Here is a 57,671-nt window from a genome sequence, read left to right on the forward strand (position 1 = left end):
CTCCACAATAGAAACGCAATCATTTCTCAATTTCCAACTCTCAACTTTTAACTCTCCACTCTCCACATTCAAAACGCAATCAATTTTCAATTCTCAATTCTCAATTCTCAATTCTCAATTCTCAATTCTCAATTGATCAAGAACGTCGGTCTTGCTTTTTCTGGTGGTGGTTTTCGGGCGGCATCCTTTGCTTTGGGAACCCTGAGCTATTTGCAGCATGTGCAGCTTGAAGGCAAGCCAATGTTGCAACGTGCGAGTTTTGTGTCGAGTACTTCGGGCGGATCGATTACGAATGCTTTTTATGCCCTGCGGCTGTACCAAGGCCATCAACCGGAGGCGATTTTCAAGGAATTGTATGCCCATCTTTCCGGGGATGAAATCCTGGAAAAGGCCATGGCGACCTTGACCAATTCGAAGATTTGGGCTGCATATCCGCATAAAACACGCAATTTGATCAATGCCTTTGCGATCACTTACGATCAGGTTTTATTCGGCGGAAAAACGATGGAAGTGTTTTGGAACAAGGCGCATCAACCGCATGTCGACGAGGTTTGTTTCAATTCGACGGAGCTCAACAATGGCATTTCGTTTCGTTTTCGCACGAATGGCACCGATGCCGACATCATTTCCTTTGGCAACTTCTATTTGGGCTTCAAAAAGGAATCCGTCGAAGCCCTGAAATCCTTGCGCATTGCCGACATGGTGGCCGCAAGTTCCTGTTTCCCCGTCGGATTTGAGCCGATCGTCTTTCCCAATGACTTTGCTGCGGGGGAAGAGACGCCAAAAAGTTTGTTGGATGCCTTCGAATTTGACCATAATAATTCCGTCCACAAAGATGCCGTGCAGGCCGTTTCCTTTGGCTTGATTGACGGTGGCGTAGTTGACAATCAAGGCCTGTACAGCTTGGGCCTTGAAGACAGCTTGCGTCCGCCCAAAGCGAGCGCGACCTCCGAACCGAGTCCGAATGGCAAGCCGGAGCCACGACCGTTTGATTTGCTGATTGCTTGCGATGTAGCGAGTTATTTTCTCGATCCCTACGAAGTTCCCTCCGAACCGACAAAATGGTATCTGAAGATTCCGTTGAAGTGGATCGTGGTAGCCTTGGCCTTGATTGTGCCCTTGACGGGCGTGACGGTGGGCATTTTTGCAGCGAATCGGGAGCCTTGGTATTATTTCCTGCTGCTGTTGCCGGCGTATTTGTCTTCGGGATTGATCGGATTTGGATTCTGGAAAGCTGCGAAGGCCTTGCAAAAGGAAAAGAAGCAAGTGCATGGCAAGGTCCTCGGCGGTACCTTGGTAAGCTCCTCAATATGCGGCTTTCCAAAGTTGTCGAACTCGTGCAAGCACGCGGGCAATCGTTTGCGCAACTCGCCTTGGAAGTTTATTTGAAGCAGATTCGGCGATTGCACCTGGACAAAACCTACCGCAATCCCAAAGCTTCCTTGCGTTTGATTTCCAATTTCATCTACGAATTGGGCGCGGTGCACCGTGACCGCCGTGTCTTGGAAAACAAAAAGCCCGAAAACGCCTGGTGGCCGCAATATGCCGCGCAATTGCAACCGAGCCCGCAAATTGAAAAAGCAGCGGATGCGGCCCGCGAAGTTTCGACCACACTCTGGTTCGATCCCAACAACAAAGCCGACCTCGACGCCGTGGCCGCAACCGGTCAATTCACCACTTGCTACAACCTGATTCGTTACCTCAACCGTTTGGAATTGGCAGAAAAGGGACTTTCTCCAGAATTGAGCGCCTTGCGGGAGGAGTTGCTCATGGATTGGGCAAAGTTTCAGGCGAATCCGATGTGGATGCTTGCGGTTTTGCGCTGAAGAAATGACGTGGCGTTGACATCGAATCAATTTGCCTGAAAGGCGGATTGCCAATTTTGTCATCCAGCTGTAATTTGCTTCGAATGCGAATCCAGTTGATGCACAAAATGATGCTGATGCTCCTGCTGATGGCAGCGGGACAGCGTTCATTTTGCCAATTGGCCGAAGATACCGACAGCATCAAAACCCGATGGGTTCTCGGTGGCCGGGCCCATTATGGCTTTGTGCTGATTCATTCGTATGCGCTTGATCCTGTGCGGCATTCCTTTCCTTGGGGTGCCGAAATGGACATTGGCAAACAATTCATCGGGAAACGCGCTTGGGATTTTTGCAATTGTTATCCGCGGGCGGGCGCCTCGCTCACTTTTTGGGACTACGGCAGCGAAATCCTCGGATATGGCGCCACAGCGATGTGGTATGTGGAACCGGTCTTTCTCACGAAACATCGCCTCAATTTCAGCATGCGGCTGAGCAGCGGATTGTCCTATCAAACCAATCCCTACGATTCGGTCACCAATCCCAACAACCTCGCTTACTCCTTGCGGGTGAATGTACCTGCTGCGGTCGGTGCCGCCCTGCATTTCCGACTGAATCCGCATTGGAATTTGCGACTCGGTGCCAATTTCAACCACGTGAGCAACGGCGGACTTGCCCTGCCCAACAAGGGCATCAATTACCCGACGATGAGCCTGGGAGCCGACTATGCGCCGCAAGGCATCGACTTCAAGGAACGGGCCAAAAACATGGACAAAAGTCCGCCAAAGCCTCGGCTGCGCCTGTACGCGGGCGTGACGGGCACGCTCAAACGCGCAAGCGGCGCCGATACGCGTCAGGAACCTGTTTGGGGCGTATGGACGCAGGGAGTTTATTACGTTGGAAGATGGAGCGGCCTCAATCTCGGCATCGAATGGATCAACGACGGTGCCCGCAAACTCAAGATGCAACGCGAAAACATCCCCGGCCGACACGAACGCGGGGGCATTCTCCTGGGTCATCAATTCCTGCTCGGTCGCGTGGTCTTTTCCCAACAATTGGGAATCTACTTCTTCGACCAATTTAAACTCAACGACCCTGTTTACCAACGCTTTGGCCTCGGCTTGCATGTGACCAAACGCCTCTTCGCCGGATTCAACCTCAAAACCCATCGCCATGTCGCCGAATTGCTGGAATTGCGGCTTGCCTGGGGATTTGGTGAGCAAGATTGCTTGAATTTTGCCGAATTGGAGGATGATGTAGAGGAATCACCCATGCGATCCCTAAGCTCATTACGTTTTGGTAATTTGAAAGCGGATTCGCAACGGAGATTGATTTTGAATAAAGGCTGCAAATGATTTGATTTGTGAACACAAGAAATTTGCACAATCATGGCAATCAGAAAGTTGGTGATTAAATCTTGGGTTTACGCGCTCTTGTTGATCGTGATGTCTGCTTGCGGTTCAAAGACAGACAATTCAAACAGTTATGAATCGACTACCACGGAATCAGGAACACCGACGGAATTCAAGGTACCGAACGTGAATTGCGAATCGGCTGTGAATGATCCGCTCACCGAGGTAACGGATTTCAAGGACGTCCATCAAGGTCCCCATTTCCATCAATGCGTACATATTCGGAACACCGTGTACTATCCCGGCTCCTACGAGAATGGCCGCACGAGGATTTCGATCGGGAATGGTGAAATCGGCGGGGTCACCGCCTATTTTGACGAACGGATACACTTTTTTAAAGGAGATTCTATCGAGATCGTGGGGTACGTCGATCAGTCTTCGCCAAACGTATTTTCGGATGCCATCCATCACTGTAAGCTCATCAAGAAATAGGGTTGGATGTCCCCGAACGCCTCTTCGCAGGATTCAACCTCAAGACCTATAGCCTCTTCGCTGATTTGACGATGCAGTGACGCAAGTGACGGATTTGGTATAGCAGGTTGCTCGCTTTTTTGCGTACTTCGAAGGCATGGATGCAGAATTCCACCAATCCGTCAAGGTCAGCAAGGTTGTCTTGCAGGAGCTTGGCAAGCGGCAAAATGGCGCAGCTTGGGCGCGGTTTTTGGTGCATTATTCGCTGTTTCTTGCAACCGGGACCTGCCTTGTGCTGAGTTTCGGACATGCTTGGTGGATGATCTTGTTGGCGATGGTAACCTTCGGTGCGACCACAACGACACTGTTTGCCATGTTGCATGAAACCGGCCACAATACGGCATTCGCCTCCCGTCAGCTCAACCGAATGGTCGCCACGATTGCGGCCTATTCCAATTTTTACATTCCCACAGGCTTCCGCGAATTTCATTTTCAGCATCACCGGCATACGCACGATCCGCATTTGGATCCCGAAATCTCTGTCGGCGGCAAGCCTGCCACTGCCTTGACCTCCAAGCTGATTCCTTACTTGGCCTACCTCACCGGCCTGCCCCTGTTGATGGGCAAAATCGGAATGGCTGTGACGCCTGCATTCGGCATCTTCAGTTTGTTTTATCCCTACGTTGCAAAATCCAAACACAGGCGGCTGATGGTCGAATCCTGGATTTTCCTGCTGTTGCATGGCACGCTCAATGCCTTGGCATTCTGGATATTGCCCGGTTTGTGGTTGCTCTATCCCGGTTATGCGGTGGGTATGATGCTTTTGTCCAGCTACCTTCCAGCCGAGCACGGCGGATTGCCCCACGAAGGTTCGATTTTGCAACGCACCCGCCATATCCGCACGCCGGCTTTGGTTCGCTACATGCTCTGGAACATGCCCTATCACGCTGAGCACCATGCCTATCCGGCGATTCCATTTTACAATCTACCCGCACTCTCTGCGGCAATCGCCGATGATTTGGTGGAAAAGGACAAAAACATTCCCCGCTTTCAATCGTGGACTTTCCGGCGGTTTTTGAAGGGGAAATGAGGGTGCTTTGAAACCAAAATATGCCTACCGGGACCTCTACCAGTGAATCTTTTTTTTTGAGAAAAATCAAGGAGTCACCTCTATAAGCTGTTCGAGGTACCAAGCCCGAAGGGCTTGATCTGTGGATAGCCCCCAGTGAAACTGGGGGTAGCAGGCATCCCCCAAAGTTTCAACCCCGAAGGGGTTGACTATTAGACATATTAGATAGAAATGTGCTCATTATTCAATCGTGTGAAGACTGAATGGGTGACATTTTGGATTGTCCATCGTAACCATTTCTTAAAAAATTGATTTTTTTCACGAAGGAATTTGCATTTGCGCCATCCATTCGAGACATTTGCTAAATAAACAGGTAATTACTCGCTTGATAGGTCTTAATTACTACAAATAAACGCATTTAATAATGACGCGTCGAGTTTGGCGCTTAAGAATTGTAAGCAAGATTATGAGGAGGTTGAAATGAGTTATAGACAGATTTATTATCAAATCGTTTTCAGCACATATCAGCGCAAGCCAACAATTGCGGAGGCGCATTGCGAGGAATTGTACCGTGATGTTTGGAAAATTGTGAAGGATCATAATTGCAAGCTCCATCGCGTCAACGGCACAGAAGACCATATCCACATTTTTTGCGATTTGCATCCGAGCATCGCCTTGGCAGATTTTGTCAAGGATCTCAAAGTCAAAAGCAGCCTTTGGATGAAACGTTGTGGAAAATTTCCATTCTTCAACGGATGGCAAGAAGGTTATGGTGGATTTACATATAATTTCCGTGACCGTGATATGATCATCGAGTATGTGAAAAACCAGAAGGAACACCATAAGAAGGAGAGTTCTTACGACGAATTCAAACGGTTGTTGAGTGAAAATGGGATTGCGTTTGATGAGAAGTATTTGTTGTGAAGATGAAGGGTATAAATCTATTTTGTTAATTGTCAACCCCTTCGGGGTTGAAATCTAGGAGGATCGCCTACCCCGGGCTTTGCCCGGGGCTATCCACAGGTCAAGCCCTTCGGGCTTGGAAGGTAGAATCCTGCACCATTCTGGTTTTACTGGCAAAGTTGCCGATAAGCATTAACCAAAACCTGAAGGCTGCCTCACTCCCGCTGAAACCGCGGATCATTCACAAAATGCGTATCGGTCAGCGCATTCAAAAAAGCAACAAGATCCTGTTTTTCCCGTTCCGTGAGTTGCAAGGGGCGAATCAACGGGCTTTTGCTCGGATGATCGGCGCCGCCGCTGTTGTAATGTTCGATGACCGCAGCGAGCGTGGGCACGCTGCCATCGTGCATATAAGGCGCGGTCAGGCCCGCGTTGCGCAGGCTCGGGACCTTGAATTTGGCCAAATCCGTGGAGTCATGCGTGAACCGCATGCGGCCGATGTCGGCATACTCCGTGTAGAGGCCATTGTTTTCAAAGGCATATTCGGTGAAGTTGAAGCCGCCGTGGCAGCGGAAACAATTGGTCTTCTCACTGAAAAACAGCTCCATTCCGCGCATTTCAGCATACGAAAGCGCCTCCCTGCAACCTTGGTTTGCATATTGGTCATAAGGGCTGTTGCCGCTCAGCATGGTGCGTTCGAAGGTGCTGATGGCGCTCGTGATCACAAAGGGATCGGGAATTCGCCCATACGCCGCGCGGCTCATCTGCACATAAACGCAATCCGTCTGCAGTTGATAGCTGATGTCCACGATGTTGTGGTTGAATTCATTCACCTCCTGAATCGGCACCAAAACCTGCATTTCCAGAGTCGGGACACTGCCCTCGCGAATCAAATAAGGATGGTAGGCGACATTGGCCAATGACGGTGCATTGCGCGTCCCGGGACGGTCGAATACCCCTGGCGTGGTCGGCAAATTGTCGGCGAGGGCAAATTCGGTTTTGTGGCAACTTCCGCAGCTATGCGTCCCGGTGACCGACAATACCGGATCGTAAAAGAGCTTCTTCCCGAGTCGCCAACGTGCTTCGGTCAAGCCATTGTTGCTTGGAAATTCGACGGCGGGAAATCCTGCAGGAACTTGCAGCAACTCGTCGGAATAGACAGGCACGGGACAAGGCGGATCGATTTCCCGGCAGGCAACAGCAAAGCACCCGAGAAGGATCAGCAGGAGAAAATGCCGGGGTTTCATTGTGTGAAACGGCATTCGGTGTCGGATTCCAAGCTTATTGTGCAATCACGAGGCGTTGCGTAGCGACCGTTTGGCCATCCTGCTGCAAAGCAACGAGGTAACAGCCAGAAACGGCGATGTTCAGATCGGCGATGCCTGCGGTCGGGACAATGGTTTTGATGATTCTCCCGGTGTAATCATAAACCACGAAGCTGCTTTCTGTAGCGGTGGAAGCTGCGACTTGCAGGCGTGTGGTACCGGACGCAGGATTCGGGAAGATGCTGAAGCTGGGTGCGTTGGCAACTTCGACTCCTGTAATGACGGCCGGGGAAAACACATGGTCGCGGAAATTCTGGAGAATCGTGCGCGCGATGCCGGTGCCGCCATGGTTGATCGGTCCAGTGGAAACGTCGATGTTGCGGAGTGCCAATTCGTAGTCGGCATCCAGGTCAATGATAAGGTCTTGACCGCTTACCGTGCCGGAGGTGGTAATCGTCTGCGAATAGTAATTGGCGTCTTCCAAGCCGTGGATTTCCCAGGATTGCACAAAATTATTTCCGCTGTTGCCGTTCATAGCGACGAACAAATAGCCCGAAGACCAGCCCCAGTGCATGGAAGGCGACTGCAGCGCCAACGGATGCGGGGCGGTGTAGCCGGTGGGATTGAGGTGGTTGTAGGCATTTTGAACGCCGATGTAGAAGCGCACGCCTTCCAAGGAAGTCACGTTAAAACTTCCCAACGCCTGAAGCGTGGGTTGGTCGGCATGTACAAGCATCCATGTGGTGTCGACGGATGTTTGCATTCCCCCGTCATGGATCAGGGTAATCTGGGAAATGTAGTAATCGAGCCGCGAAGCCGTAAACTCAACGCCATTGTTGTTGGCGGCTGTTGCACCGAATTGAAAGGGATTCGCCCCCAGTTTGTGGTTGATCCGGAGAGAGACATTCTGCTGGGCGAAGGAGAAACTCGCAGCAGAGAGGACAAGGAGAAAAATGTACAGTCGCTTCATCGAATTGTGTTTTACTGTTTCCAAAATTCCGGAAAGAATGTGTAAGATAAGGCATTATTCGATGGAAATGCCGTCTCAGCACGACAGAACAGCGTTTTTTTTGACACCAAGACACCAAGGCATCAAGTTGGCGCGCCGTCCTTGGAGTCTTGGTGCCTTGATGGCCGAATTTCAGCCTCAAAACGTTGATTTTTAACAGCTATTCTTGAACTGATCTCGGCATTGCCTATTTTTAGGATGAAAATCAGCACAGCGTTATGAAAAATACATTTACCCAGATCGTTTTTGCCATCACATTGCTCTTCGCACCGTTTTTCGGAAAATCCCAAACGACGGCGATGGATTTCAACCGCTTGGACTGCAATGGCAATATGCAGCACCTGTTTGCTGACCTTGACGCTGGAAATGCGGTGATTTTGGAGTTTTTCATGCAAAACTGCAATCCCTGCATTGTCGCCGCAGGCAAGCTCGAAGCGATGAAAGCCGACTTGCTGGCTGAATTTCCCGGCAAAATCAAGGGCTACGCCATCGGATTCAACAATTCGTATTCCTGCGCGAGCAACATCAACTGGGTGACCACCAACAACGTGACCTCCATCCCGATGGACAGCGGCGCTACCCAAGTGGCCTACTACGGCGGCATGGGCATGCCTACGATTGTCATTCTCGGTGGCGGCACCAACCATTCGGTCCTCGGAAGTCCCTACGTCGGATTTGCCACGAGCGACACAATCACGATGGCTGCCGACATCCGCAACTTCCTGAATACGACCACCGGCATCACCGCAAGCGCATTGACCGCCAATACATTCGACGTTTATCCCAATCCCGCAAATGGCTTGCTCAATTTCCGCTGCAACCTCTCCGCCCACGCCGACCTGTCGCTCCAAATCATGGATTTGACAGGCAAAACCTTGATGACGGTGAACGAGAAAAATGTCGCTGCAGGCGAATTCACACTTCCGCTGAACACTGCCGAATTGACTGCAGGCACCTATTTGATCAAGGCGACCGCCAACGATGCTGTCTTGACCAAGCGATTCACTGTAACCCATTGAGTATGTCTTCGAATTGGTTTTTGCGTGTCGTCACGGCTGCATTGTGCTGCGTGGCGACCCTTCCGGCGAATGCCCAAAATCCCCTGTTGATTCCGGATACCCTTGTAGGACCCAACATTCAGTTGAATGTCGCTGCGGGAACCATGAACTATTTCCCGGGATTGACGACCCCGACGTTGGGTTACAACGGCAATATCTTGGGTCCGACGCTCTTGCTGAATACCGGCGACAGCGTCACCTTCCACGTCACCAATCAGCTCAACACCGCCACCACGGTGCATTGGCATGGCTTTCACGTCGCGCCCGAGCACGACGGCGGACCGCATCAACTCATCGCTCCCAATTCGACTTGGAGTCCGGGGTTCAAGATTCGCAACCGCGCCTCCACGCTGTGGTACCACCCGCATGGCGAGGGCAAAACCGAACTCCAAGTCACCCGTGGTTTGGCAGGCTTTGCGATCGTGCGCGATGCGCAGGAAGCTGCCTTTTGCGCTGCCACGCAAGTATGGCGTCGATGATTTTCCGATTGTACTGCAATCCAAGGCCGTCGATGTCTTGGGGCAGTTTGCCATCGCGACGCACGAAGATTCGATCATGCTCGTCAACGGGATCTTGAATCCCTATTTGAACGTGCCGCAGCAAGTGGTGCGCTTTCGGTTGCTGAATGGCAGCGCCGACCGCACGTATTGGCTGGGCTTGAGCGACAATGCGGACTTTTCATTGATCGCTTCCGACGGCGGATTGTTGTCGGCGCCGCTCGTGACCAACCGTGTGCGCCTGTCTCCGGGCGAACGCGCCGAAATTCTTGTGTCCTTTGCGAGCAGTACGATCGGCGATTCCTTGGATCTGATCAGCTACGCTTCCGAATTGCCCCATGGCATCATCGGCGCCGATACCGTGGGTTTGGGCGCAAACCTGATCGGCGAGGGATATTATACCAATCCGCTGAATGGGCAGGATTTCCGCGTATTGCGGTTGCATGTGATCGCCCCGACGAGTAATCCGATTCTGGCAATTCCAGCGGCATTTGATCCCGTGATTCCGATCGATACGAATGCCGTGGACGAACATCGCCACTTGCATTTTGCGGCAGATACTGCTGGTTTTGGCGAAGTCGCCCTCGTCGACGGCCCCTTCCATATCAATGCGCAGCCGTTCAACATGGATTCGATCAACATCCGCACCCAACTCAATCACAAGGAAATATGGACACTGACGAATGCGACGAGGGTGGCCCATCCGTTTCACATCCATGATATTCAATTTTTTGTGCTCGACATCAACGGCAATCCGCCGCCACCGCAATATGCAGGATGGAAGGACGTGATTTTGGTGATGCCGGAAGACACCGTGCGGTTTGTGGCCGTCTTTGACGACTTCGCCAATGATTCGATTCCCTACATGTACCATTGCCACCTGCTGCACCACGAAGACGACGGCATGATGGGCCAATTTTTGGTGATGAATCCGGCGACCGGTGCCTCCGATGCAGTTCACAATTCGGTCGAATGGACACTTTTTCCCAATCCGGCAACGGATGAAATCCAGCTACTTTGGAAGGGAAATTCGATGCGACAGGCTAATCTTCAAATTTTGGATAGCCAAGGTAAAATTGTTTTGAATCAGTCCTTTCCTGCGAATGGAACGGTGAATATCGACGGCTTATCCGCTGGAATTTACCTGCTCAAAGTATCCACCCGGGAAGGCGTCAGCGTCAAGAAATTCTTGAAGCGGTGACATTGCCGCGTTGTTTTTGCCACCAAGACACCAAATTCCACTTCGTGTCTTTGTGCCTTCGTGGCCGAATTTCAGCGCCCAGCCTCGTGTCTTGGTGCCTTGGTGGCCAATCTCAAACCAAAGCTGATACCTACCTCCCGATCACCAAACGCTTGGCCGTGGACCGTCCCTCCGACTTGGCGACCATCATGTAAATGCCCGGCTTCAAACCACTCACATCGAGCGTCAACTGCCCAACAATGGGTCGTGAAAACAGCATTCGACCTTGCAAATCGAAGCATTCCAACGTCGCATTCGAACCAAAATCAGGATGCAGCACAACCTGCACTTGCGCGGCAGCTGGGTTGGGAAACAGGGAAATAGCATCGGACAAATGGTGTCCTTGGGCAACATTAACTCCGATGTAATTGATTTCCACGGTATGCGTTCCGGGCGCGAGGGGGATGGACGTTTCGAGGACGCCATTGGTGTCGGTATTTGCAGTCGAAATCACGGCTTGGTCCACAAGAATCTGGAACATCGCATTCGGTTCAAGATCAGCTGCGAATATGCCGACGGATCGGCCGCCGGGGATCGTATGGAGCACGTGGTAGCCAACACCGGTATCGCCAACAGCATTGAAAAAGAAGAGGGTATTGTCCCAATCCGTGCCGATGGAAAAAGCATTCTGTTGGCCAAAGCCACCCGCCACGGCAGGCTGATTGTTGTCCCCGATTTTGATCGTATGGAAGAAAACCAAGCTGTCGGTGACCGTCGTCGGGGCAACTTCGATGCGCCACCGTCCCGGCGTCGTATGCACCGTGTCCATGTTCACGCCCACAGGATAATTGGTGCCATCCACCCAGAATTCATAGCCCGTGCCGCCAATGCGGGTCGTGCGTGAGGCCGCAGGCAGCAGGGTACGAATGGCGACATTGCCATTGCCATTCGCCTGCACAATGTCGCGCCCGTCAAAGGTCTCAATATGCCCCGGGACGGCTGCATTCAGCAAGTTTCCATTGATCGTGGGTTGCTTTTGGAAATGGAGCAGCCATTTGGCATCGCGTTGCGCGGTCCCCACGTTGCGCAGGTGCACATGGTCGAGCACGAGCACATGATCCGGCTTGTAAAAGAGCACACGCCTGCGAAAACGGTCGAGTTTTGTGCTGTCATAACTCTGTTCCGCATCCGAAATCGTATAACAATAATCATTGCCGCTGCCCCACAATACCCAATTTCCCCGCTGATATTGCGGCTCGAAGATGTTGTTGTAATTCATCAAGGTCGGAGACTCGATTTGCCCGCCGTCGTTGCTTACGTTGACGCCCCAATTGGTGTATTGGTCGGTGGAATCATACACCAAAATGCTGTTGTGGGCGATGGTGCGCTGATAGTAATTGATGTAATGCGCATTCCCGTAAGACGCATAATACCCCGAATTCACGATCTGCGGCGCATTTTTGTAGACGCAAAAGGTATTGTTGTCGCGGTGGTCGTGCGACGACTTTTTGTTGGGGGCATCGTAAGTCCAGACCAAGGCGGCGTCGGATTCCCAACTCGTTCGGCTGACGGACAAGCCCGTTTTGTCGCTCCACCAATCGTGGGCGATGTCAGGCTTGGTGACCACCGGCATCCCGAAATCTTTGTACATCAACTTGTTGTACACGGGATTGGTCCAGCCGAGATTGCCCGGCTGACTCCAATATTGCGCAAGCCAAAGGCTGCGTGGATCGTTGAATTCGCGGGCATGTTGGTAGATGACGCGGTCGGCTTGGATATTGGTGAAGCCGTCGCCCCAATTGATCGTCCAGCCGTCGGGTTGGATGAAATACCAGTATTGATTGATCGAATTCAGCACCCAAGGCAGGTCATGGAAAAAATCGGCCCCCGTGGCAATGCGCATGTTTTCGAAGAATTGAAACTGATCAATCAGGCTCCACATGGAATACGCCGCCGTCCAATTCCATCCGCCATCGTCGTCGCGGTAATGCCCGTAACAGGGGAAAAAGCCATTGGTGAATTTGTCGAGCGTGATGCGGTACCACCGTTCGACGGTGTCGACCTCGGCATTGCTGAGTCCGTCAGCGCTGTCGAGCACGAGGGCAAATTGGTTGGCAAAGATGGTATTCCAGGCGTTGTGGCTTGAGACGTAGCTGTTGCCAGCATTGGACGTGATGTAGGTATTCATAAAATACCGTTCGGCCTTGTACAGATTGCGGGCGAGGTTTTGCCGCATCGGAATGGGCAGGTCATCGTGGCACCAATCCAGGAAAATGCCTCCGATATCGCTCAATTCGCGGATATTGTCTTCGTTGCCATACCAATCGTAATGCGCAAAATTGAGCGTATCCCAGCGGGTGTTGATTTTTGAAATGACGAATCGGCAGCGCTTGAGCGCCAACGGATCATGGTTGATGCGGTAGAGCGAAGCCACATAAATCGCCTGAAGATGTGACCAATTGCTGGAGAAATCCCAAGTCCAAAGGGTGCTGTCCGTCCCGAGCAGGTAAAGCTGCGGATCGTTGTACCAATTGTTGTTGACCGCATTCACAAAGGTCGTGTAGGTGGTCCCGCATTCCCCGATGGCCCGAATTGGCCTGCAAATAGGCAAAACGGGTGGAGTCGACGTAGATGCGCGGCCGTTGAGAGTGGATGTCGGGATAGACCTGTGCATGCGCGATGCCGGCAAACAGCATCAGCAACAACAAAAGGAGATTTTTCATCGGCGACCGTGGATTTGATCCAAGTGGAATTCACCGAAAGGTAGGGAAATAATCAGTCGGGAATGTGAGCACGCAATAAGTGCATATCTCCTCGACCGTCATGTCGCCCATGGTCATATCGCGGCACCGTCATGTCGACCGGAATCCTCAAGGAGCATAGCGACGCCGAGGATGGAGAGGAGACATCTGTAGGCTTCGCTGACCGGTTTCGCTGACCAGTCTCGCTGACCGAGAAGGTGCTACTTTGCGCCCAGATGTCTCAGCTGCGTTTCGGCTACGCTTCGCTTCGCCTGCACTCCGTTCGACATGACAAGATGGGACTACGCTTCGCCTCCACTCCGTTCGACATGACGAAAGGGGGGCGCGCTGTACCTAAAAAACTGCCACCAAAACAATCCCTCAAAACTCCGGATGCACCGGCTTGTTGGCCAAAATCCCCTCAATGCGTTCCATCACTTCCGGGGTCAAGAGCGCCACGGTGTCGAGGGCTTTGAGGTTGTCTTCCAACTGCGACAACTTGGAGGCACCCATAATTGCGGTACTGACATTCGGATTTTTGATGGTCCAAGCCAATGCGAGACGGGGCATGGTCGTGCCGATTTCTTCTGCCAAGGTCACCAATTTGCCCACTTTGGCAATGTTTTCCTCGACCAAGACGCGGTTTTTGAGCCAATCCATCCCTTCGATGTCGAGACGGGTTTTGTCCACGTTGGCATTGTTGTATTTGCCTGTGAGCAAACCACTTGCCAACGGTGACCATATTGTGGTGCCGAGGCCCATGCCATCATACAATTTTTTGTATTCGACCTCCACGCGGTTGCGGGTAAACATATTGTATTGCGGTTGCTCCATTGTCGGTGGAATCAGATTGTACTGCCGCGCGACACCATAAGCTTCCTGCAATTCCTGTGCACTCCATTCGCTCGTGCCCCAATACAGGATTTTGCCCTGCTGAATCAAATTGTGCATCGTCCAAACGGTCTCTTCGACGGGCGTACTTTTGTCGGGACGGTGGCAAAAATAAAGGTCCAAATAATCGACCTGCAAGCGTTTGAGTGCCGCATGGCAGGCCTCCGTCACGTGTTTGCGGCTCAATCCGAATTGCGTGGGCTTGTCCCCGCCCCAATAGACTTTGCTCGACACGGTATAGGTGTCACGACGCCATCCGGATTTGTGCAGGATTTCGCCCATGACAACCTCGCTTTGCCCTTTGGAATAGATTTCGGCATTGTCAAAGAAGTTCACCCCGCCATCATAAGCCCTGTGCATCAGCGACTCCGCCGTGCCATCTTCGATTTGTTTGCCAAACGTGAGCCATGAACCAAAGGAGAGGACGCTCACTTTGAGGCCCGATTTTCCAAGTCTTCTATATTCCATTCTGTCGAATCGTTTTTGTGGGGCAACCGCGAATTGAGGGTGCGTGTTAGGGAAACTGCCATCGGGCGAATTGGTTTTGCGGAGGCGCGGAAATGTTGTGGCACTTTTGGGTTATCCACGCCACCCTCTTTGAATTTGAAATTTGGCCGAAAGTTATCCACCAATGACTTCTGAAGTACATCAAATGACTTGTTGGGGTCCCTCGAGGGACTTCCGAGGTCAATCGAATGACTTCTGAGGTCCCTTGAGTGACTTGTTAGGGTCCCTCGAGTGACTTCCGAAGTCCCTTGAGGGACTTGTTGGGGTCCCTTGAGTGACTTCCGAAGTCCCTTGAGGGACTTGTTTGGGTCCCTCGAATGACTTCTGAAGTCCCTTGAGTGACTTGTTAGGGTCCCTCGAGTGACCTTTGAAGTCCCTTGAGTGACTTCAGAGGCCATTCGTTCAACTTCAGAAGTCATTCGATCTACTTCCGAAGTCCCTTGAGTGACTTCCGAGGTCCCTCGAATGACTTCCAAGGTCCCTTGAGTGACTTCCGAAGTCCCTTGAATGACTTCCAAGGTCCCTCGAATGACTTCAGAAGTCATTCTGGACGCAATGGAGGCCGATTTTGCTTTTTTGGGGTCCGTAGGCTAAAGACCTACGGTAATTGAGTAGCCTGGGTGGTGAGATCGGGTTGGCGCTGAAATTGAGTCATCGTTGTGCTGTGGATGCCGGCCCTATTGACTCAATTTCAGCGGTTGGTGTGATCGGCGGATAGTTGACTCAATCTTTAGATCAGCGAAGCTAATTTCTGGTGGTTTCAACCTCCGGCGGGGGCGGGGCGCAGGCTTTTGTGGTTGCGGGAAACGGAATCTGTTCTGGTGTTGGGTGGGCGTTTGGTTGTTAGAGACGCGATGAATCGACGTCTCTAACAACCAAACGTGGGACCTGTTGCGGCTTTGGTCGTGCATTTCTTTTTGCCTTGATGGCAGGACCCTGCGATCCAATCGGCCATTGGACGCATTGCAACAGGGTTTAGCTTTTTAATGCAAATTTAATCTACTGACTTGCTTGGAATTCTGGAATCCATCTTGTAGCTTCACAATCAGCAATTTTCTTTTACCAACTTTATTCCAAACTAAATGAAACACTCACTCACCCGGCTACTCCTTATTCTAGTACTTACCGTGGCTAGCCTCACCGTCTATTCGCAGCCTGTCAATCAGGTTTTTGAGGAATGGGTGACAGCCGACGGGACACAAAACTATTTTATCAAGGCTGCGGTGGAGACGGACCCGGATGGGGTTACTGGAAATCGGGATTGTTTGAAGGTTTCGGCACCATCGTGGGGACTCCGGAGGAGTCAAACCTTTATAGAAAACAGTACATTCCGCCACCTTTCGACTCCAGCGGAGTCGCACATTTACGGCTCCAACTGAAAAGCCAAACGGATACGAAGGCATCGACTTCGTGACAGTAGGAAAATTAGAACCACTTCACTAATTTCAGGAGATGTACAACTTTGACGGTGCTAACATGGGTTTCAGGAGGGCTTGCAGAATCCTCAGTCGCTTCGCTCCTTTCGGATTGACCAGAGGCACAGTCGCCAACATGAGCACGGGCTACGACATCCATACGGTCAAAATCGACACCTTAATGAATGTGCTTTGGGATGTGGACTATTCTTCCTCAGGCAACCACGACGACGAAGGCAACGCCCTCGCCATCGACCCGAGCAATGGCAACGTCTATGTCGGCGGATTTAAAGATGTTTCAGGGCAAGGAACGGACTTCGTGACCTTGATGTACAATGACGCAGGCAGCCTTCAATGGTCCGCGATGTGGAATGATACCGCCGATGGCGGCGACACGGTCAAAGCTTTGGTCGTGGATGCAAGTGGCAACGTAACCGTCACAGGTTCAGCATGGAATGGCAGCAGCTTGGATTACCATACGGTTCAATACGACGATACGGGCACCCTTCTTTGGGAACGTAGCTTCAACGACAAATACAATTTCACGGATGCGCCCATGGACATCGCCCTCACGAGCGACAATGGCGTGGTGGTGACCGGACAAAGCCTAAACCCAGACAGCACTTGGAGTTATGTCACCGTCAAGTACTTGGCGCATGAATTTATCTTGCCCGTGGACAGCGACAGCGTCTCGACGAGCCTTCGATGGCTCACCAACCGCGATCAGCTGCTCGATACAGACACCAACTTGGTGGAGCGGGTCAAGTATTACAGCAACCAATGTTATCCCAATCTCTATTTCATGGCGGACACGCTCAGTTACGTGTTTTTCCAAGGCGTAGATACCACCAACAATGACACCCTCCACCGCATCGACATGACCTTCAACGGCGCCAATGCTGCACAAAAGCTCCTGCCGATGGACAAAGAAAGCTACTGGAACAACTATTACCTCGGTCATATCCCCGAAGGCAGACCCTTCGTTTCCCTCCACGACCGCCTCGTCAAGCAAGAAGTTTGGCCCAACATCGACGTGGTCTATTCCAGCAATCAACGCGGATTGAAATACTACATTGTCGTCCATCCTGGTGGGGAAACTGGCGCCATTTCCTTGGAATACCACGGGTATGATGCACTCTCCGTTGATGGAAATGAAGCCCTTGTGATTGAGAGTTCAATTGGGGAGTTGGTGCAACCGCAGGCCTTGGCTTATGAGATGGATGCCAATGGAGAGTTGGATTTGTTGGCTTGGCAGCCGGAGTATTTGGTTTCAGGGGGTGAGGTGACGTTTGATGCGATTGGGAGCTGGACCGGGGATTTGGTGATTGAGGTGAATTGGGGGTATGTTAGCTATGAGGCCGTTGGTGCAAAACGGTGGTGGGGAACTTACTTGGGAGGGAGCGGGAATGAATTTGCATACGACCTCACGATCGATCAGGCAGACAATCTATATGTTGCCGGCAGTACAGGAAGCTCCAATTTTCCGATATATGGTGGATCAATTTATCAACCTACATTTGGAGGCAATATCGATGCATTCGTTGGAAAATTCAATAATCAATATCATCGGGAGTGGATTTCATATTTTGGAGGAAATGGGGAAGATCAGGGATACGGGGTTGCCCATGATTTGAACAGTGGTACGGTATTTTTGTGTGGGGAAACAAATTCTTCGAATCCCAGCATTCCTTTTCCATACCAATTATCGATTTCAGGCTCTTATCAAGATGTACTGATAAAAGGATATATAGCTGGTTTTGACGATTTTACTGGTTCAATTAATTGGCTAACAGGCTTTGGAGGTCTTGGCACAACTTGTAAAAAGATTAAAACTGATGTGGACGGAAATATCTTTGTAGTTGGAAACTCGGAGCAACAGAGCCATTTGGTAACCTGCACACCACCAACTGGATTCTTCCCAATTTGTGTACCGGGTTCTGCTTATGGACAAGAATTGAGAGGCTCCATGAGCAGTATTTCTCAGGATGGGTTTATTGTAAAATTTACCCATGATCGCTCCTTGTATTGGAGTACATTTTTTGGAGGTGAAGAAAGTGAGAACCTTCATGGATTGGCAATTGACGATGCTCGGGACCTGCTTTACATCGTAGGTAGCACAAGCAGTTCCACAGTGTTGTTTACCACAGATCCCTTTCCTACCTGGAACCATAGCGGATATTTCCAGGATTTGAATATCCCGAGTATTGCAGGTGATGTTGATGGGTTTATTGCTCAATTTTCCACAAATGGGGAACCAAATTGGTCCACTTTTTTTGGAGGAACAGGGAATGATGAAATTACCGATGTTGAGGTAAGTGATGCCCCAAATTCCGAAGGCTACTTGATGATCTGTGGCCATACCACCAGCGACACTTATGCCGCTACAATGAATTTGGAACCAGGTTTTGGCAACGAAGGATTTCCTCACTTTAACGGTGGTTTGGCATTTGACGAGGCCTATGGAGGCGGAGATCATGATCCATTTGGGGCTATGTTTGACGACAAGGGAGATTGTATTTGGTCATCCTACCTTGGGGGAACGGAAGATGAGGGAATTCATTTCCGCTCACCAAGTATTTCGGTAACCGAAAGTGGAGCTTTTTACATAGGTGGCTTCACATACTGTGGTTCAAACTCCTCCGCTCAATACCCGCATTTCGTAACTAACAGTTCGTTTCGTAGCCAACCTACCCATGCAGGTGTCTCTGCAGCCAACTTGGTTGGTGATGCCTACTTGTTTCGGTTTAATAACAATGCCCAGTTCGAGTTTGGTACCTATTTTGGGGGAAATGATTTATTACACACACCACAAGGTGCCAATGACATACTAGGAGCGATCGAATGTGATGATTCACATGTTTATTTGGCAGGCGGGACGAGTTCGAATTCAAATTTTCCACTCAGTCGGCCGTTTTCAAACTCCTACTATTCCTCAGCAATTGGGGTTCCTAGCCAGACAAGTTCGTCGGCCTTTTTGGCCCAAATCCAGGTAGATCCTTTTGTTGGAATCGCAGCGCCACCAACTCAATTACCAGGAATTTCAATCTATCCAAACCCAAGTGCGGGCAAGGTTACCCTCGCGTGGCAAAGTAAAATGCCAAGTAAGGTCTTGATTAGCGTGTATAACAGTTTTGGACAACTTATTCTTCAAAATGATGGTTCTGAGGTAATTGGAGCAAACCAACAAGTTATCGATTTGACTGGACAGGCGCCGAGTCTATATATCGTCAACATTCGTAGTAAAAATGGGGAATTCTCCGCAAAAGTCATTTTGTTATGAAAAGGATTTGCGGTTGCATTTTATTCACATTCTTTTTAATCAGTGTATGTTTTGCGCAACTCTGGGAACCCTTGGCTGGTGGAACATCATATTCAATAAGGAATGTATTTGCAGACTCGATTAGCAAAAAGCTATACCTCGTCGGGCATTTCAAATATGCTGGCGACACGATGGTGCTGGGAATCGCCGAATGGGACGGCCAAGCTTTCAAATGCCTTGGAGGAGGTATTCCCGATCCATGGTATTGCCTTCCTTCAAATTACGCAGTCTGCATCAGCCCGTCTTTTATTTACAGCTATAACAATCAAGTCTTTGTAAGTGGCAATTTTGACACGATCGGTGGGGTCTATCCCATTGACGGCCTGGCAAGATGGGATGGCTCCCAATGGATTGATTGCGGAAATCCGACGAGTGCATTATCATCTCCGTCACGGATGGAAGACTCTTTGGTTGGGCGTTTGATTCCATCGAGGAACAAGGCCCGATGCAAGTCCTTGGACAATGGAACGGATTAGAATTGAACAATTTGGACACAGATGACATTTCTCCAATCGGTCGGCCCATTTCAAGTCGAGTTTTACAAAGGGGAATATTATTTCGCGGGTAACTTTAATCATCCAGATGGATACAAAGAAATCATTCGGTGGGATGGAGCAAATTGGAGAACCGTTGGCTCTGGAGTTAGGAATGGACGTTGAGCGTAATCAGAGTATTCAGAGGTCAGTTCTTTGTGGAGGAGAGTTCCATGCTGCTGATGGCAATCCTGCAAGTAATTTCATGGCTTGGGACGGCAACCAATGGTACAATCCCTTCCCTAAAGTACTCTTTCACCAACAAGTAAACAAATTGGAAGATCATTGAGGCAGAGCTGTTTATGGTTGGAACCAGCAGTATGCCAAGGTGACAATTTGGGAAGGCCCTTTACAACCTTGCAAACTATGATGGTCACAAGTTTTGCTCCTTCGGCGGGCTTAACACTTATCCTTGGGATGTCGCAGGATTTGACAATGAAATCTTTGTAACTGGGGGTATGGGTATTCGTCTCTATGACAGTTTGACCAATTCGATTGGAGATACAATTAAATTCCTTGGTCACTGGATCGGCGGCGACTCCACCGACATCTGCATCTCCCAACCCGTCCGCATCCAAGACCCTACATGGACGCAAAATGCTACCATCTCCCTCTACCCCAATCCAACAAATTCATCCTTCACGCTGACCCTCCCGCCCAACACATCCACATGCACCCTCAAAATCCACGACATCACCGGCCGCGAGGTCGCGCCTGCCCGCACCTACCGCGCGGGTGACCCGCCTGTGGATGTGGCGCACCTGAGCGCAGGGCTGTATTTTGTGGAGGTGCGCGTCAAGGATCGGGTTGAGGTGGTGAAGTTGGTGAAGGAATAATCCGGGAAGGCAGTCCCCATTTTCGCATTCCCATTCGAATTCCTATCTTCGGGGCAGTAATTTTCCACCGTTGATGTCTATGAATAAGTTTCAGTTCATTTTCCTTTTTGCGATGGCCTCGCTGATCTTTTCCTGCGAATCCAGTTCCACTACGACCACAGATGCCAACCCTGCGGCGGCAAGCGGTGACTCCGTGGCGCCGGCGCCGACCAATCCGCAAGCAAGCACTGAGATGGCGGTCAAACTCGCTTGCCGCGAAATTCGCAATTTGGACGATATCAGCCCGCTTTCCGAAATCCAGTTGATCATCGGAAGCCAAACCATCATCGTCGACTCCGCAAGTACCTGCGCCGAAATCACGCCCGATGCATGGGACAATTTTGAAATTCCAAAGGATGCCAAAGCGGCAGTCGGTGGTTGGTGGGCAGGTGCCGGAGACTATTATTACCTGAAAATCGAAGGTGCTGATGCCGTGGTGATGTACGGTTGGGCCGAGGAAGGTGCCGACGAAAAGGACATGTATCAGTACAAAGAAGTGAAACGCGCCAAATTGGTGGCAAGCTTCTAGGTCGGCGCATGCAGCTATGAAAACCAGCTGGGAAAGGCGCAAAGGCGACCACCTCGAATACTGCTTCTTGCGAGACGGCTACGTGACCGCCGGCGCCAATGACGGCACCATCGAAAGCGACGCTGCGGGCGCAGTGACCTTCGAAGCATTCCTGTCCGGCCAATACCAAGACAGCATTCGCGCAGCTTTCGGGCCGAAGGTTTTGCAGGAAGTGATCGCGGCAGTGTTGGCCTTGAAGGATGCCCCACCCCATGGCACGGCAGAATGAATACGGTCCCCACCCATTCGGCAAGCCTTCCCAAGCGCCTTTTCCAAGCTGCTCTCCTGATCGCCTACGCCTACTTTTGCTGGCTGATGCTCGAGATTTCGCTGCAGTACATTCCGATCCACACCGACGTGGCCTTTTTGCGCATCAAGCAGGACGAAATCGCCCTCGGATACTATAAAATCGCCTTTTTTACGCATGTCTTCGCGGCGCCACTCTGTTTGTTGGCCGGCTTCACGCAGTTTTCAAAGTTGATTCGGCGCAAATTGCCCAAGGTGCATCGGTGGAGCGGTTGGCTGTATGTCACTTCCGTCATCGGATTTGCAGCTCCCTCCGGATTCGTGATGGGCGTACATGCCAACGGCGGATGGCCTTCGCAGCTAGCCTTTTGTTTGTTGGGGGCTTTGTGGCTGATTTTTACTATTTTGGCAGTGAAGCGTGCCGCCCAAGGTGACTTCAAGGCGCACCGCGCTTGGATGATCCGCAGTTTTGCGCTTGCCCTCTCGGCCATTACCTTGCGTGCCTGGAAATGGATCTTGGTCGGCCTGTTTGAACCCCGCCCGATGCACGTGTACATGCTTATCGCGTGGCTCGGTTGGACGCTGAACCTTCTTGTTGCAGAAATCATCATTCGAAAAATAAAACAATGAAAAAGACCCTGTTCTACTCCTTTTTGAGCCTCGCGGTTCTTGCCGGATGCGCGGACAAGTCCTCCGAATCCACCTCCGGTACCGCTGCGGCGACTGGCGATTCGGTAGCCTCGACCGCCTCGACCGCAGAAACGGCCTCCTCTGCAAAAGTCGATGAGACAGCTGAATTAGGCTGCTACGTCGGCGAATTCGTAGCTGAGAAATTCCAGAAAGGAAAGAACCCAAGCCATAGCAACCGCATCAACATCTCAATCGATGAACTGAGCGATTACAAGGTGAAGGGCCACAGCGTCGTCGCTGGAAATTCCCGTCCGTTTTCAGGCACTTACGACATCAAGGAAGACGGAAGCTACACGATCGAGGCCGCAGAGCCCGGCGATGACAAGTACGACGGCAAATTCTCCTTTGTATTGGATCCGGCTTCGCGTACCGTCAGGGGCACTTGGGTTGCCAACGACCCCAAACTCGCGGTGACCGAACGCAGCTACGACCTCATTTACAAGACCTTCAAGTATGATCCCGACGCCGAATTGCCCGAAGAGGTAGGTTGGGCAGATCTTTATTCGACCGTTCCCGATCCCGAATGGCAGCGTGCCGAGCGCACCACCGATGAAGTCACCAAATACAATGCTTCGAAGGTCAAGCTCAAGAAGGAGGACGTCGAAAACATGTACAAAAGCGACATGGAAATCCTGCGCAATTCGATTTATGCGCGGCACGGCTACAGCTTCAAAACCCGCAAAATGCGTTATGTTTTTGACACCTACGTCGATTGGTACATTCCGATGAGCACCGATGTTTCCAAGGAATTGACCCCACTCGAGCAAGAAAACATCGCCTTGCTCAAGCGCTATGAGCAGCATGCCGAGACCTATTATGATACGTTTGGGAGGTAGGAAGCTGAATTGATATGAATGCAGACGGCTCGAATCGGAAGCAAAATGCTCTGTGCGCCATTGCAGCTTAAATTTCGCCTCACCCCCGCCCCTCTCCACAAGTTCGCTTGACGCGAATTTGTGGAGAGCGGTGCCGTCAAGGGTGCAATTTGTGCCTAGGCCTGTCGTAATCCCTGCCGTATTCCAATACCCATTACGGCCCCCCTCTCCGCGATTTTTCCGCAAGAAAAAAACGTGGAGAGGGGCGGGGGTGAGGCGACGACGTTGGCCGAACCTCTCACTTTTCATCTACGAAAATCGATTTCCAGGGCTGAATCCTATGCGAATTTTCCTGTTGGCAATGTTTTTTGCCCTCACCTTCACCACCTCGCCCGCGCAGCGCAATCTCACATTGCACCTTTTCGCCCCGGGCTTGCCCGACACGACAAAAGTATATGTCGCCGGCAATGCCGAAGCCCTCGGCGGATGGAATCCCGGCAAGGTAATGTTGCAGTTTCAAGGCCAATCCAATTGGAAACTGGTCGTACAGCTCCCTGACAATTCGCCCGTCGAATACAAATACACGCTCGGAAGTTGGGAGAAGGAAGGGCTGGATGCGCAAGGAAAGGTGCGGACCAATTTCAAGATCACCGACCCGGCGCAGACGGTGGCATTCGACACCATCACACGTTGGCTGGATGGGAAGCGCGCAAGACCTTCGGGAAAGGTCACCGGCGAACTGCATTACCACCGCGATGTACAGCCTGTGGGATTGGCAAAACGCGACGTCGTGGTTTGGTTGCCTCCGGGTTATGCGGAGAATTCCAAGCGACGTTATCCCGTGCTGTACATGCACGACGGGCAAAATCTATTTGATCCCGCGACGAGCAGCTTCGGGGTGGATTGGCAGGTGGATGAGACCTGTGACAGCCTGATGCGGGCTGGCAAAATTCCGCCAATGATCGTCGTGGGCGTGTACAACAGCAGCGACCGCCGCGCCGAATACAGCCCCGGCGAAAAAGGAACGGCCTACGTCCACTTCTTGATCCACCAACTCAAGCCGTTGATCGACAGTGTTTACCGCACCGATCCGAGACAGAAGTCCACCTATACCGGCGGTTCGTCGATGGGCGGGCTGATTTCGTTTATGCTGGTTTGGGAGCATTCGGATGTGTTTTCGAAGGCGATCTGCATGTCGCCGGCCTTTCAGTTTTTGCAGTTTGATTATTTGCCGACGGTGAATCAAGACCAAGGAAAGCGCCGCAAGGCCGTTTGGTACATCGACAACGGCGGAAAAGGCTTGGAAATCACGCTGCAACCGGGCATCGATGCGATGCGCAAGGCCTTGGTCGACAAAGGCTACCGCGAAGGCAAGGACTTTTTCTGGGTCATCGATCCGGAGGCCGAGCATTTCGAATCCGCCTGGGCCAAACGGATGCCAAAGGCACTGGAATTGCTGTTGGGCAGGTGAAGCATAGTCTTTGAAATTCTTGCCACGAAGACACGAAGGCACGAAGAAATGCATGTCAACTTTGTGTCTTTGTGTCTTCGTGGCCAATAAAAAAAACAAGCAATTCACCGAATACAAGCCAAAAGCGCAGCCTCGAGGGCGGGCATATCCGGCGAAGAGGCACTGAGAATGTACCGTTTTTGCTGACCGTTTTCTTCTGTCAGAATCGTGCCTGAACAGTTGTTGCAGAGTTCGCGGTGGAAGACTTTGTTGTCGATGGCCGCATTGAATGCCGAGACCAAATGCATGTATTCTTGGTCGGAAAGGGCCTTTTCCAACTGCTGGGGTGCCGTCGCGGTTGCACCCAACGAGGACTTCCCGTTGTTGGAAAATAGCAGTCGGGGCCCCTCATCGAGTAGTTCGAATACATTTCCTATTTTGTCGCTGTAGCGATACATAAGCAAGCGTTGAAGGTCCGACTAGAATAAATTTAGGCCAAATTCGGGAAAAAGACAAATCCAAGGATGAACGCAACATGAAAAGTAAATGCTCAAATCCCTCCAACTTTTCACTTTTAGCTTTTCACTTTTCACTTCTAACTCAGTCTTCGTTCCAAATGAATCCATCCACTTGACCCAGCGCAGGCGCCTGAAGACCAAGGGCCATTGAGCATCAGCACACCTTTCACCCAATTCGGCCGAAGTTTGTAATCCTTGAGGCACCAATAGGCATAGGACCAGAGATTTTGGCGTTTGATGCCGAGTTCGCGAAATTCCACGCTACCCTCTGGGGCCCATTCGCCAACCAAATCCATGACACCCAAAATATGCGTGCTATCCTCCATGTTGATTTGCGCTTCGCCTACCAATTCATCTCCATCGACCTCCAAATTCAGCCTGAAATGATACCTTTCCGCCAAACCACGCGGCTTTTGGGTGATATAACCGACCCATTCGCCCGCCATATCTTCCCGGGTTTGGGCGAAAAGCGGAAAAGCATTGGCAAACAATAGGACAAGCAACAAAACAATCGTACGATTCATAGAATCTCCCTGATTTTGACCAAAGAACGCGAAGCAGGCCCATTGGTTACAGGTTATTTCGGATTGGCCTGTCCCAGAGGAACAAAGGCAACAAAAAACTGCCCCGAATTTCCTACATTTAGCCTCAAAGTGCCCTTGCAATGCGAGAATCCAAACTTTGTCAGCATTTGTTGCAGTTGCCCGAACCGATGCGCAAGCAATTTCGGCTGTACTTGGCTTCGCCCTATTTTAATCCACTGCCGCGGTTTGTCGACTTGTTGGACATTCTCGAAAACCATTTGCTCAAGTACAAATCCCGGAACATGACCGAAGAGGCCGTTTGGGTGCTGTACTTTCCCAAAAACCCATTCGACCGCAACAAACTCCGGAAGGATTGCACCGCGTTGCTCAAACTTTTGGTTGCATTTTTGAGTCAAGCTGCTTTTGACCTCGACCGCCCGCAGCAATTTTCGTTGCTCATTCGTCAGTTGAATGCTTTGGAATTGCATCCCTATTTCAAGGCGTATGCAGAGGAGGCTGACGAAGTCTTGAAGGAAGCCGAGGCGAATGGAAAACCCGTGTTTGGCATTGTGGCAGACATCGGACTCGAACATTACCGCAATGACCTGTCCCAAAATTTCCGCAATTCGGATGTCGATCTCGGCAAATTGATTGATGCTGCCGAACTGGATTATTGCATTCGGAAGATGGAATTGCTGTATGCGAAGCTCAATCATTGGATCGTTACGGCAAAGGGGCAACGCAGGCAGGAGGAGGCTTTTTTAGAGCTTGTTGGACGCCGATTGGCAGACCTTCCCGCGCAAACCAAAATGTATTACCATCTCTACGAATGCACGCGCGAAGCCACGGCGGAATCCCATTTCCATGCCTTTCGCGAACTGCTGCGCGGGATGCAGCCCTCCCCCAATCAGGCCGATATGTACCTCGCGGCATTGAATTATTGTGCGCGGAGACTCAACGTGGGCCGTTCGGATTACCTTTCTGAAACCCATTTTTTGCACCGCGAAATGTTGGATCTCGGCCTGATGGCGCCCGTTCTGAATCAGATTTCGCCCAATTTCAAGAATGCGGTCGTCGTTGCGGCACGATTGGGCGAAGTTGCCTGGGCCAGAAAGTTGGTTGATTCCTTCGAAGACACCCTGTGTTTACCCCAAAATCTCAACGCGAAACAATTCGCCGAGGGCATCATCGCCTTTCATGAGGGGAATTTGCAACAGGCAGAACCTTGTTTCCACCGGCTGTTGGGTGATTTCGAAGACATTTTCTACGGATTGGATGCGCGCGGCTATTTGCTGCGGATTTATTATGAACTCGGCAACCAAATCGGCCTGGAGTCGCTGCTGGAAAGCTACCGCATGTACATCAAGCGCAACCCCGCGCTCACGCCCGCCCGCAGGGAAAGCCACAGCGAATTCATCCGCTACGTCCGCCGCCTCACCCATGTCAATCCGCACGACGAAGCCGCCCTCACCCGCCTGGAAACAGAAATCCAACAAGGCACCCGCATTCCCGCCACCGCTTGGCTCCTCCAAAAAGTGCAAGCCCTGAAGCGACGGTAATATTGAAGCGGCGGCAGTGATGAAGCGTCGGCCTCCGGCCGAACGCTGATCGACCGCACGCCTCCGGCGTAATAAAGAAAGTTCCAAGATGCTGAAAATGAAAAGATAAGCGTCACAGAAGCGGCGGCCAAGTTTTGAAGCGGCGGCCTCCGGCCGAACGCTGACCCTGCAGCAAAGCCTCCGGCTTGCGAATGTCATCAAGCGCATCACGACCTTTTTTACCCAAAAACAGAAACAGCCCATCGGTTCCCCGACAGGCCATTCCCAAAAAATCATTCCCAAGAAAACCAACTCACTCGCGCAGTACCCGCTGACGGAACTTCACCACCTTCCCCGACAAAACCTCCGCGCAATAAACCCCGGGCGCAAGCCCCGCGATATCCGCCAGCCCAATTCCGCCCACATCCGTCAACGCAAACTCCACCGACCGTCCATCCATTCCGGTGAAGCGCAAAGCGTCAGCCCCGCCATCGGCACCCACAAATTCCCTGAAGTCGGATTCGGATAACAAACCAACCGTTCCGCAGACGCCGAATACACGGGCTCCGCCACCGGCGCGGCCATTTTCAAATCCACATTGTCCACGATCACGATCCCATCTACAGCGACCACGAGGCTATTCGCAGCCACATTGTTGAATGCCGAAACCAAGGGAAACGAGAAGGCAAACCCATTTCCCGACTGCGGCAAATGGTCGCTCAACACCAATTCAACGTGCAAAATCCGCGTGCTCCCATCCACCGAAACGGATTGCGAAACCTCAACATCGTCAAACAGCCACGATCCCGCCACCGCAATCGCCAGCGAACTCGTCGGCAAAACGGCCTCGTCGCTCAAGGTAATGTCCAGCTTGAGCCCCAACACGTCCGCCGCCGGCGAAGCCACGCTGCCCAGCTCAAAGGAAAACGTCCCCGTCTGATTGGCATTCAACGTCCCGCCCGAGACATCGTGATCATTCGCAAAACTCGCCAAATCGACTTCAAACGTCGCCTGCGCCATCGACCGAAGCGGCAAAAACCCCATCAGGAAGCAGCAAACGAATACAACAAACTTTGTGAACGGGACAAAGGTCCCCCCGATCCGGGCATCATTCGCCTGGATCAACTTTTTAGGTTGATACATAAAGACTATTGGTTAAAGTGTGAGAAGAGGAAAAACGTGGCTCAGTGGCCACTTTGGCAAAGGCATAGATGTTCCATCACGTCGGGCCCAACGCGTGGATCGGAAAAACAAATGGAAGCCTGATTGCTAGGCCGTCTTGGACTTAGTGTTATTCAAAAACTCCATGATTTTCAAAAGTTGGTGTTGAGAAATACGTTTCCAGCGCACTGAAAGAGCCCTTCGGTCAATGCCAAAGTTGCATGCTGCGCTGCTGGAACAAAGGTGGGGGAAGGGGACGGGGCTTGTAAATGAAGTTTGGGGGGATTATTGGAAGTCATGATACATACTCAATCGCAAATGCTTATCCTCTTGGCAATCAAAGAGCATTTTTAAAATAAGCATTATTAGATGTCATACCTACTTTAATAGGCAAAAATAGAAAATGCAGGCACAAGCACTCAGGCTTCTCGCAGGAAGCGGTGCTTTCAACACTGGTGGGATAGCTATTTTATTGGGGCATCCTCGCGTTCTGTTCGTAAGTAGGTCTGTATAAAAGGCCTCACAGACCGAATGTTCACGATCGGAGCTTGATAGGGATTACCATCCATTGCAGGCGAAATCGAGATTTCTAGCATGTCCAGATTGCACAGCCAAATTTGCCTGCGTCGCATTTTGACCTCTGGCAAATTGTCGACGATGTCCGCCAAGCCGATTCCGTCGAGCATGTTGAATTTTTCGTCAACGTCATGTCTGTATGGCATGTCAGCTGGCAAAGTTTCTTGATAGCGGAACTTCAGGCAATGGGTTGGATTTGCGATTAGATCCATCGGCCATAAATCGGTGTGGTATTCAAGGCAACGATCAGGTGGATATCGACTGTAGTAGCCATCGAGAGTATTGTCGATATCAATGAAAAGAAGAGAGTCAATCATCGTAAAAAGTGCAGTATCACCAATAAAATATCGAGTGGGAATATCATTTCCATAATATTTTACATAAAAATCTGCACCAGAAAAAAACGCAGTGTCACGCTTAAGATTGACTGTAATGTCTGCTACGTTAGCCAAAGGAAGAAATGGTTCGACTGCACCAAGCAATTGTGGCACAGTCGAAATTTTCCTCGAAAAACCATGGGGTTCTCGATATCCTCCTCGTTGATTTCCAAGCTGACAAATTACCGTGTTTAGAATTTCTTCAATTTTACTGATTTTGACAATCCTTGTACCTACAACATCCTGTTCATCAAGTCGGTTCCATACTGTTTTCCCATTCTTCATGCTGAAGTCCTGAATTCCGCCGCTGCCAACCACCATACCGACCAGATGGTAACTACTTTTGCTTGAACATGAACAATCAATATGCTTTTGAAATACTGGCGAGCCAGAGTTCCCCCGATTCATATCAAGATCGGCAAAAAAGTATGGTGAGTTTTTCCAATGATCTGCTGGGTCCGAGAGTACATAGCCTTCGATATCCGCAATAGCTTGCATTCCGAAGGGGTGCCCGCCAGCGACGATTTGTGATCTATAATCAATGTCGGCAGATGTTCCCTCAAAACTTTGTGGTACTCCTCGAAATTTTTTGTTCAAATGGATGAGGGCTAGATCCAGTTCATGTGCCCCTCCAAGCTGCACCCAAGCAACCCTGCCGCCTCTCTCGTTCTTGTTTCGTATGCCAACCTTATTCCGATCGCGGCGCCTTGTAAAATTACGAATCACAAAAACCTTATCATTGGCTCTAAAGCCATGTCCAGCGGTCAGAATCCACCGATTATTCCATATTGTCCCAGAGCGCGATCCATCTTCGAGCGTCTGCTGATTCATCAAGCGCTCTTTAACATCTGGATTTTGAGACAGAATCCTTTTACATAGTTCCTTACGCTTTGCACTATACCCGCCCAGGAGTCTTCGTCTTCCAAACTGATTTCCTTTGGGAAATACTAATACCGTTGCATCCTCAACTGCCGACTTGATTGAGCTATTGCACTCCAAAGAGTCAATTCGATAGCGAGAATCCGTATGGATTGTTCCAAACAATCCATTTCTGTATTCTGGTGATCGATAATCATCATTCAAAAAGTAAAACTCCTTGGCTGAAAACAATGAGACTAAGCTCGATTGATCTTTGGGATTTAGGTCCTTCCTTGCGAATTCGTCCAGAACAAATTTAGCAAAGTAGAGATTGTAGGATGAATCGCCATTGAACAAGGAGGCTAAACTAGGTTTGCCAAATTGCTCTCTAAACCTCAATTCATATATTAGTGACAACTGACAGAATTGGCTTCGATTTAAGATAGAATCGATGCGGTCAATATTTTCACTCCTAAAGCTTTGACCCTTCATGCCAGCAGCAGCCAGAATGAAAAGAATAAAAAGCACAAAGGAGCCTCGGCAACCTTTCAAAATTTTCATAGCATCTAGGTGGTTTAACTCATTGAAGTTAGTAAATTGTCCTTATCAATGATGCCTTGTCAAGAATATTTGTCCAATGCTGCGCCATCTGCAGGTCTGGAAGCTACTTTTTGTTGCGGGGAGGGTTGCGACAACACCGAAAATAACAATTCCTACGTCCTGAATTCATTTCTGCGATGACAGAGGCCCATCCATTGGAATTGTTGATCAGATCCCTTGACCAAACCGAAAAGCGCTATTTCACGGTGTATGCGAAGCGCCATGCGATCGGTGGGAAAAACATCTATTTGACACTCTTTGAGGCTATTGCCAAGGGAGAAGCGGTTGATGGTGACAAAATCGTCCCAAAGGAACAACTCGCATCGCACAAGCATTATCTTTTTCAGATGATTCTCAAGGCGATGCGCGGCTACAACAGCGGCAAGGACGTAGAAAATGAAATGCGGGAGATTTTGTCTGACATTCATTTCCTGGAATCGAAGCGCATGTTTCCGCCTTGCCTGAAATTGATTCGCAAGGGGCAACGGTTGGGCGAATTGCATGATCGCTTCACAGAGCTGCTTTCCTTGCTCGACATAGAACGAAGGCTTGTGAAGCTCATGCAGCCGGACAAGTTGCTTCAGGAAATGGATCGCCTGGAGCACGTTCGCAAGGACATCATCGACCGCATGACCGTCCACTATGCCTACATCGAATTGTATGACCGATTGTTTGCCACCCTTCGCAAGCAACTGCGCAATGACCGGCAGACCACGGTTCAGTATATCCAAGAGCTGCTTGCGGGACCATTGCTTTCGAATCCGAACTTGCCAAGCTCCTTTCATTCCAAGAGTTACTACCTTCTAGGCAACGCCTTTTGTTACCAATTGCTTGAACAATACTCGCAATCCAAGAAGTTTCATGTCGAAAACATCGAATTGTGGGATCAAACCCACACAGGATCAAGAGTCAGCCCTACCAACACCAAAGAGCCCTGAGCAATTACCTTGGTGCCTGTCAAATGGATGACGACTTTTCGGCCTATCCTCGAATTCTCGCAATGATGAAGGATTTCGAGGGGACCACTGTGGAGGAGCGTGCCGAGCACTTCACCAATTACCACTTCTATTCCTTCAACTACCACATGAATGTATGGCAGTTTGAAGAAGCAGTGGCTTTTGCACCCGAAATTGACCTGGGTCTCCAAAAGTACGGCGCTATCATTCCCGATTCCCGCCGACTTGTCTTCATCTACAACCTCATGGTCATGTTTTTCTTCCTCAACAAACCCAAGGAATCCCTCAAATGGCTCCTGAAGCTGACGAATGGCGAAAAATCCGAGGTGCGACAAGATGCGCAGCGCGCAGCAAGACTATTCCTGCTGGTTTTGCATTACCAACTCGGCAACCTCGACCTTTATGACCATCTTTTTCCATCGGTCCAGCGTTACCTAAGTCAAAAAGGCATCAACGAATTCGAGCAAAAGTTGCTGGAATTCCTCAAGGTTCTCTACCGCACGGATGGAAGTTCATGGCCACGCCCGGCCGCGGAGGCGCTCGTGACGTCCCTCGAAGCACTCTCAAAGGCAAATTCCGACGCACACTTCCCAGGCATCCGCGAGGTGATCATCTGGTTGAAGGCGAAATCTACGGGGATGTCGATGATTGAGGTTGGGAAGATGGGCGGGTGATCTTCCACATACTAAAAGGTGATACTTCAATGCTAAGCCTGACTTGACAACAGTATCTGGCGCATAGGGCAGATGGTACGCACGGAACACGCTGCCGATGTCGCAGCCGCCTACCAACTCGCCTTGCGCGTAGACACGCTGCTCAACGAAGATATCCAATATGCCTCCTAAGTCCTTGGACTCGGCTGGTCAAAATTGAACAGCCCCTTCAGCCGCGACTATTGCAACAGCGAATACAAGATCCTAGGCCTCCTGAAAAAGCTCGCCGGATTGCTCCTCACCGTCATCGCCCTTTCGCTCGGCGCACCGTTTTGGTTTGATCTCCTCAAAAGAATCATTTCGATCAGAAGTGCGGGTGTCAATCCGGAGAAGAAGGGGAAAGCGGGGAAGTAGGGGGCCCCATTTCGTAGTCAAATGCTGCATCGGGACGGAAAAAGAAGCGCCTTGAAGTCCTCGGAATGTGATCGTGGCGGAATTATTGCCACCAGAACGCCACCTTACGTCATTGCTTGTCAATTCATTGCATAGAATAAGCAATCAAAGACACAACGCCTCGCCGGAATTTTGCTTCAAAAATGTTCATGGCGCTGAGAATGACAGTTTGTTTACTTGAATTGTAATCGCTGGGCGCTGGGAATGCGTTGTGGCTGCTCGGATTTGTAATAAATCGGAATTCACAATTTGGAGTTAAGCTCAGCAATATCAATTGTTTTGGATTCTACCAAATTTAGAATTCTGGCTTGGCTTCGAGGTTTAAAAAAGCAACATACTTCTAATATGAAATACTGTGTCACGAGAATTATAATATTTTGCACCCTTGCTTGTGGGCTCCTCACCTTACAAAACTGCGAAAAGGTATATGACCAACTAGACGAGGACGATAAATGGTCCAAAACCTATATTCCGGTGCACCAAAACGGGGTGCAAGTAGGCTTGATTGCAATGTCGCAAAGGGTGATAACAGATATGGATCGCAATTTGGACATCCAATCTAAAATTAGCTTCACGCTCCAAGACGACCAAAACAACCCAATTTGGGACGATCCCAATGTAGAAATGCTCATTCAAATATTTGATAGCAGTCCAGATTTGAGCGCAGAGATTACGCATGAAATTTTTATCCCCGTAAACAGCCGGGGAATCCAAGACACCCTTAGCATATTGCGTTCGGGGTTTTCAAGGGCATTTCAACCTGAACAAGTCAGGATTGTATTTCTCAAAAGTAGCAATGGTAGTTCCAACGGTGGCAGGTACATTGGAAATGCAGATGGCAAAAGAATAGAATTCGTCGGTGATAGTTTGGTGGACATCGAGCACCTTTTTATATGCCCCTTTAATGCAACGGTGACTGCGGATGGATTCATTGAAATCCGTTTTGTCAATTACCCATCGATTCTGGGGCTAACAGGGCGCGTCATTGACGGCACCTTTAATGGACAAATAGTCCTGCCAGAAGAAATAATCCAAGTGGAAACAACACATTTTCCGCCCGGAAGTCTCACCTCAATAGTTGCAGTATTTGATTCAGCTGGCGTAGCCGCGCTTGACGGCCTGAACCGTATTTACCTAGATTTCCAACCGCGCTAATCGAAAAGAAATGAAAATTTACATCATCAGTTTGGTCTTAATGGCCATCGCACAAATTGCCGTTGCGCAAGAAGTCCTCTTGGAAACCACGAAATTCCAGCGCAATGGAAAGGAGTTTTCCATGAGAATCTTGGAAACAGCGCTCGAAGCGCACAAGGTTGAAATTATCAGCGCTGCGGGCGACACTTCAAAATTCGATGTGGATGAATTGGAAGGCGAGGCGTTTTCAACGGATTTGGAGGCTGCAATCGATTCGCTAGATCCCCCTGCTGTTGGAGCCGTACTGGCACCCATCAAAGAGGAAAGGGTATGGAGCACTGCCGATCTGTTTGGGAAACTAAAGGATGCAATTGAAAACCAAAGTGATTTGCCGATTGCAGGTTGGCTCCGAGTTTTTGACCATAAGATCCAAGTCGGGAAAAACAGCCCGATTCCAGCTGCAAAAGCAGGTGTCGCCGCTTTACATGCGATGACCACTCAAATGGAGCAAAACAGAACAACTGAAGACAATATTCGTAACCAAATCAAATACGAAACGGGGAAATTACAGGGTTTGAAATTAGCCCTCGAAGCAACCAAGGACAGCGCCGGAACCTACCCTATCAAGGCCAAGCCCATTCGAGATTCCATCGACATTGCCACAACATTCATTGCAGATCAATCCGTCAAATTGTTACAAGTTCAAGCGACCATAGCCAAATTGGATCGCGATATCAAAATATTGGTCGAGCAAAACACCTCTGAATCCAATCTTTTGGAGCCCATTTATTTGCATACCAAAAGCATCCAAATCGAATTCAATGAAGGCATGATGGAGCACATTGTGGCTCTTATGGAATGGGTGGATGTGAATAATAGGGCTATCCCAGATTCTGCAGACATTTTGTTCACCAATTATTATCCCGTTGGATTCTCAACACCACGTAATTTCGAGCGCGGTCTGCATTTGCAAAGGCTACATTGCAAGTACAAAAGGTTTTCCATTCCGTTGGATTCCTTGATGCGTTTTCAAATCAATTCCCGGCTCAATACCCGCGATTTCAGTCCGCAAGATACAGTGATTATTTTCACCCCAGCCCTCACCGACCAAACGCTTTCCAAAGGTAAATTTGCGGACATCGTTAAAGGAGGCGCATTTTCCGACATCTTCGGTCTCCAAGAAGACGAACCCAATGGTTTGTTGCAATTCGAAATCGACAAACGGATCAACCTGTACACTTTCAGGCACAAATTCTTCCTATTCCCAAGATTTTTCAACTACTCCCTCATCCAATACATTAAGCCAATTGCCACCCTGTCCAAACTCGATGGAAAGCTAAGGACCATGCCTTCCGATTACATCCCCACAATCGTGAACAACGAGGTGAAGACCACGTTGGTCTCGCTCAACACTGATCTCCTGCGCTATGAAAATTTCAGTGCTGGCCTAGATTTAAACTTATGGCTATTAGATGCTCAGGCACACAAGTTTACGTTTTTCATAAATTTTGGTGCGCGTTTTGGCCACGTTTCCGTTGCGGACACACTCAGGGAAATTGCAAATGATACGATAGTAAATACCAAAATTCCAAATCCGTTGAGTGTAACCACATTTCGCTACTTCCCCGAGGCAATCCTTGAATTTTATCCAGATGAACGCCTAAAGCTTAGCGCCCAATACCGGTTCAGTTTGATCTACGCCCTGAATGAATCCTTGACTCAAATCCCACGCGAAGGGCATACGGATCCGACACATATCCGTGGAGAAAGGGCCCTGCACACTTTGCAGCTCGGTGCAACGTTAAAGGTCGCGCCAAGGGTTGAATTCTACGTTCGTTACCGAATTCACATGCAAAACAAGTATTACAAGACGAATTTCCAGCAAGCACAAATTGGAACATCGTTCTATATTACTAAGAAGCTAGCAACCAAATAAAGTTCGACCCCAATAAAAATACCCCCCCCCCCAGCGGGGGATGTACATTCCCAAGAAGGCCGCCCACAAGGCGGCCTTCGTCTTTCCCCTTCGCCAAGGCACGGAAAAGACCCCACAAAACAATCCGCCCCCAAATCAGTTACCCCTCCATCCGCTCCTCCATTAAATCAACACGCGGAGCGGTCAGAAAGCAATGTCTACGCAGCCTGTCGCAGAGTTACGGGGCGCTTCCAAGCGCTACAAGACCGGGGATCAGGTCATTACGGCCCTGCATCCGACGGATTTTCAGCTGTTTGCGAATCAGCTGACGTTGATCATCGGCCCTTCGGGGTCGGGCAAAACGACCTTGTTGTCCATGCTCGGCTGCGTGATTTATCCGACGGAGGGTGACGTGATGGTCGCCGGCCGGCAGGTCAATGGCCTCTCCGAAAAGAAATTGGCGGCGCTGCGACTTCAGGAAATCGGATTCGTCTTCCAAAGCTTTAACCTCATCGCCCCGCTGACCGCCGAACAAAACGTGATGCTTCCCCTTCAGCTTCAAGGCGTTCCGCATAAGGAAGCCAAGCAGCGCGTGGACGAAGCCATCGCCAAAGTCGGCATGGGCGACCGCCGCAAGCAGCTTCCCAAGGCCCTCAGCGGTGGCCAACAACAACGCGTCGCCATCGCCCGCGCCCTCGTGACCCGTCCGAAGCTCATGCTCTGCGACGAACCCACCGCGAGCCTCGACGTCGAAAGCATGAAAAAGGTGATGAAGGAACTCCGCCTCCTCAGCGAAAGCGGCATCGGCCTCGCCGTCGTCACCCACGACATGCGCCTCCGCGAATACGCCGACCGCATCATCTACGTCAACGAAGGCCGCGTTTTCGATACCCCTCCCTCACAACTCTACGATGCCCATTAGAATCATTAGCATGAAAACGATTCGACTCCTTACAGTCCTGATTTTCGCCGCGACAGTGCTATCCAGCTGCGGTGGCAAAAAGATCCCGAAGCCACATCCGACCCCAAGGCCACAAAATCCGTCACGACACCCGCCGCCGCACCCAATGAAGTCATCGGCATAGGTCGCGTCGAACCTGAAGGCGAACTCGTGCCACTTTCGAGCATCGAATCCGGGGTCGTGACCAAGGTTTATGTCAAGCAAGGCGATGTCGTCAAGGCCGGCGACCTCCTCCTCGAACTCGACCACGACGTGTTGAGTGCCCAAATCGAACAAAGTCATCGCCGCGTTTTGTCCCAAGCTTCGCGGATCAAAACCGACGAACTTTCGCTGAAGGAGGCCGAAACCCGCGCCGTGCGGCAATCACAGAACGTCACCCGCACCGAAAACCTCGTCAAGACCGGCGCCGAAACGGGGCAAACCCTTTTCGATCAGAAGACAGAATTCATGTTGCTGGACAATGCCGTAAAACGCTGGGAATCGGTTTTGGAAACGGACCGCCGGCAACTGCGCGAACTCGAAGGCGATATCATGGTGTTGATGGCGCAATTGGAGCAACGTTCGGTAAAGGCGCCGATGAATGGAACCATCCTCACGCTCAAAGCTTTACTGGGCAGTTTTGTCACGCCGCAGGTGTCATTCGCAGATTTTGCCCCCGAAGGCAAGCGGATGGTGCGCTGCGAAATCGACGAATTGTTTGCGGACAACGTGAAAATCGGGCAGAAGGCGCATATCACGGGCGTCGGCAGCGAGGAGCAGCTTGCAACGGGACAGGTGGTGTATGCCAGCGAATTTCTCAAGCGCAAAAGTCTCTTCTCGGAGAATGCCGGCGAAATGGAAGACCGCCGCGTGCGTGAAATCCGGGTTTTGCTCGACAGCGGCAGTAACCTCCTGATCAACAGCCGCGTGGAATGCCATATTCAAACCGGTTCAGCGAAATAAGCCATGCTCCGCACCGCCCTCCGTTTTATTCGTTATGACAAGGCCAAAAGCATCGGCGTCACGATCGGCATCGTCATCAGCACCTTCCTCATCGGGCAGCAGGTGGGGATTTTTACCTTTTTGACGGGGCTGATGTCGGGTCTCACCGATCACACCGATTCCGAAGTTTGGATCGTGGACAAAAAAGCCATCAACGCCAATGCCCTTGGGCAGTTGGACACACGCGTCATTGCCGAGGCGCGCAGCATCGTCGGGGTGAAACATGCCGAACCGATGGTGATTGCCCCAGCCATGGCGACCTTCGCGGATGGCACGACGGCGACCGTGGAAGTGATTGGCTCAGAAGCACCTACATTCGGAGCGGGTCCCAAACTGAGTGACATCATCGAAGGCAAACGGGAGAACCTCATGGAGGAGGCCACCGTGAGCGGCGATTATTTTGACCGGAACTTGTTTGGCGGTTCGGCAGCCGTGGGAACTGAATTCGAAATCAATGGTCGAAGGGCGGTTTTTGGAGTTCAGACGAAGAATGCGCGTGGATTTGCCGGTTCTTTTATGTTCAGCACTGCCGAAAGGGCGCGCTACTACGCAGGCTTACCCGCCAATACCATCAACGCCGTTTTGATTTACGTGACGCCCGGAGAAAAACCCGAAGCTGTACGAGACCGCATCAATGCCACGATTCCGAATTGCCGGGCGTGGCTGCGTAAAGACTTGTCAGCCAGCACGATCAATGACACCCTGAGCAATTCGGGGATCGGCATCAGCACGGGAACCCTGATCCTGTTCGCGCTGATTTCCGGCTTTTTTATCATCGGATTGACGATGTATTCTTCCGCCCTCGACCGCATCCGGGACTACGGGACGCTCAAGGCCATCGGCGCGAGCAATGGCTACGTACGCGGGCTGATTTTGACGCAAGCCGTGATCTTCGCCATCGTCGGATTTGCCATCGCATTTGCATTTTTGGAAGGATTTCGGACAGGTTCCGAAGGTTCGGGCTTGGTCTTTTTCTTCCCTTGGTACATTGTCGCCGGCATCTTCGGCGTCACCGTCCTGATCAGCGTCGGCGGCGCAGTTTTTGCCCTTCGCCGCATCACACAATTGGAACCTGCAGCCGTCTTTAGAGCATGAAAACAGCATATTTTCAGATTCGCCACGAAGACACAAAGGCACGAAGAAAAGCAAATTGTTCTTTGTGTCTTCGTGTCTTCGTGGCCTTCATTTCAGTAGTTCTATCTTCGAATGGCAGCCTGAATGCCCAATCCACACCGTTGACATTGGCGGATGCCGTGCAAAAAGGCCTGCAAAACCGGATGGAAATGCGGGCTTTTGAGCAGCGGGCGCAGATGACGGAACATGAGCTGAAGGCGAATCAATTGCGGTACATTCCGCAGGTTTCGGCGGGCGTCAACATGCAATACAATGCCATTCTTGCGACGTCGATTGTGCCGATTGGCGCCTTGAATCCCGGAAATCCTACGGATGAAGTGGCGGCGGTACGTTTTGGAACCAAGTGGGCGAATGGCGGCGGGCTTTCGCTCTCTCAAGTCATTTATGATCCCACGATCAAAGGTGCGCGTGAATTGGCCGAATTGAACGGGCAACTCACGGAGGCGCAGAAGGCGCAGCGTGCAGAGGCGATTGCCCTCGCGGTCGCGCAAGCCTACTATGCCTTGCTGATTTCGGAGGCCGAAGTTGGCTACGCCCAAAGCGACAGCCTTGTGGTCGCGGCAAAAATCAATGATTTGCGTCAACGCCTTGGAGAGGGTCGTGCCCTGCCGACAGACTTGGAAGCCGCCGAACTCGACAGCGCTTCGGCCCGCCTGAAAATGGCCGACATTCGCCGGAATGCAGCAGATTGGCGCGCGCAATTGGCCTATCAAATGGGAATTGGAGCTGAAAATGGCGGTTCGATTGTCGTTGCCGAAAATCTAAATTCGATCCTGGGTATGCGCACTGCAGCATTGGAAACCCAAATTGAAAATCCAGTTCCCAGTCCGGCCACGAAGTTGCTCGACTTGCAGATGCAACAAACGACGCAGCTCCGTGCCAACGAAAAGGCGGGCTACAAGCCCAGCATTTTCTTGAATGGCTACTTGGGTGCCAATCATTTTTCAGATGCATTCGACCCTTGGAATGGCGACAAATGGTTTCCGACAAGTTATGTAGGATTGAGCTTGAATGTTCCATTGACGGAGGGATTCATTCGGCAGCAGCGCATCCAACGACTCGATGCAAACATCCAAGCAGACCAAATGGATCGTGCGGCAAGCCACAACCAAACGGAATTGGAATTCGAAAGGGCAAAAATTGCTTTGCAAAGCGCCAAAGAGGCATTGTTGATGCAGCAGCAGATGCAGGAGCTCGCGCAGAAGCGCCTGGAACTTGCCCAAGCACGCTTGAGTGCGGACCGCGGCCTGGCCACAGAGGTTGTACAAGCCGAAAACCAAGTGCAAAGCGCACGTTTCCAATCCCTTCGCCGTGCCTACGACGTCTTGATGGCCGACTTGGAAATGCGGAGAGTTTGCGGATTGCTGAAGTTTTGACATTGTAAAACAAAAAAGGCCACTCCCTAGAGCGACCTTTTTGTGTATGCCGGGTTGCCATTTGCAAGCCCGATTGCTGATTGATTTTCGAGGGGCGGTGCGCCGCAGTTGGCGCCACCTGTTTCCGATTCCTTTCCATACAAAGATGCCACCGGCCTTTGACACCTCGTGTCAAAAACAGTGGCCAATTTGCGTGTCGAAAAGAAAAATCTCATTAATTTGAGCTTATGAAAAGCAAGCTTTCTTCCGCTTCAATTGTATTCATGCTCTTGGTTTTTGCATTCGGATGCACCACCGCCGATGTGAAATGGATCGGGAAACCTGCGCCCGATGAACGCGCCGAGATGGGACTTAAAGGTCCGGTGAAGATGGTCACCACGAGCTATTTTCGCGCCGAAGACTCCACGGTGACCCTAGATTCGCTGTTGAAAACCGAGCCTTCTTCGGTGTATCAGGACCATTTCTCAGCTACCGGCCAACAGCTGGAAGCCAAAGATTGGTCGCGCGGAACTTTGAACATGCACGAAGTTCACCATCTCAACGATCAAGGACAAACCATTGAAATTGAATATAAAAGAGAAACTGGGGCACGGATCAACCATGCTTCCATGGCCTATTTCCCCAACGGTTTGCTACGCCAAGAGCAATATTTTGATGAAAATGGGAACATGTACCGGCAGGAGACTTACAGCTACGATGACCTGAACCGATTGTCCGAAATAGAGACGAAAAATTTTGAAGGTGGGGCCAATGAACGACCGATCACAGCGCTGATGAAAATGGAGTATGATGACACGAGCACCTTACTCAAACGGCGCACACTAACAACGGACAAACAAACGGATTTTGTTCAGGATTATGAAAAGGGTGTCGTGCATACAACCACGATGTACCCCGCCGGCGACATCACCAAGTTCAAGCATGATGCCGCAGGAAATGGGATCCAAACGGAGGATTTCGACAAATATGGCAAACGAACATCTGCTTATTTCGCGGACTTTGATGCAAAGGGTAACCGAATACGCATCCGTCATTTTGGTGCGGAGAACACGCTGGAACTCTGGCAGACTTGGCGTTATGACAGCTTAGGAAATCAGATTGAAGAACGCTCAGCTTATGCTTCGAGTGCGGTTCCGCATCCTCAAGATGCCGATACCCTGCATCCCGATATCACAACAATGGAATACCAATTTGACGAACAGGGAAACATCCTTCGCAAGGTGGAAACTGAAAATGGCCATTTGCGTTCCGTGATGGTCCGCAAGCTCGAGTATGACCCCGAAACAACCAAAAAGCCGGCTCGCTAAAGCCGACTTTCTGATTGTGCTGCTGAAAATTGATAAGAGGATCTGTTAGCGGTGCGTTGCTGGCTTGCCCGTCGCAAGACAAGCCGAGGTAGAGAAGGGATTATTGCACTTGAAATTCAACCGCTTCCAGGATTTCGCCATTTTCGGTTGCGATTTCCACGGTCCATTTGCCAAAAAGGTCAGCGTTCATGGTTTTGTAGCTTGCCGTGCGGTAGGTCGGTCCTTTGACGAGCAATTCGACACGGTGCTGCTCCTCGCCATTGAGTTTCCAGATGTGCTGAATCAAACCCACGCTGTTTTCGGGCAGCTCAACTTGCGAATAGAGCCATACACGGCCGTTTTCAGCAAGGAAAAAACTGCTTTCGTCAACGGCTTCATGGTTTTCAACTGCATGGCACGTCACAGCCTCGGAGACACTGATCTCCGAACTCCAAGCATGGTCAGAAAGGTTCAGGTCGGTCAAGGAAAACGGATCTTCGAATTCGGTTTCCTCAAAAACTTCGGAAAGGCTGAAGGTAGATTCGGTGCCTTTGATTTTGAATGTTTCGGGTTTGTCGGTTGGGTTCTTGCGGTAGGCAATGGCGTCACGGTCAAATCCGCTGGGTGCCTCGATCGAATACACCAACGTCGTAGGGACAACAGGAACTTGTTCGTCGGCAGCGGCTAATTGAGGTTCATTGCTACAGGCAGTAAGGATCAGGGCCATCAAGGTAATCACGACGGTGGCAAGGGCGGAGGTGAACAGGGCGTAAATCGTTTTCATTTTGAGATCGGAAAAAGACAATTGAAATAGTTTTGATACCGATTTCTACGCGCGTTTCAGCCGGGGTTTGGGTGGTTTTGGGACAACAAATTTTGAATTTGAGACAGGGTAAGTGAAAAGTGAAAAGTGATCAGTGAAAAGTTCCAATGGTCATTTCGAGCGGAGGCAGCTGAAGCGAAGCGAAAGCTGACGAAGTCGAGAACTGCGAAGCACATCGCGAAGGCAATTGAAAAAAGTCGAATCTGAGCAAATCTACAGACGCATAAACACCTGTTAGTGAAGGCTAAATGGGATTTTGGGCCACGTTGAGAAGCCCTTTTCCAGCCTAAACAACGGGCAAAAAGATCCTGAATTCCGTTCCTTGCCCCGGTTTGCTGTCGATCTCAATCTTGCCTTTGTGTTTGCGTACGATGGCTTCGTATGCAAGACTAAGTCCCAAGCCGGTGCCGCGGTTCGGCGGTTTTGTCGTAAAAAATGGATCAAAAATCTTTTGCTGATCTTCCATCGAAATGCCGGGACCATTGTCGCGAATCGTGATGCGCACGCCCTTGGGCAGGTGCTCGGTGCGCACATGTACTTGCGGCTGATAACCGTCAGGAGCCTGTTCGCGTTGCGCGAGAACGGCTTCGAAGGCGTTGACCATGATATTTAGAAGGGCGCGGCCAATTTCTGGACGCAATGCGGTGATCTTTCCAGCCTTGGGATCGCCTTCGAAGACCATGTCGCAATTGCTGCTTTTGCCGCCATCACTGCGCAACGGTTGACTGTGAAAGGCCACCTTGAGGTATTCCTCCACCAAGTCATTTACCTCAAATTCACTGCGATCGGCCTCCTCCAAAGCAGAGTGTTGGAGCATATCGCGCACGATGCGACTTGCCCGCTCGCCATGTTCTTGCACCTTCTGTGCATTGCTTCGGATGTCATTGAAGTACTCCATTAATAGCCTGACCTTTGGCGGATCAAGGGGTTGCCCCTCAATTTCATGGAGTTCATCGCGCAGTTCGTCTACCATGCCAACGCTGAGCTTGCTCAGGTTGTTCACGAAGTTGAGCGGGTTCCGAATTTCATGTGCAATGCCCGCTGTCACTTGACCGAGCGAAGCCAATTTTTCTGACCTTACCAGTTGATCCTGAGCCGTATTGAGATCCAAGAGGGCTTGTTGCAGTTTGCGGTTGGCTTTGTTTTTCTGGGCGAATGCATAAATCAGGAATCCCAAAAACAGCAAGGCCGCAATCATTCCGCCAAAAATAACCTTGGACCAGGTCTGTTGGCGCACGAGTTCGGCATCGCGGAGCGCGAGTTGGGCATTTTGCAATTCATTCTCCTGAATCGCTTTTTCCTTTTCGAGAATCGCCTTTTCCTTTTCGTATTGCAAAACCACTTCTGAAAGCTCCTGCGCACCAGCATTTCCAGTCAGGCTGTCGCGAATCAGCGCATTCAATTGATAGAAATCGGTGGCTTCCTCAAAATTGCCTTGTCCAGCCATGATATCGCCGAGCTGCTGATAGAAATCCATCATCAAACCCCGCGAACCCACCTCCTTGGCGAGTTGCAGGCCCGATTGTGCATATCCTTGGCCAATGCCAAACTTCTGGCGCAGAATTGAAACCTTGGCGAGTCCGCGGTAGGTGACCGCCAATTCCTCTGGATTGGACGGTTGCTCGAAGCTCAACAACGCCAATCGGAGATGTTGGACAGCGAGGTCGTATTCCTCGGTCTCAATATACAGGTAACCAAGGTACTGCTGTGCCAGGCCCGTTTGGTCAGCGGATTTGCTGCGGCGTGCGATCTTGAGACCTTCAAAATAGGCCAATCGGGCGGATTCAAAATCAGTCTGCAACTCAAGTGCGCGTCCTTTGCGCAGCAATGCATGCGCCTTGCTGGGCTGATCACCAACGGCTTGCCAGGATGCAAAGGCTTCGTCAAACGCTGCAGCAGCATCGTCAAGGCTGTCGAGATTGAGCAGGCATTCGCCAAGCATCGACCAAGCTTTTGCCTCGGCGAGATGGTCACTCTGTTGATAGGCAATGCGTTGTCTTCGTGAAAAGTCGCGGCGCGCTTCATTGAATTTGGTCTGCCGGTACAAGGCTTCTCCGCGAACCATCAAGGCAGCGCCTGCGAGGGTATCATTCGCTTCCAATTCGGCAAGCTTGAGTCCTTGATCGGCATAGAAATAGGCTGAATCGCGGTTCAAGACCAAATAGGAGGCTGCTTTGTCGATCAAATACCGGGTCGGAAGCAGCTGTCCACGGAGCGGAAGTGCAAGTGCTAGCAGCAAACCAAAGACAAGAAACCCAAATGTATGCTTGGGTTTCCGATGAAGTGATGCGCTTTTACCTTGCATGATGGAGATGAAAATGGGAAGACTCAATTTGGGTGTGCGGCCTCCTTGGGGCTGATCCCGTAATGGTCTTTGAAACACTTGGTAAAGTACGAGGCACTGCCGAATCCGGTTTTGACTGCAATTTCCCAAATCGGGGCGACATTGTCTTGGAGCATCTGACGCGCGCGTTCGAGACGGTAGCCGCGGATGAATTTGACAGGTGCTTCCCCGGTGAGCGCGGTAATTTTTCGCACCAAAGTGCGTCGACTCATCGCCAAGGCGTCTGCCATGGTTTCGACGCCAAATTGTTCATTCATCAGATTTTTTTCCATGACCACTTTGAGGTCGCGCAAAAAAATGTCTTCCATCGAGGCTGATTGAAACTTATCCGGGCGCAGCATTTCCGCGCGAAACCGTTCGCGGAGGCGCTCACGGTGCGCCAATTGACTGCGCACGACTGCAAGCAGCTCGTCGGGATGAAATGGCTTGCCAAGAAATGCTTCGGCGCCGGTTGCAATGCCTGCGATGCGGTTTTCAACTTCAGATTTGGCTGTGAGCAAAATGACTGGAATATGTTGTGTATCTCGCTCAAAACGAATCGTTTCCAGTAGTTCCAATCCGTTCATTTCCGGCATCATCCAATCGGTCACGACAAGATCCGGTAACTGTTCCTCAATGAGATCCCAGGCAATTTTTCCATTTTCTGCTGCCATTACGTTATATTCTTTGCGCAGCAGGCCGACAATATAGTTGCGCATGTCGGGATGGTCTTCGGCGACGACAATAAGAGGTTTTTCAATGTCAGAGGCGACATTGTAATCATCGAATGAAGTTGGAGTGAAGCTGGAAACCAATTTTTGAAAATGGGTTTCTGTTGTGTGCGTCTCGGTATTCGAAGCAACCATCAAGGGAATCTGCACGTGGAAAACTGCTCCTTCTTCGGAGTTGCTGACCAAATCAATCTTGCCATCGAGTACCTCCGTCAGGGACTTGCACAGGGCGAGTCCAAGGCCAGTTCCGGTTGCCGAGTCAGCGCTATGGTGAAACCGCGAAAACAAGTCCTGAATTTGTGCTTCGGGAATTCCGCTGCCGCTGTCTTGCACTTGAAGGGTTAAGCGGTCATCCACCTGCTCCATTTGCAAGCGTACACTACCACCCTGCGGTGTGAATTTGAAGGCATTTGAAAGAAGATTCAACAAAATGCGGCCCACCATGCGCGGGTCGGTACGGGCGTGGATGGCTTCAGAGATTGCAGTCTCAAAGCGGATCGCCTTCTGTTGCGCCAATGGCTCAAAGATCAAAGCGATTTCAGCCGCCATCAAACTGAGATGCACGTCCTTGTACTGAGGCGCAATCCGTTGGGCATCCACCTTGGCAAAGTCCAGCAGTTGATTGACCAAATCCAGGAGAATATGGCCGCTTTTTTGTGCCTGCGACAGGTATTCACGGACTTGCTGCTCAGTACTTAAGCCTAGCGCACTTTCGAGCGGGGCAAGAATCAGGGTAAGCGGCGTACGCAGTTCGTGGGTGATATTTTCAAAGAATTCCTGCTGCTTTTCCTTGGTTCGAATGGCGATCAGTCTTGCATTTTCGGCATTTGCCCACTGCTCTACCGCGCGAATGCCTTCCAGTTTTTGTTCGATTTCGGAGGTGGCTGCGTTCAGAACACGCTCCAAATCATCGAGATCGATCGGTTTGGTGACAAAGTCCCAAGCACCTTGTCGCATCGCTTCGCGGATGTTTCCCATGTCATCGTAGGCGCTCACCACCAAGGGCAGCAGGACCTTGCGCTCCAGCTTTTTCAATTCGCGGAGGAAGGTGAGCCCGTCCATGGACGGCATGCGGATGTCAGTGAATACCAGTGAGATTTCCGGGTCCGCCTCGAGGTTTTGAAGGGCCTGTCGGCCATTTTCTGCGAAGGAGAATTCCAATTCACCCGACGAGATACGCCTCCTGAATTTCTGACGAAAGATGACCGCGATATCGGGCTCGTCGTCGACTACCAAAACCTTGATTGCCATGACTTGAAGATAGCGGGTTTTTGTGGAATTTGAAAGGTGAATACGGTTTTGGGATTCAGGCTACGGCTTGCCAACTTCGTTTCTGTTTGCCGCATGACTGAATTTGTTGAATTTGCGGATGATTTAGGAAATGGAAGATCAGGAACTCATCGACAAGCTTCGAAGTGGAGACCGTAGGGCCTACGAAGCACTCGTGGATGCGTTCCAAGCCAAGGTTTACAATACCTGCCTCAATTTTGTTTTTGATCAGTCAGATGCTGAGGACTTGGCGCAAGAAGTTTTCGTCGAGGTTTTTCGTTCGATTGGGGCTTTTGAACAGCGTTCTTCCCTGTCCACTTGGATTTACCGCATCTCCGTGACGAAGTCGCTGGAGTTGATTCGGAGTCGCAAACGGCAAAAGCGAGCTGCGGTTCTACTTTCCATTTTTGGTCTTCAGCAAGCGGGATGGGACGCCAAGGCACCGCATACCGATCACCCCGGCGTACGCCTCGAAAACAAGGAGCGTGCTGAACGACTGCATCTTGCATTGCAAAGTCTTCCTGAAAATCAGCGAATTGCCTTTACGCTCCACAAACTTGAAGCTCAAAGTTACGAGGAGATAGCGCTGGTGATGGGGGTAAGCCTGAGCAGCGTAGAGTCCTTGATTTTCCGCGCCCGGAAGAATCTGCAGAAGTCGCTTGAGAATTTTTACAAAACTGATCGCTGACCGCAAGTTTATTCGAAAAAGAGCATCTATACATTCAACATTCGCGCAATGAAAGACCCGAAAAATACGCAGGAAGAGATTGAGGCCACCTTAAACGTAGGCGATGAGATCGCGCCTGTCCTGCCGCCGATGGCTCTGAAAGGAAAAATTCTGAGTCGGATTGATCAGCTTTCAGAACCGATGGTCGTTCCGTTTTACCGTCGAACGGGCTTCGCGGCAGCGGCAGCCATTGTGATCCTGGTGTTGAATGTTGCGACGGTCCTGCATTTTATGCGTCCTGAAAAGCAGGCGGAGAATGGATCTGTCACGCAATCCGACCCGATCGCAGACATTCGCAATGCTTATTCACTGGACGAAACCTCCTACTAGACACGATGCAAACGAATACACGCAATCGGCTTCCCTGGATTTTGGTCACATTGTTGGTGGCCTTGAATATCACCGTTTTGGCGCTCGTTTGGTTGCGTCCATCTAGCGGAGAACCCCGATTTGGACCGCCGCCGCATCATCCGCATCCGCAGCGCGGGGGACTCGCGCACGAGATTGGAATGTCTGAAGCCGAGGCTCAGAAAGTAGAAGGAATCCAGAAGGCGCATTTCGGGAAGCTCGAGGATTTTCGCGATCAAATCATCGCCTTTCGCTTGGAGGCATTTGCCGAGTTTGGAAGGCCGGATGCCGACACTACGCTAGCGGTGGCAACTTTGGACAAGATCGGCCAAATTCAAATCGCCATCGAAAAGGAGCGTTATGCGCACTTCCATGAAGTTTTGGCGCTTTGTACACCGGAGCAGGCCAAGCGGTTCCAAGAAATTTTGCCCAAGATCTTGTCGCGCGGGCCGCAACCAGAAAACCGTCCGGCAGGACGCCCGATGGGGCCGCCACCGGGGGAAGGTCCGCCCCCAAATTGATCCTCAAAAGATGCTCTTCTTCTTTGTTTTGGGATCGATTTCTGGGAAAAATTGTCCGATGACCAGCAAGATTGCCAAAGCAGGCAATAGAAAAAAGATCAGCGGAAGACCAAAGGAAATCACGATGTAGTGGCTGCCACCTGTCGGTCCTGCTTGCCATTCTGCCAAGGCGGCATACATTCCAGTTCCCGTTACAGCCCAATAGGTCGGCATCACAAAGGCACCCAAAATCAGTATTAATCGAATCCAAAGGGGTACTCGCAGCGTGTAGCTTTGGAGAAACAAGATCATTTTGTTCAATGCCTTCATGCGTAGTGCCTTTGAAAACGGAATTTAGGACTTTTCCTGTGGTGCTCAAAACTGCAAGCCTGGCAAACAGCTCAGAATGGATTCGACACCATTCGCGTGAAAATGAAGGCCATTGATGAGTTGTTGCGTCAAATTGGCCTTCCGCATGACGAACTTTACCTCTGCAATCTTGAAGAAGATGTTTCAGTTCCGAAATACCCCGAAATCCTAGGCTGAGCCGCGCAAGGCGCGCTGAAAGCCTGATTGCCCCGTTGTGGTACTGACAAAACCTGGGGCAAGCATTCAATCGAATGGATTTTTTGAACCGGTACCCGCTACGTGGGCACTGCAAACATCATTTTATATTTTTTCAGACAATGACATCCGCAGAATTGGAAGGGATCATTTCGCTTTTTGGGAGCGAAATGCCCGAATATCAATATTTTAAAGACAAGTATGCCCTGCTCGTGGCTGCTTGGGAAGTGGGGGAGGGGAAAAAGGTCGGAGAGCTCAAAAGAAGCCGCATTGCCGGGTTGCTGCAGAAGGACATTCTCAAACAACATTGTGCGCGCCACTCGATTTTGACAGCATCTAATTTGTTGTCGGTAAGCGCATTAGATGGATGGTGTTTTAGACAAACCCTGGGCCAATGGGGCTGGGACGACGGTTGGTGGGGACAGGTTTCCCGCAAAGGAAAAAGCCTTGTCCTGCGCTTGGATTTTCAGAAGGATCACGACAAAACAGTTCATAAGTTGGGCCTGGAAAGTGCCATCGAACGGTTGGAGGGGCGCAATCACATGCGTTTCGAAGACAGCCACAATCTTGCCTGGGCAAGGTTGGATCTCGACTGGGATACGGGCGAAGTGCTGATTGAGGAAATTCAAAACGACTGGTTGCGCAATGCCAACAGCCTATTGACTGGGCATTCGATCAGAGGCGGAGGCCGGTTTTACGACTGGCATATCACCAAAGGCACCTCAAGAAATGGTTGGCGATTGGAGGAATACTACGAAACCGTGGTACAACCACTCGAAAAAATTTGGTCGGAAGCCATGCTGAGTGCGGTCTTGGAATTCGTGCGCAATACCTTGGGATTGAGCATGGTGTACATGCATACCGACGAATGCGGGGCAAGGCTCAAGGATATTTGGTTTGAGTCGCGGCCTCCAAAATCGATCTATCAAGAGTTGCCAAAACGATTTTGCTTCGAGCAGGTCAATTATGCCCCAACCTTTCTCTCGCGGTCTTGGGGCGAATGCAAGGAAATGCGCGATGCTGAATTCCGAAAGCGAACTGCGCGACCATTTTCATTCTGGAAACTAGAATTGTGACTTTGGTTTCCAGCTGGATTTGTACTCCGAATGGATGGGAAAATGCGGCGTGCTAAACCTGAAAAGGGTCGGTGCGCCGCTATTTTTTCTCCTTCAGCCTGCGCATGCCTTCTTCCACGGAAACGTTGGGAATGTATCCCAGTTCCTCTCTTGCTTTGTCACTCCGAATCGTGCAATGTGCCGACATAATCGCAGCGGAAAATCGGGTAACCGGTGGTTTCTTGCGGATGCGAAACAGCTTGTAAATCGCTTCGAATATCCATGCAACGGGCCTCAGGATCCAACTAGGAACACTTTGGTTCGAAGGCTTCCGACCCGCAGTTCCAACGAGGTCCGTCAAGAATTCGCGCATGGTGCTATCGGTCGCATCGGTGACAAAATAGGCTTCGCCACCGTTGCCTTTGTCCAAAGCCATGACGACGGCATCCACCAGATTGTCGATGTAGCAGGTGCTCGTGAGGTAATTGCCGCCGTCGATCCAGCGGAACCGGCCTTTGTCGATCATTTCCAACAAATTGGGCAGGATCGTTTCATCGCCCGGCCCCCAAACGAGCCTCGGCCGGATGGAAATCGTTTCAAATTCGCCGGGAACATTCGCCCGTAGCACCAATTGCTCTGCTTGTTTTTTGGTTTCGCTGTAGGGATAGGGGCTATGGTCGGGGTAGGGATACGATTCGTCGATGTCCATCATGTCTTGGCCCTTGAATAGCGCAGCTTCCGTCCCGATGTGAATGAACCGTTTCACGCCCGCCTTCCTTGCAGCCTCCAACAACCTTCGTGTCCCTTCGACATTGACCTCGTAAAAATCCTTGAATTTTCCCCAAGGTTCGACGTAGGCTGCGCAGTGGATGACCGTGTCAAATTCCTGGAGTGCCCCAGCCTCGATGGTATCCAATCCGCAGGAAACGGGTCTTACACCCAAGGCCTTGACCTTTTCAAACGCTTGAGCAGAACGGGCCATGGCAAGCACCCAATGGTCGGGCGCAAGGCGTTTCGCGATTGCTCCGCCCACAAATCCGCTGGCGCCGGTGATGAAGATCTTTTTCATGATGCCTGCAAAGATGCGGCTAAAACGGTATATTTACTCAGCTGCCGGCATCCCGATCGGTCAAGCGGATTCATTGATTTTACCTTTGCCCCAATCGGCTTGATGGAATGAGAAAGTACATCTTTTGCTGGATGCTTTTGTCGTTGACCTGCTTTGCAGCGTGGTCGCAAAATGAAACCACAAAATGGTATTTTGGGAGTGTTGCAGGTGTTGACTTCATGAGTGGGACCCCGGTAGCGCTCACCAACAGTGTGATGGGCTCGAGTGAAGGATCGGCCTCCATCGCAGGTCCGGGCGGCAATTTGCTGTTTTACACCAACGGCAATACGGTTTGGAATGCCAATCATGTCGCCATGCTCAACGGCTCGGGCTTGTTTGGGAGCAGCATTTCCTGTCAATCCGCCGTGATCGTCCGGCAGCCCGGGAGTGCCAACCTGTACTATGTTTTTACGATGCGCAATTGGACGGATGGTGGGAATGGCGCGCATTATTCGATTGTGGACATGAGTTTGGCGGCGGGGTTAGGCGATGTCACCACCAAAAACCAATTGATTTATGGCAATACCCGCGAATCTTTGACGGCAGTTTGCCACGCCAACGGCACCGATTATTGGATCGTGATTCATGACATGTTCACCAATGAATTTCATTCGTATTTGCTCACAGCCACTGGACTTGCTGCCGTTCCCGTGATTTCGGCTGTGGGATCGGTTTTTTCAGGTGGCAATCGGTATGGCGCGCTGAAAGCCTCTCCCGATGGAACCAAACTGGGTTATGCCCTCGGCGGCTCTGGCGGGGTGACGACGGAATTGTACGATTTTAACCGTACCACGGGTCTGGTGAGCAATTCGCTGACGCTGAACAACGGGACATTTTCCAATGCCTACGGCATCGAATTTTCACCCAACAGTCTCGTTTTGTACGTCACCCAATACAATGGGAGTACGATTCAGCAGTTTAACCTCGCTGCTGGTTCGCCAGCCCTCATCGTTTCCTCCAATACCGTGATCTCGACGGGAGCCAATGTCAAAGCCAATCTGCAAACCGGCCCAGACGGGAAAATCTACGTTTGCCTTGCCTATCAGGCCTTTCTGGCCTCGATCGACAATCCCAATACCGTCGGCGTCGGTTGCGGGTTTGTCAATAACTCCGTGAATCTCGCGGGCCGCACCTGTGGTCTTGGTTTGCCGAATTTCATGCCCTGCCTGCTTCCCGTGATTTTACCCGAAACCGAGGAGGTCTCGCATTCCTTTGCCAATACCGATCCGGTTTCAGAAGATGTCGAATGGACCTGTTTTCCCAACCCGATTCCAGAGGGTGGGCATTTGAACCTGCGTGCACACGAATTTGAAGGTCAATTGGAATGGGAGTTGTCGGATGCGCAACAAAAACCCATTTGCAGGAAAATCGTCGCAATTGGAGATCAAACGGACATTGCACTCGATTTTCCCGAGCTTTCGGCCGGCCTCTATTTTTTGAAAGTTAGAACGAGGAATGGGGCTCAGAGAACGATTCGGCTCCTGCAATATTGAAAATTTGGCTAGTTGAAAAGCACGCGTGCCTTCGGCAGTTGCGCCTCGATGTGCAATTGCATCTGCCGCACGATTTTGCGGCCGCGCAGGTACACATGCCGCAAGCGTGGCATCCCGGCGAGAATCGGCAGGACCTGTTCCCAATCCATGGAATCCTCGCGCAACAAATAGATGCGCTCCAAGCGCGCATGACCGTTCAAACTCGTCGGCAGCTCTCGCGCCTGCACATACGAAAGGTCCAAAAACCGCAAGGCAGGCAGCTTTCCAATCCATTCCGGCAGGACGGGCAGCGGATTGTCGCGCAGGCCCAGACTTTCAAGTTGCTGAAAACCGACGAGGTGCGTCGGCAAAACCTCCAAATTATTCTCTCCCAAATCCAAGGCTTTTAAGTGCTGCATTTCCCAAATTACCGCTGCCAATTCCCCGAATTTACAGCCGAAAAGACCCAGCATTTCGAGGTTTTGGAGTTTGGGAAGGGTAGAAGGGAGGCTTTGCAGCGGATTGCGGTCCAAGCGAAGGGCTTCAAGTTGCGTCATTTCGCCGATCGCGTCGGGGAGGTGTTTGAGGCGGTTTTGAGAAAGGTCAAGTCCGGTCAGTTTTTTCAAATTGCCGATCGCGTTGGGGAGACTTGTTAGTTGATTTTCAGCCAGGTCCAGCATTTCGAGGTCTGCAAATGCGGAAAGATCCGCGGGCAATTGGCTCAGTTGATTCCGCGAAAGCATCAAATAACGGAGTCCTTGAATCTCAAAAAGGCTTGCCGGAAATTCGGAGAGGCCAATCCCCGCGAGGTTCAATTGCCCGTCTTTGAGGCTGTTTTGCAGCAAATTCGGGCGCTCGGATTCCGGAGCAAGCAAAATCAAGGACGTCCCGGCGCCTTTCAAATCCATGGCAGCCTTCACCAACGTCGCGGCATCCAACGACGGATTGCGAATCAAAGCCGCCACGAGTGCCTGCACATCATAAAATTCGTCAGCCTTGTAATTCTGCGCCAATTGCCTTTCCACAAATGCCTTGAGCTGACGGTCAGCCAATTCCGAGAATGCAGTTGAAGCCTTTTCACGAACATCCGCCTCGGAATGAAAGAGCCGGATGGCGAGCAAGTCGGTGAGCAGATTCGCTGGAACACCCGCCTTGGACATCAGCATCAAAGCAATCTCGATATTCTCTTTTTTGTAGCTGCGAATAAGCCGCCCGAGGTTTTCCAGCATGGGATTCGCGGCCGGCGCGGCGTTCAAAAACTCACCTTTTGCAGCGGCCAACCAAGTTTCCAAATGGCCTTCAAACCCGATCGGATTACCTTTTTCGAGGGCTTGGGGCAGAATGGCACCTGGCCTTTCGCCGAGCAGCACGATGGTGGCACCGTCGGTCAAACGCTTTACGACCGTAAATCCAGCGGATTGCATGGCCCTTTCGCTCTCGGCCTTCTGAATTGCTGGAAATTGGCCGGCGAGCAGGATCGAATTCGGGCCGGTTTTGGGAATTGGTGAAGGCAGGATTTGTGGCAAAAAGGCCTTCGCAGCCTCCCGCACCATCGCCATCGGACTGTCCAAGGCGGCGGTGCATTCTGCAATGCCATAAGATTCAATGACTTCGGGATCGCCTTGGAGCAACTGCAACCAACAGCGCCGCGTTTGTTGGGTGTATTTGGAAGGTTTTCGCCCCGTCTTGGCGAGCTTCATTTCGCGGAAAAATCGCTCTAAAAGCCCTTCCGGATCCGACGCATTGACCGTCAAATGTAAGGGATTGCCCTTCAACTGGATTTGCTCCAATTCGTCGAGCAGCGCCAAGGCGACGGGCAAATGTTGCAGGCGGTTGCTGCGCAAATCCAAGTATTTCAGCCGCGTGAGATGGCGGATGGATTCAGGCACTTCCAGAAGCTGATTGAGGCCGAGCGTGAGGTTCTCCAATTGCGGATGCAGGGCATTTGCCGGCCAATGACGGAAGCTGTTGTCGTTGAGTCGCAACGTGCGGAGCGACTGACATTCAGTGAGTTCCTGCGGGAGCTCAGCAAGTTGGTTTTCGTCAAGGTCGAGCCGTTGAAGGTGCAACAGCTGCCCGATTTCTGCTGGGATTTGGCGCAATTGGTTGTTGCGCAAGTTGAGGGTCTGCAACTGCGAAAGGTAGCCAATCTGCGCCGGCAATTGCCGCAAGAGGTTCTGGCTCAGGTCCAAAACTTTGAGATTGACCAACTGGAAAATCTCCGTGGGGAAATCGGTCAAACCCCTCCCGGAGAGGAAAAGTTCGCCGGTCTCCAACGGAGCCTGCAAAGCATCTTCCAAGTTGCGCGCGACATACATCTGGCTAAGATAGTAGTTAGCAGTTAGCAAGGAGCAGTTAGCAGTTTTCGCTGGTGAGTTAGCAGTTGGCAAGGAGCGGTTAGCAGTTTTCGCTGGAGAATTGGCAGTTGGCAAGGAGCGGTTAGCAGTTTACAATCTTGAAATTGCTCACTGCGAAGCGCAAACTGCTAACCGCTAACTGCTACTTGCTAACTTTTCAGTTATTTTGCGTTTGCATGGATGTCCGCCCTTCGCCCGAACGTGATTTTTTCCCCTCCTCGATGGAGCATCGGCCATTGCATGTGCCCGAAAAGACGCAATTGAAGCGCTATTTTGAGTTTACGGGGGCCGATGAATATGAAGGATTTACGCCGAGTTTGTATGCCATTTCGACGGAATTGACAGATTTTGAAGCTTGGATCTGGGGAATGCGTTTTTGGGGACGGGAAACGACCGTTCGGGCTGGAATTGCCGTATGCCGCGTGCTTGCCACCGAATGGGACGCTGCCTTGGGTGCCGTCGGTCAGGATCCGATTCCCAATTCCGCTGCGCATAGCCTCGTTTTGTCGCCTGCCGAGGCCGTGAACTACGGCAACTATTGGGTCAACATTCCGAGCGAGGAGAAGGCCATCCGGATCATGGAACTGGAAAAGCCGCTGCCTGAGGAATGGTATGCCGAACCGTTTCACACGGAATTGCAAGCGAAACCGTTTTTCTGGGGAGCCTTGGCAGCTTGGCGGTTGATGCAAGGCATCTTGATCAAGCGCGATCCTGCGGCCGTGGGCCTCGCGGAAGGCGCCTGCGCAGCTGCCCGCGCACGTATGCTCGCTGGACTTACACCTGCAGACGCGGTCGCGGATGTAAAAGCAAAAATTGTGCTCGATTTGCGTACTTGGATGGGCCGGAAATGGTAAATTGAACCATGGACAACCTGACCGAAAGCCAAAAAGTTGAACGCGATCGCAAGGAGTTACGTCAAACCGCTGTTCGTACTTTTTTCTGGGGAAGCGTGTTGCAATGGCTCTCGATGAGCGTCAACTGGGCCTTGTTTTTATATTTTCAATTCGAATTTACCCTTGTCGATGGTTGGACGGGGGCTGCGGGAATGTCCTTGGTGGAATATCTGCGTGTCAACAACTTTCCCGAGCTATTTATTGGATTTACCATTGGTAGTTTCGTTTATAGTTTGACCCTTCGCAGGTTAGCGGACGCAGCGCCGGCTCGACTTTTGGAAAGGGGCAATTCACTGTTTCAGGTGGCGGCATTGTTGGCGATTTTCCCTTCGATTTTGGGAACTTTGATCGGACTCGCCGGCTTTCTTCAAGCTCAGGGTAGGCTAGCGTTGATTTTGGATTTCGGCGAATTGGCCGAGGTCTTTCTACCGGCGGCCATGTTTTACTTCGTCCCGGGGGTGATCGTAGGCATGCTTGCCGGATTGGCCGTGCGGCAGAAAGGTTTGGCTTTGGCTGAGCAACGACGTTTGGAATTGCGTCAAGACTGGGATTTGGACATTCATCAACGCACATGAGGATGGATACAAGGAAAATCACGGCCGACAACAATCAGCTATCAGCCGATTTGGACGCAGCATCGCGAAGGGTCGGCCTCAGGGTTTTTGTTCTTGGAGCTGCGATTCAGACAATTGCTGTTTACCTCTTTTGTCTGGGAATATTCTCATACACGTCTTACAGTCGTGCGCAATTTCGTGGTGATGTTTGGTCATTTGAGGACTGGAAGACTGAATTGGGTGATCAACTAGTTCTTTGGGTTGCAATTGGACTTGGAGGTCTCGCCTTGGCCGTAGCCTCCATGCCTGCTGGCCACTGGGCTGGAAAAATGATTGGAATTCGCAAATATCGTTTCGTCTGGGTGGGGCCGGTTGCTGCGTTCTTTCCGACATTGGTTGGCGGTCTAACAATTACTCTTGCTGCTTTCGCTTATCGTTCAGCTATTAATCATTACGGGATAGGCAGTTTTTTGGAGGATTTCGTGATCCCAACAGTTCTCTTTGCGTTAGGATTTTACCTTCCCGGGATCGTCACAAGTTTGCTGGGAGGTTTGGTAATCCGGCAAAAAATGAGAGGTAAAACCGAGGATTTTGAACGGGAAATGGCCCATCAACAACAGCAAGAATGACCACTCCCCAAGCCCAATCTGATGAAATACAGCAGCGCACGGCAGCCTTATTGCCTTATGCGCGCCGCTTCGGGGGCAAGGCATTTTTGTGGATTGGCCTCGCACAAACGACGGCGATCACCTTCTTTTTGACGATTTCATTGTCGTTGCTCATTTCAAATCGGCTGGCGGGGTTCTTTTCAAATGGGAACATTTGAATTTTGGAGGCTTTCAATTTTGGAAATTGGTCCCTTGTTAATGGTGATCGGCAGTGGAGGGCTTGTTTCGGCGATCAGTGGCTTACCTTTTGGACGCTGGGCAGGAAAAGCGATTGGGATTCGAAAACGCAGCATTGCTTGGGTGGGATTCATTGCGGCCGTAGTTCCGGCAATCCTCGCTGGATTGGTCTTTGTTTTGGTGGCGCTGGAGCTTAGGCCGATTTATTTTTCTTGGGCAGTGCATTCATTTTCAGCTGATTTTCTGCTTCCGGTTTTCTTATTTTCGTTGATGTATTATCTGCCCGGAATTCTCACGAGCATTTTGGCTGGTTTGGTGATCCGGCAAAAGATACGGGGCAAGGAAGACGAATTGCGCAAAGAAAGCGGCAGCAATGATCCGAAGGATTGGAAAGCAATTGATTGAACGAAGGACATGGAAACTATTCAAGACATTCGGGTTTCCA

The 57,671-nt window shown here is 50.9% G+C and carries 57 protein-coding genes (1 of these 57 running past the window's edge); 41 read left to right on the forward strand and 16 right to left on the reverse strand.

Annotated elements, in window-relative coordinates; translation table 11 throughout:
* Positions 1-132 precede the first annotated feature (132 nt).
* The 6 genes from IPN95_10920 (at position 133) to tnpA (ending at position 5,618) form a co-directional block, all read left to right on the forward strand.
* Entirely contained in the window at positions 133-1,389 is a 1,257-nt protein-coding gene (locus tag IPN95_10920; GenBank protein MBK9449891.1) for a patatin-like phospholipase family protein, read from the forward strand.
* Positions 1,311-1,826 (forward strand): hypothetical protein, encoded by a 516-nt coding sequence (locus tag IPN95_10925; protein MBK9449892.1) that lies wholly within the window; start codon positions 1,311-1,313, stop codon positions 1,824-1,826. The genes IPN95_10920 and IPN95_10925 overlap by 79 nt, the downstream gene beginning before the upstream one ends.
* 83 nt (positions 1,827-1,909) lie before the next feature.
* On the forward strand, positions 1,910-3,157 hold the full coding sequence (locus tag IPN95_10930) for an acyloxyacyl hydrolase (GenBank protein MBK9449893.1): 1,248 nt from the start codon (positions 1,910-1,912) through the stop codon (positions 3,155-3,157).
* A 33-nt stretch (positions 3,158-3,190) separates the two neighbouring features.
* Positions 3,191-3,646, forward strand: coding sequence for a hypothetical protein (locus IPN95_10935; protein MBK9449894.1), 456 nt, complete (start codon positions 3,191-3,193; stop codon positions 3,644-3,646).
* Positions 3,647-3,782: 136 nt separating this feature from the next.
* Positions 3,783-4,715 carry a fatty acid desaturase gene (locus IPN95_10940; GenBank protein ID MBK9449895.1) on the forward strand — a complete coding sequence of 311 codons (933 nt, stop codon included), beginning with the start codon at positions 3,783-3,785 and terminating at the stop codon, positions 4,713-4,715.
* A 459-nt stretch (positions 4,716-5,174) separates the two neighbouring features.
* Positions 5,175-5,618 (forward strand): IS200/IS605 family transposase, encoded by a 444-nt coding sequence (gene tnpA / locus IPN95_10945; protein ID MBK9449896.1) that lies wholly within the window; start codon positions 5,175-5,177, stop codon positions 5,616-5,618.
* Positions 5,619-5,812: 194 nt separating this feature from the next.
* Here tnpA and IPN95_10950 read toward each other — a convergent pair whose 3' ends face one another.
* Entirely contained in the window at positions 5,813-6,844 is a 1,032-nt protein-coding gene (locus IPN95_10950) for a c-type cytochrome (protein ID MBK9449897.1), read from the reverse strand.
* A 34-nt stretch (positions 6,845-6,878) separates the two neighbouring features.
* Entirely contained in the window at positions 6,879-7,832 is a 954-nt protein-coding gene (locus IPN95_10955; GenBank protein ID MBK9449898.1) for a T9SS type A sorting domain-containing protein, read from the reverse strand.
* Between the two features lie 257 nt (positions 7,833-8,089).
* On the opposite strand from IPN95_10955, the gene IPN95_10960 reads away from it, so the two are divergent.
* The 3 genes from IPN95_10960 to IPN95_10970 are packed head-to-tail and all read left to right on the forward strand — an operon-like array spanning position 8,090 to position 10,627.
* A complete protein-coding gene (locus tag IPN95_10960; protein ID MBK9449899.1) occupies positions 8,090-8,890 on the forward strand; it encodes a T9SS type A sorting domain-containing protein in 801 nt (266 codons plus the stop codon).
* A gap of 2 nt (positions 8,891-8,892) precedes the next feature.
* Positions 8,893-9,408: a multicopper oxidase domain-containing protein gene (locus IPN95_10965; GenBank protein MBK9449900.1), complete on the forward strand. Its 516-nt coding sequence runs from the start codon at positions 8,893-8,895 to the stop codon at positions 9,406-9,408.
* Positions 9,359-10,627, forward strand: a complete 1,269-nt coding sequence (locus tag IPN95_10970; protein ID MBK9449901.1) for a multicopper oxidase domain-containing protein — start codon at positions 9,359-9,361, stop codon at positions 10,625-10,627. The genes IPN95_10965 and IPN95_10970 overlap by 50 nt, the downstream gene beginning before the upstream one ends.
* A gap of 130 nt (positions 10,628-10,757) precedes the next feature.
* On the opposite strand, the gene IPN95_10975 is transcribed toward IPN95_10970, so the two are convergent.
* Complete coding sequence (locus IPN95_10975) at positions 10,758-13,280, reverse strand: T9SS type A sorting domain-containing protein (GenBank protein ID MBK9449902.1); 2,523 nt, start codon at positions 13,278-13,280, stop codon at positions 10,758-10,760.
* A 448-nt stretch (positions 13,281-13,728) separates the two neighbouring features.
* Positions 13,729-14,706, reverse strand: a complete 978-nt coding sequence (locus tag IPN95_10980; GenBank protein ID MBK9449903.1) for an aldo/keto reductase — start codon at positions 14,704-14,706, stop codon at positions 13,729-13,731.
* 1,121 nt (positions 14,707-15,827) lie between these two features.
* On the opposite strand from IPN95_10980, the gene IPN95_10985 reads away from it, so the two are divergent.
* From IPN95_10985 to IPN95_11030, 10 genes are all read left to right on the forward strand, one after another.
* Positions 15,828-16,124 (forward strand): hypothetical protein, encoded by a 297-nt coding sequence (locus IPN95_10985; GenBank protein MBK9449904.1) that lies wholly within the window; start codon positions 15,828-15,830, stop codon positions 16,122-16,124.
* Between the two features lie 148 nt (positions 16,125-16,272).
* Positions 16,273-19,440 carry an SBBP repeat-containing protein gene (locus IPN95_10990; protein MBK9449905.1) on the forward strand — a complete coding sequence of 1,056 codons (3,168 nt, stop codon included), beginning with the start codon at positions 16,273-16,275 and terminating at the stop codon, positions 19,438-19,440.
* Positions 19,437-19,955: a hypothetical protein gene (locus IPN95_10995; protein ID MBK9449906.1), complete on the forward strand. Its 519-nt coding sequence runs from the start codon at positions 19,437-19,439 to the stop codon at positions 19,953-19,955. Before IPN95_10990 ends, IPN95_10995 begins: the two co-directional genes overlap by 4 nt.
* Positions 19,956-20,061: 106 nt before the next feature.
* Positions 20,062-20,301, forward strand: coding sequence for a hypothetical protein (locus tag IPN95_11000; GenBank protein ID MBK9449907.1), 240 nt, complete (start codon positions 20,062-20,064; stop codon positions 20,299-20,301).
* A gap of 169 nt (positions 20,302-20,470) precedes the next feature.
* Positions 20,471-20,848: a T9SS type A sorting domain-containing protein gene (locus IPN95_11005; GenBank protein MBK9449908.1), complete on the forward strand. Its 378-nt coding sequence runs from the start codon at positions 20,471-20,473 to the stop codon at positions 20,846-20,848.
* Positions 20,849-20,927: 79 nt separating this feature from the next.
* Positions 20,928-21,416 carry a hypothetical protein gene (locus IPN95_11010; GenBank protein ID MBK9449909.1) on the forward strand — a complete coding sequence of 163 codons (489 nt, stop codon included), beginning with the start codon at positions 20,928-20,930 and terminating at the stop codon, positions 21,414-21,416.
* 16 nt (positions 21,417-21,432) lie between these two features.
* The gene (locus IPN95_11015) at positions 21,433-21,684 is read left to right on the forward strand and encodes a hypothetical protein (GenBank protein MBK9449910.1); all 252 of its coding nucleotides are present in this window, start codon (positions 21,433-21,435) and stop codon (positions 21,682-21,684) included.
* Positions 21,681-22,331 (forward strand): DUF2306 domain-containing protein, encoded by a 651-nt coding sequence (locus IPN95_11020; GenBank protein MBK9449911.1) that lies wholly within the window; start codon positions 21,681-21,683, stop codon positions 22,329-22,331. The genes IPN95_11015 and IPN95_11020 overlap by 4 nt, the downstream gene beginning before the upstream one ends.
* Positions 22,328-23,227, forward strand: a complete 900-nt coding sequence (locus IPN95_11025; GenBank protein MBK9449912.1) for a YARHG domain-containing protein — start codon at positions 22,328-22,330, stop codon at positions 23,225-23,227. Before IPN95_11020 ends, IPN95_11025 begins: the two co-directional genes overlap by 4 nt.
* 319 nt (positions 23,228-23,546) lie before the next feature.
* The gene (locus tag IPN95_11030; protein MBK9449913.1) at positions 23,547-24,677 is read left to right on the forward strand and encodes a histidine kinase; all 1,131 of its coding nucleotides are present in this window, start codon (positions 23,547-23,549) and stop codon (positions 24,675-24,677) included.
* A gap of 104 nt (positions 24,678-24,781) precedes the next feature.
* Here IPN95_11030 and IPN95_11035 read toward each other — a convergent pair whose 3' ends face one another.
* A complete protein-coding gene (locus IPN95_11035; GenBank protein ID MBK9449914.1) occupies positions 24,782-25,114 on the reverse strand; it encodes a hypothetical protein in 333 nt (110 codons plus the stop codon).
* A gap of 137 nt (positions 25,115-25,251) precedes the next feature.
* Complete coding sequence (locus IPN95_11040; protein MBK9449915.1) at positions 25,252-25,698, reverse strand: hypothetical protein; 447 nt, start codon at positions 25,696-25,698, stop codon at positions 25,252-25,254.
* A gap of 140 nt (positions 25,699-25,838) precedes the next feature.
* On the opposite strand from IPN95_11040, the gene IPN95_11045 reads away from it, so the two are divergent.
* The gene (locus IPN95_11045; protein ID MBK9449916.1) at positions 25,839-27,257 is read left to right on the forward strand and encodes a hypothetical protein; all 1,419 of its coding nucleotides are present in this window, start codon (positions 25,839-25,841) and stop codon (positions 27,255-27,257) included.
* Between the two features lie 112 nt (positions 27,258-27,369).
* Here the strand turns inward: IPN95_11045 and IPN95_11050 are convergent, their stop codons facing one another.
* The 3 genes from IPN95_11050 to IPN95_11060 all read right to left on the reverse strand — a co-directional run bounded on the left by IPN95_11050 (position 27,370) and on the right by IPN95_11060 (position 30,769).
* Positions 27,370-27,519: a hypothetical protein gene (locus IPN95_11050; protein ID MBK9449917.1), complete on the reverse strand. Its 150-nt coding sequence runs from the start codon at positions 27,517-27,519 to the stop codon at positions 27,370-27,372.
* Positions 27,520-27,665: 146 nt separating this feature from the next.
* The gene (locus IPN95_11055) at positions 27,666-28,379 is read right to left on the reverse strand and encodes a hypothetical protein (protein ID MBK9449918.1); all 714 of its coding nucleotides are present in this window, start codon (positions 28,377-28,379) and stop codon (positions 27,666-27,668) included.
* Positions 28,380-28,861: 482 nt separating this feature from the next.
* A complete protein-coding gene (locus tag IPN95_11060; GenBank protein MBK9449919.1) occupies positions 28,862-30,769 on the reverse strand; it encodes a trypsin-like peptidase domain-containing protein in 1,908 nt (635 codons plus the stop codon).
* A gap of 203 nt (positions 30,770-30,972) precedes the next feature.
* Here IPN95_11060 and IPN95_11065 point away from each other — a divergent pair, with 203 nt between their 5' ends.
* The 6 genes from IPN95_11065 to IPN95_11090 all read left to right on the forward strand — a co-directional run bounded on the left by IPN95_11065 (position 30,973) and on the right by IPN95_11090 (position 36,841).
* Positions 30,973-31,746 (forward strand): hypothetical protein, encoded by a 774-nt coding sequence (locus IPN95_11065; protein MBK9449920.1) that lies wholly within the window; start codon positions 30,973-30,975, stop codon positions 31,744-31,746.
* A gap of 62 nt (positions 31,747-31,808) precedes the next feature.
* Positions 31,809-32,438 (forward strand): hypothetical protein, encoded by a 630-nt coding sequence (locus tag IPN95_11070; protein MBK9449921.1) that lies wholly within the window; start codon positions 31,809-31,811, stop codon positions 32,436-32,438.
* Between the two features lie 195 nt (positions 32,439-32,633).
* Entirely contained in the window at positions 32,634-32,831 is a 198-nt protein-coding gene (locus IPN95_11075; protein ID MBK9449922.1) for a hypothetical protein, read from the forward strand.
* 318 nt (positions 32,832-33,149) lie between these two features.
* Positions 33,150-34,025 carry a hypothetical protein gene (locus IPN95_11080; protein MBK9449923.1) on the forward strand — a complete coding sequence of 292 codons (876 nt, stop codon included), beginning with the start codon at positions 33,150-33,152 and terminating at the stop codon, positions 34,023-34,025.
* Between the two features lie 10 nt (positions 34,026-34,035).
* Positions 34,036-35,940: a hypothetical protein gene (locus IPN95_11085; GenBank protein MBK9449924.1), complete on the forward strand. Its 1,905-nt coding sequence runs from the start codon at positions 34,036-34,038 to the stop codon at positions 35,938-35,940.
* 193 nt (positions 35,941-36,133) lie between these two features.
* Positions 36,134-36,841: an ABC transporter ATP-binding protein gene (locus IPN95_11090; GenBank protein ID MBK9449925.1), complete on the forward strand. Its 708-nt coding sequence runs from the start codon at positions 36,134-36,136 to the stop codon at positions 36,839-36,841.
* A gap of 29 nt (positions 36,842-36,870) precedes the next feature.
* Here the strand turns inward: IPN95_11090 and IPN95_11095 are convergent, their stop codons facing one another.
* The gene (locus IPN95_11095) at positions 36,871-37,068 is read right to left on the reverse strand and encodes a hypothetical protein (protein ID MBK9449926.1); all 198 of its coding nucleotides are present in this window, start codon (positions 37,066-37,068) and stop codon (positions 36,871-36,873) included.
* Here IPN95_11095 and IPN95_11100 point away from each other — a divergent pair.
* From IPN95_11100 to IPN95_11115, 4 genes are all read left to right on the forward strand, one after another.
* The gene (locus tag IPN95_11100; protein MBK9449927.1) at positions 37,061-37,822 is read left to right on the forward strand and encodes a biotin/lipoyl-binding protein; all 762 of its coding nucleotides are present in this window, start codon (positions 37,061-37,063) and stop codon (positions 37,820-37,822) included. The two genes, IPN95_11095 and IPN95_11100, sit on opposite strands and share 8 nt — an antisense overlap.
* 3 nt (positions 37,823-37,825) lie before the next feature.
* Positions 37,826-38,956 (forward strand): FtsX-like permease family protein, encoded by a 1,131-nt coding sequence (locus tag IPN95_11105; protein MBK9449928.1) that lies wholly within the window; start codon positions 37,826-37,828, stop codon positions 38,954-38,956.
* Positions 38,953-40,371 carry a TolC family protein gene (locus IPN95_11110; protein MBK9449929.1) on the forward strand — a complete coding sequence of 473 codons (1,419 nt, stop codon included), beginning with the start codon at positions 38,953-38,955 and terminating at the stop codon, positions 40,369-40,371. Before IPN95_11105 ends, IPN95_11110 begins: the two co-directional genes overlap by 4 nt.
* Positions 40,372-40,598: 227 nt before the next feature.
* Positions 40,599-41,678 carry a hypothetical protein gene (locus IPN95_11115; protein MBK9449930.1) on the forward strand — a complete coding sequence of 360 codons (1,080 nt, stop codon included), beginning with the start codon at positions 40,599-40,601 and terminating at the stop codon, positions 41,676-41,678.
* Positions 41,679-41,778: 100 nt separating this feature from the next.
* Here the strand turns inward: IPN95_11115 and IPN95_11120 are convergent, their stop codons facing one another.
* The 3 genes from IPN95_11120 to IPN95_11130 all read right to left on the reverse strand — a co-directional run bounded on the left by IPN95_11120 (position 41,779) and on the right by IPN95_11130 (position 46,785).
* A complete protein-coding gene (locus IPN95_11120) occupies positions 41,779-42,441 on the reverse strand; it encodes a DUF2914 domain-containing protein (protein MBK9449931.1) in 663 nt (220 codons plus the stop codon).
* 325 nt (positions 42,442-42,766) lie between these two features.
* Positions 42,767-44,812, reverse strand: a complete 2,046-nt coding sequence (locus IPN95_11125) for a hypothetical protein (GenBank protein MBK9449932.1) — start codon at positions 44,810-44,812, stop codon at positions 42,767-42,769.
* On the reverse strand, positions 44,809-46,785 hold the full coding sequence (locus IPN95_11130; GenBank protein ID MBK9449933.1) for a response regulator: 1,977 nt from the start codon (positions 46,783-46,785) through the stop codon (positions 44,809-44,811). Before IPN95_11130 ends, IPN95_11125 begins: the two co-directional genes overlap by 4 nt.
* A 130-nt stretch (positions 46,786-46,915) precedes the next feature.
* Between IPN95_11130 and IPN95_11135 the strand changes: the two genes are divergently transcribed.
* Genes IPN95_11135 through IPN95_11145 form a run of 3 tightly spaced genes read left to right on the forward strand, consistent with a single transcriptional unit; the run spans position 46,916 to position 48,399 of the window.
* Positions 46,916-47,491: a sigma-70 family RNA polymerase sigma factor gene (locus IPN95_11135; GenBank protein MBK9449934.1), complete on the forward strand. Its 576-nt coding sequence runs from the start codon at positions 46,916-46,918 to the stop codon at positions 47,489-47,491.
* Between the two features lie 48 nt (positions 47,492-47,539).
* Positions 47,540-47,860 carry a hypothetical protein gene (locus IPN95_11140; protein MBK9449935.1) on the forward strand — a complete coding sequence of 107 codons (321 nt, stop codon included), beginning with the start codon at positions 47,540-47,542 and terminating at the stop codon, positions 47,858-47,860.
* A 5-nt stretch (positions 47,861-47,865) separates the two neighbouring features.
* Positions 47,866-48,399 (forward strand): periplasmic heavy metal sensor, encoded by a 534-nt coding sequence (locus tag IPN95_11145; protein MBK9449936.1) that lies wholly within the window; start codon positions 47,866-47,868, stop codon positions 48,397-48,399.
* Positions 48,400-48,402: 3 nt separating this feature from the next.
* Here the strand turns inward: IPN95_11145 and IPN95_11150 are convergent, their stop codons facing one another.
* Positions 48,403-48,708, reverse strand: a complete 306-nt coding sequence (locus IPN95_11150) for a hypothetical protein (protein ID MBK9449937.1) — start codon at positions 48,706-48,708, stop codon at positions 48,403-48,405.
* Positions 48,709-49,064: 356 nt separating this feature from the next.
* Between IPN95_11150 and IPN95_11155 the strand changes: the two genes are divergently transcribed.
* A complete protein-coding gene (locus IPN95_11155) occupies positions 49,065-50,018 on the forward strand; it encodes a hypothetical protein (protein MBK9449938.1) in 954 nt (317 codons plus the stop codon).
* Between the two features lie 79 nt (positions 50,019-50,097).
* On the opposite strand, the gene IPN95_11160 is transcribed toward IPN95_11155, so the two are convergent.
* Positions 50,098-51,066: an NAD-dependent epimerase/dehydratase family protein gene (locus tag IPN95_11160; protein ID MBK9449939.1), complete on the reverse strand. Its 969-nt coding sequence runs from the start codon at positions 51,064-51,066 to the stop codon at positions 50,098-50,100.
* 107 nt (positions 51,067-51,173) lie between these two features.
* Between IPN95_11160 and IPN95_11165 the strand changes: the two genes are divergently transcribed.
* Positions 51,174-52,598 (forward strand): T9SS type A sorting domain-containing protein, encoded by a 1,425-nt coding sequence (locus IPN95_11165; GenBank protein ID MBK9449940.1) that lies wholly within the window; start codon positions 51,174-51,176, stop codon positions 52,596-52,598.
* An 8-nt stretch (positions 52,599-52,606) separates the two neighbouring features.
* Here the strand turns inward: IPN95_11165 and IPN95_11170 are convergent, their stop codons facing one another.
* Entirely contained in the window at positions 52,607-54,895 is a 2,289-nt protein-coding gene (locus IPN95_11170) for a leucine-rich repeat domain-containing protein (protein MBK9449941.1), read from the reverse strand.
* Between the two features lie 215 nt (positions 54,896-55,110).
* On the opposite strand from IPN95_11170, the gene IPN95_11175 reads away from it, so the two are divergent.
* The 6 genes in view from IPN95_11175 to IPN95_11200 are tightly spaced (at most 19 nt apart) and all read left to right on the forward strand, a layout consistent with a single transcriptional unit that may run on beyond the window.
* Entirely contained in the window at positions 55,111-55,788 is a 678-nt protein-coding gene (locus IPN95_11175) for a hypothetical protein (protein ID MBK9449942.1), read from the forward strand.
* Positions 55,789-55,796: 8 nt separating this feature from the next.
* Positions 55,797-56,402: a hypothetical protein gene (locus tag IPN95_11180; protein MBK9449943.1), complete on the forward strand. Its 606-nt coding sequence runs from the start codon at positions 55,797-55,799 to the stop codon at positions 56,400-56,402.
* 2 nt (positions 56,403-56,404) lie between these two features.
* Positions 56,405-57,010: a hypothetical protein gene (locus tag IPN95_11185; GenBank protein MBK9449944.1), complete on the forward strand. Its 606-nt coding sequence runs from the start codon at positions 56,405-56,407 to the stop codon at positions 57,008-57,010.
* A complete protein-coding gene (locus tag IPN95_11190; GenBank protein MBK9449945.1) occupies positions 57,007-57,207 on the forward strand; it encodes a hypothetical protein in 201 nt (66 codons plus the stop codon). The genes IPN95_11185 and IPN95_11190 overlap by 4 nt, the downstream gene beginning before the upstream one ends.
* Before the next feature lie 19 nt (positions 57,208-57,226).
* Positions 57,227-57,631, forward strand: a complete 405-nt coding sequence (locus IPN95_11195; protein MBK9449946.1) for a hypothetical protein — start codon at positions 57,227-57,229, stop codon at positions 57,629-57,631.
* Positions 57,632-57,640: 9 nt separating this feature from the next.
* Positions 57,641-57,671 carry the 5' portion of a hypothetical protein gene (locus tag IPN95_11200; GenBank protein MBK9449947.1) on the forward strand. 614 nt of this gene lie beyond the right edge of the window, so only the first 31 of its 645 coding nucleotides appear in the window; the start codon lies at positions 57,641-57,643; its stop codon lies beyond the right edge, outside the window.

This window comes from Bacteroidota bacterium, assembly GCA_016718825.1.
In the GTDB taxonomy this organism is placed as follows: Bacteria; Bacteroidota; Bacteroidia; order J057; family JADKCL01; genus JADKCL01.

Bases quoted from the DNA above. Each gene is read 5' to 3' on its own strand.
- IPN95_10925 (MBK9449892.1), top strand. From the start codon at position 1,311: ATGCGGCTTTCCAAAGTTGTCGAACTCGTGCAAGCACGCGGGCAATCG.
- IPN95_10930 (MBK9449893.1), top strand. From the start codon at position 1,910: ATGCGAATCCAGTTGATGCACAAAATGATGCTGATGCTCCTGCTGATG.
- IPN95_10935 (MBK9449894.1), top strand. From the start codon at position 3,191: ATGGCAATCAGAAAGTTGGTGATTAAATCTTGGGTTTACGCGCTCTTG.
- IPN95_10940 (MBK9449895.1), top strand. From the start codon at position 3,783: ATGGATGCAGAATTCCACCAATCCGTCAAGGTCAGCAAGGTTGTCTTG.
- tnpA (MBK9449896.1), top strand. From the start codon at position 5,175: ATGAGTTATAGACAGATTTATTATCAAATCGTTTTCAGCACATATCAG.
- IPN95_10950 (MBK9449897.1), bottom strand. From the start codon at position 6,844: ATGAAACCCCGGCATTTTCTCCTGCTGATCCTTCTCGGGTGCTTTGCT.
- IPN95_10955 (MBK9449898.1), bottom strand. From the start codon at position 7,832: ATGAAGCGACTGTACATTTTTCTCCTTGTCCTCTCTGCTGCGAGTTTC.
- IPN95_10960 (MBK9449899.1), top strand. From the start codon at position 8,090: ATGAAAAATACATTTACCCAGATCGTTTTTGCCATCACATTGCTCTTC.
- IPN95_10965 (MBK9449900.1), top strand. From the start codon at position 8,893: ATGTCTTCGAATTGGTTTTTGCGTGTCGTCACGGCTGCATTGTGCTGC.
- IPN95_10970 (MBK9449901.1), top strand. From the start codon at position 9,359: ATGCGCAGGAAGCTGCCTTTTGCGCTGCCACGCAAGTATGGCGTCGAT.
- IPN95_10975 (MBK9449902.1), bottom strand. From the start codon at position 13,280: ATGCACAGGTCTATCCCGACATCCACTCTCAACGGCCGCGCATCTACG.
- IPN95_10980 (MBK9449903.1), bottom strand. From the start codon at position 14,706: ATGGAATATAGAAGACTTGGAAAATCGGGCCTCAAAGTGAGCGTCCTC.
- IPN95_10985 (MBK9449904.1), top strand. From the start codon at position 15,828: ATGAAACACTCACTCACCCGGCTACTCCTTATTCTAGTACTTACCGTG.
- IPN95_10995 (MBK9449906.1), top strand. From the start codon at position 19,437: ATGAAAAGGATTTGCGGTTGCATTTTATTCACATTCTTTTTAATCAGT.
- IPN95_11000 (MBK9449907.1), top strand. From the start codon at position 20,062: ATGGATACAAAGAAATCATTCGGTGGGATGGAGCAAATTGGAGAACCG.
- IPN95_11005 (MBK9449908.1), top strand. From the start codon at position 20,471: ATGGGTATTCGTCTCTATGACAGTTTGACCAATTCGATTGGAGATACA.
- IPN95_11010 (MBK9449909.1), top strand. From the start codon at position 20,928: ATGAATAAGTTTCAGTTCATTTTCCTTTTTGCGATGGCCTCGCTGATC.
- IPN95_11015 (MBK9449910.1), top strand. From the start codon at position 21,433: ATGAAAACCAGCTGGGAAAGGCGCAAAGGCGACCACCTCGAATACTGC.
- IPN95_11020 (MBK9449911.1), top strand. From the start codon at position 21,681: ATGAATACGGTCCCCACCCATTCGGCAAGCCTTCCCAAGCGCCTTTTC.
- IPN95_11025 (MBK9449912.1), top strand. From the start codon at position 22,328: ATGAAAAAGACCCTGTTCTACTCCTTTTTGAGCCTCGCGGTTCTTGCC.
- IPN95_11030 (MBK9449913.1), top strand. From the start codon at position 23,547: ATGCGAATTTTCCTGTTGGCAATGTTTTTTGCCCTCACCTTCACCACC.
- IPN95_11035 (MBK9449914.1), bottom strand. From the start codon at position 25,114: ATGTATCGCTACAGCGACAAAATAGGAAATGTATTCGAACTACTCGAT.
- IPN95_11040 (MBK9449915.1), bottom strand. From the start codon at position 25,698: ATGAATCGTACGATTGTTTTGTTGCTTGTCCTATTGTTTGCCAATGCT.
- IPN95_11045 (MBK9449916.1), top strand. From the start codon at position 25,839: ATGCGAGAATCCAAACTTTGTCAGCATTTGTTGCAGTTGCCCGAACCG.
- IPN95_11050 (MBK9449917.1), bottom strand. From the start codon at position 27,519: ATGGCCTGTCGGGGAACCGATGGGCTGTTTCTGTTTTTGGGTAAAAAA.
- IPN95_11055 (MBK9449918.1), bottom strand. From the start codon at position 28,379: ATGTATCAACCTAAAAAGTTGATCCAGGCGAATGATGCCCGGATCGGG.
- IPN95_11060 (MBK9449919.1), bottom strand. From the start codon at position 30,769: ATGAAAATTTTGAAAGGTTGCCGAGGCTCCTTTGTGCTTTTTATTCTT.
- IPN95_11070 (MBK9449921.1), top strand. From the start codon at position 31,809: ATGATGAAGGATTTCGAGGGGACCACTGTGGAGGAGCGTGCCGAGCAC.
- IPN95_11085 (MBK9449924.1), top strand. From the start codon at position 34,036: ATGAAAATTTACATCATCAGTTTGGTCTTAATGGCCATCGCACAAATT.
- IPN95_11090 (MBK9449925.1), top strand. From the start codon at position 36,134: ATGTCTACGCAGCCTGTCGCAGAGTTACGGGGCGCTTCCAAGCGCTAC.
- IPN95_11105 (MBK9449928.1), top strand. From the start codon at position 37,826: ATGCTCCGCACCGCCCTCCGTTTTATTCGTTATGACAAGGCCAAAAGC.
- IPN95_11110 (MBK9449929.1), top strand. From the start codon at position 38,953: ATGAAAACAGCATATTTTCAGATTCGCCACGAAGACACAAAGGCACGA.
- IPN95_11115 (MBK9449930.1), top strand. From the start codon at position 40,599: ATGAAAAGCAAGCTTTCTTCCGCTTCAATTGTATTCATGCTCTTGGTT.
- IPN95_11120 (MBK9449931.1), bottom strand. From the start codon at position 42,441: ATGAAAACGATTTACGCCCTGTTCACCTCCGCCCTTGCCACCGTCGTG.
- IPN95_11130 (MBK9449933.1), bottom strand. From the start codon at position 46,785: ATGGCAATCAAGGTTTTGGTAGTCGACGACGAGCCCGATATCGCGGTC.
- IPN95_11135 (MBK9449934.1), top strand. From the start codon at position 46,916: ATGGAAGATCAGGAACTCATCGACAAGCTTCGAAGTGGAGACCGTAGG.
- IPN95_11140 (MBK9449935.1), top strand. From the start codon at position 47,540: ATGAAAGACCCGAAAAATACGCAGGAAGAGATTGAGGCCACCTTAAAC.
- IPN95_11145 (MBK9449936.1), top strand. From the start codon at position 47,866: ATGCAAACGAATACACGCAATCGGCTTCCCTGGATTTTGGTCACATTG.
- IPN95_11150 (MBK9449937.1), bottom strand. From the start codon at position 48,708: ATGAAGGCATTGAACAAAATGATCTTGTTTCTCCAAAGCTACACGCTG.
- IPN95_11155 (MBK9449938.1), top strand. From the start codon at position 49,065: ATGACATCCGCAGAATTGGAAGGGATCATTTCGCTTTTTGGGAGCGAA.
- IPN95_11160 (MBK9449939.1), bottom strand. From the start codon at position 51,066: ATGAAAAAGATCTTCATCACCGGCGCCAGCGGATTTGTGGGCGGAGCA.
- IPN95_11165 (MBK9449940.1), top strand. From the start codon at position 51,174: ATGAGAAAGTACATCTTTTGCTGGATGCTTTTGTCGTTGACCTGCTTT.
- IPN95_11170 (MBK9449941.1), bottom strand. From the start codon at position 54,895: ATGTATGTCGCGCGCAACTTGGAAGATGCTTTGCAGGCTCCGTTGGAG.
- IPN95_11175 (MBK9449942.1), top strand. From the start codon at position 55,111: ATGGATGTCCGCCCTTCGCCCGAACGTGATTTTTTCCCCTCCTCGATG.
- IPN95_11180 (MBK9449943.1), top strand. From the start codon at position 55,797: ATGGACAACCTGACCGAAAGCCAAAAAGTTGAACGCGATCGCAAGGAG.
- IPN95_11185 (MBK9449944.1), top strand. From the start codon at position 56,405: ATGGATACAAGGAAAATCACGGCCGACAACAATCAGCTATCAGCCGAT.
- IPN95_11190 (MBK9449945.1), top strand. From the start codon at position 57,007: ATGACCACTCCCCAAGCCCAATCTGATGAAATACAGCAGCGCACGGCA.